The 56,428-nt window shown below is 50.2% G+C and carries 61 protein-coding genes and 1 other annotated feature (1 of these 62 running past the window's edge); of the genes, 46 read left to right on the top strand and 15 right to left on the bottom strand.

The genetic code is table 11. From position 1 onward, the window contains the following. Window positions 1-219 precede the first annotated feature (219 nt). Window positions 220-627, top strand: coding sequence for a YjdF family protein (locus CLV36_RS02365; protein WP_106341614.1), 408 nt, complete (start codon window positions 220-222; stop codon window positions 625-627). Between the two features lie 466 nt (window positions 628-1,093). On the opposite strand, the gene CLV36_RS02360 is transcribed toward CLV36_RS02365, so the two are convergent. After that, complete coding sequence (locus tag CLV36_RS02360; RefSeq protein WP_106341613.1) at window positions 1,094-1,567, bottom strand: acyl-CoA thioesterase; 474 nt, start codon at window positions 1,565-1,567, stop codon at window positions 1,094-1,096. A 256-nt stretch (window positions 1,568-1,823) separates the two neighbouring features. On the opposite strand from CLV36_RS02360, the gene CLV36_RS02355 reads away from it, so the two are divergent. The 11 genes from CLV36_RS02355 (at window position 1,824) to CLV36_RS02305 (ending at window position 9,484) form a co-directional block, all read left to right on the top strand. Beyond that, entirely contained in the window at window positions 1,824-2,318 is a 495-nt protein-coding gene (locus CLV36_RS02355) for a DUF3907 family protein (RefSeq protein ID WP_181352785.1), read from the top strand. A gap of 55 nt (window positions 2,319-2,373) precedes the next feature. Next, the gene (locus tag CLV36_RS02350) at window positions 2,374-3,093 is read left to right on the top strand and encodes a tetratricopeptide repeat protein (protein ID WP_102993171.1); all 720 of its coding nucleotides are present in this window, start codon (window positions 2,374-2,376) and stop codon (window positions 3,091-3,093) included. Between the two features lie 313 nt (window positions 3,094-3,406). Continuing rightward, window positions 3,407-3,787 carry a DUF309 domain-containing protein gene (locus CLV36_RS02345; protein WP_181352784.1) on the top strand — a complete coding sequence of 127 codons (381 nt, stop codon included), beginning with the start codon at window positions 3,407-3,409 and terminating at the stop codon, window positions 3,785-3,787. A 93-nt stretch (window positions 3,788-3,880) separates the two neighbouring features. Continuing rightward, complete coding sequence (locus CLV36_RS02340; protein ID WP_106341610.1) at window positions 3,881-4,444, top strand: hypothetical protein; 564 nt, start codon at window positions 3,881-3,883, stop codon at window positions 4,442-4,444. Between the two features lie 40 nt (window positions 4,445-4,484). Further along, entirely contained in the window at window positions 4,485-4,727 is a 243-nt protein-coding gene (locus CLV36_RS02335) for a hypothetical protein (RefSeq protein ID WP_106341609.1), read from the top strand. 108 nt (window positions 4,728-4,835) lie between these two features. Next, a complete protein-coding gene (locus tag CLV36_RS02330) occupies window positions 4,836-6,035 on the top strand; it encodes an FAD-dependent oxidoreductase (RefSeq protein WP_181352783.1) in 1,200 nt (399 codons plus the stop codon). A gap of 689 nt (window positions 6,036-6,724) precedes the next feature. Next, window positions 6,725-7,057 (top strand): hypothetical protein, encoded by a 333-nt coding sequence (locus CLV36_RS17135; protein WP_106341607.1) that lies wholly within the window; start codon window positions 6,725-6,727, stop codon window positions 7,055-7,057. A gap of 5 nt (window positions 7,058-7,062) precedes the next feature. Next, a complete protein-coding gene (locus tag CLV36_RS02320; RefSeq protein ID WP_146130577.1) occupies window positions 7,063-7,347 on the top strand; it encodes a hypothetical protein in 285 nt (94 codons plus the stop codon). 129 nt (window positions 7,348-7,476) lie between these two features. Further along, entirely contained in the window at window positions 7,477-7,692 is a 216-nt protein-coding gene (locus CLV36_RS02315) for a hypothetical protein (protein WP_106341605.1), read from the top strand. Window positions 7,693-7,736: 44 nt separating this feature from the next. Next, window positions 7,737-8,021, top strand: a complete 285-nt coding sequence (locus CLV36_RS02310; RefSeq protein WP_181352782.1) for a spore coat protein — start codon at window positions 7,737-7,739, stop codon at window positions 8,019-8,021. A 5-nt stretch (window positions 8,022-8,026) separates the two neighbouring features. After that, a complete protein-coding gene (locus CLV36_RS02305; protein WP_106341603.1) occupies window positions 8,027-9,484 on the top strand; it encodes an FMN-binding glutamate synthase family protein in 1,458 nt (485 codons plus the stop codon). 50 nt (window positions 9,485-9,534) lie between these two features. On the opposite strand, the gene CLV36_RS02300 is transcribed toward CLV36_RS02305, so the two are convergent. Beyond that, complete coding sequence (locus tag CLV36_RS02300; RefSeq protein ID WP_054096026.1) at window positions 9,535-10,593, bottom strand: isocitrate/isopropylmalate family dehydrogenase; 1,059 nt, start codon at window positions 10,591-10,593, stop codon at window positions 9,535-9,537. Between the two features lie 632 nt (window positions 10,594-11,225). Between CLV36_RS02300 and nagZ the strand changes: the two genes are divergently transcribed. From nagZ to acsA, 10 genes are all read left to right on the top strand, one after another. Beyond that, window positions 11,226-12,983 carry a beta-N-acetylhexosaminidase gene (gene nagZ / locus CLV36_RS02295; protein ID WP_181352781.1) on the top strand — a complete coding sequence of 586 codons (1,758 nt, stop codon included), beginning with the start codon at window positions 11,226-11,228 and terminating at the stop codon, window positions 12,981-12,983. After that, window positions 12,980-13,369, top strand: coding sequence for a DUF948 domain-containing protein (locus tag CLV36_RS02290; protein ID WP_181352780.1), 390 nt, complete (start codon window positions 12,980-12,982; stop codon window positions 13,367-13,369). Before nagZ ends, CLV36_RS02290 begins: the two co-directional genes overlap by 4 nt. Before the next feature lie 20 nt (window positions 13,370-13,389). Beyond that, complete coding sequence (locus CLV36_RS02285) at window positions 13,390-13,683, top strand: YtxH domain-containing protein (RefSeq protein ID WP_102993158.1); 294 nt, start codon at window positions 13,390-13,392, stop codon at window positions 13,681-13,683. Between the two features lie 148 nt (window positions 13,684-13,831). Then, entirely contained in the window at window positions 13,832-14,179 is a 348-nt protein-coding gene (gene ytxJ / locus CLV36_RS02280) for a bacillithiol system redox-active protein YtxJ (RefSeq protein ID WP_106341599.1), read from the top strand. A gap of 95 nt (window positions 14,180-14,274) precedes the next feature. Then, complete coding sequence (locus tag CLV36_RS02275) at window positions 14,275-15,369, top strand: bifunctional 3-deoxy-7-phosphoheptulonate synthase/chorismate mutase (protein ID WP_106341598.1); 1,095 nt, start codon at window positions 14,275-14,277, stop codon at window positions 15,367-15,369. 194 nt (window positions 15,370-15,563) lie between these two features. After that, complete coding sequence (locus CLV36_RS02270) at window positions 15,564-16,946, top strand: SseB family protein (RefSeq protein WP_106341597.1); 1,383 nt, start codon at window positions 15,564-15,566, stop codon at window positions 16,944-16,946. Window positions 16,947-17,091: 145 nt separating this feature from the next. Next, window positions 17,092-18,129 (top strand): catabolite control protein A, encoded by a 1,038-nt coding sequence (gene ccpA, locus CLV36_RS02265; protein WP_022736871.1) that lies wholly within the window; start codon window positions 17,092-17,094, stop codon window positions 18,127-18,129. 33 nt (window positions 18,130-18,162) lie between these two features. Further along, entirely contained in the window at window positions 18,163-18,879 is a 717-nt protein-coding gene (locus CLV36_RS02260; protein WP_106341596.1) for a 5'-methylthioadenosine/adenosylhomocysteine nucleosidase, read from the top strand. Window positions 18,880-18,938: 59 nt separating this feature from the next. Continuing rightward, complete coding sequence (locus tag CLV36_RS02255) at window positions 18,939-19,091, top strand: DUF1540 domain-containing protein (RefSeq protein ID WP_022736869.1); 153 nt, start codon at window positions 18,939-18,941, stop codon at window positions 19,089-19,091. Window positions 19,092-19,211: 120 nt separating this feature from the next. Continuing rightward, window positions 19,212-20,930 (top strand): acetate--CoA ligase, encoded by a 1,719-nt coding sequence (acsA, locus tag CLV36_RS02250; protein ID WP_106341595.1) that lies wholly within the window; start codon window positions 19,212-19,214, stop codon window positions 20,928-20,930. A gap of 41 nt (window positions 20,931-20,971) precedes the next feature. Here acsA and CLV36_RS02245 read toward each other — a convergent pair whose 3' ends face one another. Together CLV36_RS02245 and CLV36_RS02240 are read right to left on the bottom strand one after the other, a co-directional pair. Continuing rightward, complete coding sequence (locus CLV36_RS02245) at window positions 20,972-23,257, bottom strand: transglycosylase domain-containing protein (RefSeq protein WP_106341594.1); 2,286 nt, start codon at window positions 23,255-23,257, stop codon at window positions 20,972-20,974. 665 nt (window positions 23,258-23,922) lie between these two features. Continuing rightward, on the bottom strand, window positions 23,923-26,271 hold the full coding sequence (locus CLV36_RS02240; RefSeq protein WP_106341593.1) for a transglycosylase domain-containing protein: 2,349 nt from the start codon (window positions 26,269-26,271) through the stop codon (window positions 23,923-23,925). 81 nt (window positions 26,272-26,352) lie between these two features. Then, window positions 26,353-26,570: a binding site (T-box leader), on the top strand. 43 nt (window positions 26,571-26,613) lie between these two features. On the opposite strand from CLV36_RS02240, the gene tyrS reads away from it, so the two are divergent. Both tyrS and CLV36_RS02230 read left to right on the top strand, forming a co-directional pair. Further along, window positions 26,614-27,873, top strand: a complete 1,260-nt coding sequence (tyrS, locus tag CLV36_RS02235; RefSeq protein ID WP_102993152.1) for a tyrosine--tRNA ligase — start codon at window positions 26,614-26,616, stop codon at window positions 27,871-27,873. Between the two features lie 216 nt (window positions 27,874-28,089). Then, complete coding sequence (locus CLV36_RS02230; protein WP_106341592.1) at window positions 28,090-28,473, top strand: hypothetical protein; 384 nt, start codon at window positions 28,090-28,092, stop codon at window positions 28,471-28,473. Between the two features lie 68 nt (window positions 28,474-28,541). On the opposite strand, the gene CLV36_RS02225 is transcribed toward CLV36_RS02230, so the two are convergent. The 5 genes from CLV36_RS02225 to CLV36_RS02205 all read right to left on the bottom strand — a co-directional run bounded on the left by CLV36_RS02225 (window position 28,542) and on the right by CLV36_RS02205 (window position 33,040). Next, on the bottom strand, window positions 28,542-28,952 hold the full coding sequence (locus tag CLV36_RS02225; RefSeq protein WP_102993150.1) for an NUDIX hydrolase: 411 nt from the start codon (window positions 28,950-28,952) through the stop codon (window positions 28,542-28,544). Between the two features lie 351 nt (window positions 28,953-29,303). Then, window positions 29,304-29,906 carry a 30S ribosomal protein S4 gene (gene rpsD, locus CLV36_RS02220; RefSeq protein ID WP_022736862.1) on the bottom strand — a complete coding sequence of 201 codons (603 nt, stop codon included), beginning with the start codon at window positions 29,904-29,906 and terminating at the stop codon, window positions 29,304-29,306. A 261-nt stretch (window positions 29,907-30,167) separates the two neighbouring features. Continuing rightward, the gene (trmB, locus tag CLV36_RS02215; protein WP_181352779.1) at window positions 30,168-30,848 is read right to left on the bottom strand and encodes a tRNA (guanosine(46)-N7)-methyltransferase TrmB; all 681 of its coding nucleotides are present in this window, start codon (window positions 30,846-30,848) and stop codon (window positions 30,168-30,170) included. A 274-nt stretch (window positions 30,849-31,122) separates the two neighbouring features. Further along, window positions 31,123-32,319: a cytochrome P450 gene (locus tag CLV36_RS02210; protein WP_106341591.1), complete on the bottom strand. Its 1,197-nt coding sequence runs from the start codon at window positions 32,317-32,319 to the stop codon at window positions 31,123-31,125. Between the two features lie 142 nt (window positions 32,320-32,461). Next, a complete protein-coding gene (locus CLV36_RS02205) occupies window positions 32,462-33,040 on the bottom strand; it encodes a TetR/AcrR family transcriptional regulator (RefSeq protein WP_102993147.1) in 579 nt (192 codons plus the stop codon). A 445-nt stretch (window positions 33,041-33,485) separates the two neighbouring features. Between CLV36_RS02205 and holB the strand changes: the two genes are divergently transcribed. After that, complete coding sequence (gene holB, locus CLV36_RS02200) at window positions 33,486-34,496, top strand: DNA polymerase III subunit delta' (protein ID WP_181352778.1); 1,011 nt, start codon at window positions 33,486-33,488, stop codon at window positions 34,494-34,496. Between the two features lie 185 nt (window positions 34,497-34,681). Beyond that, window positions 34,682-35,284, top strand: a complete 603-nt coding sequence (locus tag CLV36_RS02195) for a histidine phosphatase family protein (protein ID WP_181352777.1) — start codon at window positions 34,682-34,684, stop codon at window positions 35,282-35,284. Here CLV36_RS02195 and CLV36_RS02190 read toward each other — a convergent pair. Continuing rightward, window positions 35,266-36,174 (bottom strand): diacylglycerol/lipid kinase family protein, encoded by a 909-nt coding sequence (locus CLV36_RS02190; RefSeq protein WP_106341588.1) that lies wholly within the window; start codon window positions 36,172-36,174, stop codon window positions 35,266-35,268. The genes CLV36_RS02195 and CLV36_RS02190 overlap by 19 nt on opposite strands. 353 nt (window positions 36,175-36,527) lie before the next feature. On the opposite strand from CLV36_RS02190, the gene CLV36_RS02185 reads away from it, so the two are divergent. The 3 genes from CLV36_RS02185 (at window position 36,528) to CLV36_RS02175 (ending at window position 38,115) form a co-directional block, all read left to right on the top strand. Then, the gene (locus tag CLV36_RS02185) at window positions 36,528-37,004 is read left to right on the top strand and encodes a PaaI family thioesterase (protein ID WP_022736857.1); all 477 of its coding nucleotides are present in this window, start codon (window positions 36,528-36,530) and stop codon (window positions 37,002-37,004) included. A 12-nt stretch (window positions 37,005-37,016) separates the two neighbouring features. Continuing rightward, window positions 37,017-37,451 carry an NUDIX hydrolase gene (locus tag CLV36_RS02180; protein WP_106341587.1) on the top strand — a complete coding sequence of 145 codons (435 nt, stop codon included), beginning with the start codon at window positions 37,017-37,019 and terminating at the stop codon, window positions 37,449-37,451. Between the two features lie 106 nt (window positions 37,452-37,557). Next, a complete protein-coding gene (locus CLV36_RS02175; protein ID WP_106341586.1) occupies window positions 37,558-38,115 on the top strand; it encodes a hypothetical protein in 558 nt (185 codons plus the stop codon). Window positions 38,116-38,141: 26 nt separating this feature from the next. Here CLV36_RS02175 and CLV36_RS02170 read toward each other — a convergent pair whose 3' ends face one another. Continuing rightward, a complete protein-coding gene (locus CLV36_RS02170) occupies window positions 38,142-38,642 on the bottom strand; it encodes a GAF domain-containing protein (RefSeq protein ID WP_106341585.1) in 501 nt (166 codons plus the stop codon). A gap of 149 nt (window positions 38,643-38,791) precedes the next feature. On the opposite strand from CLV36_RS02170, the gene CLV36_RS02165 reads away from it, so the two are divergent. The 6 genes from CLV36_RS02165 to hfq all read left to right on the top strand — a co-directional run bounded on the left by CLV36_RS02165 (window position 38,792) and on the right by hfq (window position 45,368). After that, on the top strand, window positions 38,792-39,922 hold the full coding sequence (locus CLV36_RS02165) for an aminopeptidase (protein ID WP_102993139.1): 1,131 nt from the start codon (window positions 38,792-38,794) through the stop codon (window positions 39,920-39,922). 22 nt (window positions 39,923-39,944) lie between these two features. Then, entirely contained in the window at window positions 39,945-40,427 is a 483-nt protein-coding gene (locus CLV36_RS02160; RefSeq protein ID WP_102993138.1) for a PTS sugar transporter subunit IIA, read from the top strand. Between the two features lie 79 nt (window positions 40,428-40,506). Continuing rightward, complete coding sequence (locus tag CLV36_RS02155) at window positions 40,507-41,553, top strand: M42 family metallopeptidase (protein ID WP_102993137.1); 1,047 nt, start codon at window positions 40,507-40,509, stop codon at window positions 41,551-41,553. A gap of 199 nt (window positions 41,554-41,752) precedes the next feature. After that, on the top strand, window positions 41,753-44,212 hold the full coding sequence (locus CLV36_RS02150; RefSeq protein ID WP_106341584.1) for a DNRLRE domain-containing protein: 2,460 nt from the start codon (window positions 41,753-41,755) through the stop codon (window positions 44,210-44,212). A gap of 239 nt (window positions 44,213-44,451) precedes the next feature. Next, entirely contained in the window at window positions 44,452-44,931 is a 480-nt protein-coding gene (locus tag CLV36_RS02145; RefSeq protein ID WP_022736849.1) for a PaaI family thioesterase, read from the top strand. Between the two features lie 194 nt (window positions 44,932-45,125). After that, a complete protein-coding gene (hfq, locus tag CLV36_RS02140) occupies window positions 45,126-45,368 on the top strand; it encodes an RNA chaperone Hfq (RefSeq protein ID WP_022736848.1) in 243 nt (80 codons plus the stop codon). Between the two features lie 53 nt (window positions 45,369-45,421). Here the strand turns inward: hfq and CLV36_RS02135 are convergent, their stop codons facing one another. After that, a complete protein-coding gene (locus CLV36_RS02135) occupies window positions 45,422-45,787 on the bottom strand; it encodes a hypothetical protein (protein ID WP_102993134.1) in 366 nt (121 codons plus the stop codon). A gap of 305 nt (window positions 45,788-46,092) precedes the next feature. Here CLV36_RS02135 and CLV36_RS02130 point away from each other — a divergent pair, with 305 nt between their 5' ends. Further along, complete coding sequence (locus tag CLV36_RS02130) at window positions 46,093-46,374, top strand: Fpa/YlaN family protein (protein WP_022736846.1); 282 nt, start codon at window positions 46,093-46,095, stop codon at window positions 46,372-46,374. A 101-nt stretch (window positions 46,375-46,475) separates the two neighbouring features. Here CLV36_RS02130 and cax read toward each other — a convergent pair whose 3' ends face one another. Beyond that, window positions 46,476-47,537 carry a calcium/proton exchanger gene (gene cax / locus CLV36_RS02125; protein WP_106341583.1) on the bottom strand — a complete coding sequence of 354 codons (1,062 nt, stop codon included), beginning with the start codon at window positions 47,535-47,537 and terminating at the stop codon, window positions 46,476-46,478. Window positions 47,538-47,764: 227 nt separating this feature from the next. Between cax and CLV36_RS02120 the strand changes: the two genes are divergently transcribed. Continuing rightward, window positions 47,765-48,583 (top strand): NYN domain-containing protein, encoded by an 819-nt coding sequence (locus CLV36_RS02120; protein ID WP_022736844.1) that lies wholly within the window; start codon window positions 47,765-47,767, stop codon window positions 48,581-48,583. 122 nt (window positions 48,584-48,705) lie between these two features. Further along, the gene (locus tag CLV36_RS02115) at window positions 48,706-49,077 is read left to right on the top strand and encodes an Asp23/Gls24 family envelope stress response protein (RefSeq protein WP_106341582.1); all 372 of its coding nucleotides are present in this window, start codon (window positions 48,706-48,708) and stop codon (window positions 49,075-49,077) included. A 53-nt stretch (window positions 49,078-49,130) separates the two neighbouring features. On the opposite strand, the gene CLV36_RS02110 is transcribed toward CLV36_RS02115, so the two are convergent. After that, window positions 49,131-49,475 (bottom strand): YugN family protein, encoded by a 345-nt coding sequence (locus CLV36_RS02110; protein WP_106341581.1) that lies wholly within the window; start codon window positions 49,473-49,475, stop codon window positions 49,131-49,133. Between the two features lie 185 nt (window positions 49,476-49,660). On the opposite strand from CLV36_RS02110, the gene CLV36_RS02105 reads away from it, so the two are divergent. The 8 genes from CLV36_RS02105 (at window position 49,661) to CLV36_RS02070 (ending at window position 56,073) form a co-directional block, all read left to right on the top strand. Next, window positions 49,661-50,824 (top strand): M20 metallopeptidase family protein, encoded by a 1,164-nt coding sequence (locus CLV36_RS02105; protein ID WP_106341580.1) that lies wholly within the window; start codon window positions 49,661-49,663, stop codon window positions 50,822-50,824. A gap of 58 nt (window positions 50,825-50,882) precedes the next feature. Beyond that, window positions 50,883-51,332 (top strand): CBS domain-containing protein, encoded by a 450-nt coding sequence (locus tag CLV36_RS02100; RefSeq protein ID WP_321195584.1) that lies wholly within the window; start codon window positions 50,883-50,885, stop codon window positions 51,330-51,332. A 215-nt stretch (window positions 51,333-51,547) separates the two neighbouring features. Beyond that, window positions 51,548-51,895 (top strand): cupin domain-containing protein, encoded by a 348-nt coding sequence (locus CLV36_RS02095; RefSeq protein ID WP_022736839.1) that lies wholly within the window; start codon window positions 51,548-51,550, stop codon window positions 51,893-51,895. Between the two features lie 225 nt (window positions 51,896-52,120). Continuing rightward, window positions 52,121-53,164, top strand: coding sequence for a stage V sporulation protein AD (spoVAD, locus tag CLV36_RS02090; protein ID WP_106341579.1), 1,044 nt, complete (start codon window positions 52,121-52,123; stop codon window positions 53,162-53,164). After that, window positions 53,148-53,798: an SGNH/GDSL hydrolase family protein gene (locus CLV36_RS02085; protein ID WP_181352776.1), complete on the top strand. Its 651-nt coding sequence runs from the start codon at window positions 53,148-53,150 to the stop codon at window positions 53,796-53,798. The genes spoVAD and CLV36_RS02085 overlap by 17 nt, the downstream gene beginning before the upstream one ends. A gap of 113 nt (window positions 53,799-53,911) precedes the next feature. Further along, window positions 53,912-54,769 (top strand): SPFH domain-containing protein, encoded by an 858-nt coding sequence (locus tag CLV36_RS02080; protein WP_181352775.1) that lies wholly within the window; start codon window positions 53,912-53,914, stop codon window positions 54,767-54,769. Then, window positions 54,766-54,951 carry a type II toxin-antitoxin system antitoxin gene (locus CLV36_RS02075; RefSeq protein ID WP_022736833.1) on the top strand — a complete coding sequence of 62 codons (186 nt, stop codon included), beginning with the start codon at window positions 54,766-54,768 and terminating at the stop codon, window positions 54,949-54,951. The genes CLV36_RS02080 and CLV36_RS02075 overlap by 4 nt, the downstream gene beginning before the upstream one ends. A 75-nt stretch (window positions 54,952-55,026) precedes the next feature. Then, complete coding sequence (locus tag CLV36_RS02070) at window positions 55,027-56,073, top strand: S8 family peptidase (RefSeq protein WP_106341577.1); 1,047 nt, start codon at window positions 55,027-55,029, stop codon at window positions 56,071-56,073. Here the strand turns inward: CLV36_RS02070 and CLV36_RS02065 are convergent. Then, window positions 56,070-56,428 carry the end of a hemolysin family protein gene (locus CLV36_RS02065; RefSeq protein WP_106341677.1) on the bottom strand. The gene runs 943 nt beyond the window's last position, so the window shows 359 of its 1,302 coding nt (coding positions 944-1,302); the start codon falls outside the window, past its right edge; it ends in the stop codon at window positions 56,070-56,072. The genes CLV36_RS02070 and CLV36_RS02065 overlap by 4 nt on opposite strands.

The following is a 56,428-nucleotide window of genomic DNA, read 5'->3' as shown; positions in this document are numbered from 1 at the left end:
ATAAGGACGATTTGCAATGAAATGATCTGGCCTCTCATGAGGCCTCCCTTTTCCTAAACGGGAACACAAACGGAGTCGATATAAAAAGGAATGAAAAATCACATTACTGGTTGGTAGTCCAGTAACATTAGGGTGCGAAACCCTAATGAAGTATCCTTGCCCCCTCGGGCTCGTCCATCATTCCTTTATTATTCAGATTTTTTAGAGGGGGAACCTGAAATGAAGTTAACCGTTTATCATGACGGTCAATTTTGGGTTGGAATTATTGAAGAAACTATTGATAACAAACTACGCGCAGGCCAAGTCATTTTTGGATCAGAGCCAAAAGATACTGAAATTCTCGATTTTGTCAACAAGAAATTGCTCGCTCATATTGAAAAACGCAAATTCCAAGTAGATATAGAAAAGAAAGAGAAAAAAGTTAACCCTAAACGCCTCGCTCGCCAAGTGGCCAAAGAGATGCAACAAAAAGGGGTCTCTACCTATGCCCATGAGGCATTGCAATTGGAACTGCAAGAGCGCAAAAAAGAACGAAAAATACTGAGTAAAGAAGAGAAAGAAGTATTGGCCAAGAAAAAAAGGGAGATAAAAATTGCCAAAAGAAAGGCAAAACATAAGGGGCGATAGGTTTTTAATCTATCGTCCTTTATGTATGTCCCCCAGTACAAACGTTGCTACCCAAAACAACAAATGAGTTTCTTTATATCTTCCAGTAGAAACGGAATCCAAATATCATTCTCTTAAATTTATTCGTATCAATACGAACTGACATGTTTTAGAGCATGTCGGAGTATGTAACAGAAGACCAGGGATTTCTCATCCTGGCCTTTGCTATTTATCATTCGCTTTTTCTAGTTCATCCAAGCGCCGAGCGTGTTTGAAGACCGTTTTTTGGAGCTGCATGATCATACATAGCACAATCAATCTATATCCTGACGCCCGGAAATCGTATGGGGAATACCCCGTTTGAGGAGAAGACGTCGATCGAACAGATAGCTGGAGCCCCCCCTATGGGTTGCGGAGCGCCCCATCAGATAAGCTGTGTTTCCTCCCCGCACGCCTTGAAGGTGCGGGGAGTGTTGGTTGTGGCTGATTAAGGCCGTTCTTCTTCAAAGGAGCGAATCAATTCTTTCGCCTGTTCAGGCAAAGGCTGGCTTTTGCCAGTCGCGGGATTGACATAGACCACTGTGCCGCGTCCGATGGCGGCGATGATTTCTTCCTCTGCCAAAAATAAAGCGTATTCAATATCCAAGCTACTTGTTCCAATGCGACTGACGCGGACACCTAGGCGCACGTCTTTGCCGAAATGAATTTCTCGCAGATATTGGCATTCTAGATTGGCCGTGACAATATATCCGCCCGGCTCTGTCGGGGACTGCAATAAAAAACGGGTAAGACCCAATTTTTCCAGATAAGCGATCCTGCCATGTTCAAAGTAGCTGAAGTAACTCACATTATTGATATGCCCCAACATGTCGGTGTCGGAGAAGCGGACCTGGATAGGAGTGATAAAGCGGAATTGTGTGCTCCATTGGGCCAAATCGGTGGGTGGCCAAGCTGTGTTCATATGCCATTCCTCCAGTGGGATTTAAACTAGGTGTGTCTGGCAAGTCGCGTTCACGCATATCATAAGGATCAGACACGCCTTGGTTTCGGTAAATTCTTGTTTCATAATATGAATTCCTTCTAATGTCCTAGTCTTTTTCTCTCTTCTTATTTTTAAAATATCTAAATTGATTGCAGAAATGAAATGGGCCATATGATATACTAAAAGTGGAAATTTAACATGGGCGTAGTTTGTCGCAACAGGGGGTTGTTTCATCGTGCCAGCCGAGCAAACCAAAGAGCTGTGCATTCTGGTGAAGGAACATTTGAAAGAGGCCAAGACACAACTGAACGAGTTTTTGGATTATACCGCCGTGCCGCAGCTGACGAGTGAGTTCGCACCGCCAACCAAAGAGCAGGAAGCGTACGTTCGGGAGTTTTTGCACGATTTGCGCTATCTGAGCGTCGCCTGCGAACGGGGCTATGAACAGGTGAGCCGGGTGTTGCGCCGTGCTGATTTTCATCAGGAGCTTGCGGAAAAAGCGTTGCGTAACATCGCCCATACTTGTGTTCATTTCTTCTATCATCCCCAAAACGAAGTGTATTGGGAAAACAGCCGATATAGTTACACCCGGGGCGACAGCATTATTTTTCGGCAGACGCCGCCGACAATGTTGCGCCGCGTTACGCTCTCGTTGTCGGGATTGTTCACCACATTGCGGGATGAGCTGGACTGTTACGAGACGGACGATGTGACCCGCATGCGTCTGTGATCGCGATCAGGTAGCTGCGCTTAGGATTTTATATTAGATAAAGGGGGAGAGAAACGTGGCCGGACCCATTATCGAATTGGATTTCGCAAGGGAGGCACAAGGGAAGCGGTATATATCGGGGAGCTACCGCCGCAATCGGGCAAAACTGGAACGCATGATCAAAGAGGAGCCTCAAGCGGAGTATTTTTTGATGTTGGCTGTGCTGGAGGTCAGAAAGCAATATTGGAGCCGGGCGCACCAGGCTGTGGAAAGCGCGCTCGCCCTTGCACCCGATCACAAAGAAGCGCATCTGCTGTATGCGCAAATATTGGAAGCCCAACAGGAGCTGACGGAAGCGGGCCGGTCTTATCAAGCGATTTTGCACCGGTTTCCCCACTTCAGCAGAGGGTACCGGGAGTATGCCCGTTATTTGATGACCCACACCGATTGTATCACCATGGCACAAAACTTGTTGTTGCGGGGGTTGGAGTTGGAGCCTACCGATGCGCTGAGCCATATCTTGATTGCGGAGATTTGTTTGTTGCGCGGCAAAACGGGACAGGCGCTGTTGCATTTTGAATTGGCGCAACAATATTATATGGAGCACCCTCGCTACCATCTAGGGAAAGCCCGTTTGTTCATGGAGATGGAGCGTTATGAGGAAGCGGCCAAACATCTCAAAATGGCGATGCGCCTCGATCCGAAGAACAAAGTGTTGCGAAATCAATTCGCGCAGGTGCTGAAAGCAACCAACACGCCGAAAATCTTTATGTTTTGGAAGCGTTGGGTGATTTGAAAAGAAGGGCAAAATTGAAAAAGTTCGAAAACAACCCTCGACACCATATCGACAAAATTCGCGGAGCGTGATAAAATGGTTCCTGTAAGTAAGGTTGACCTTCTTGCTTACGCTACCACGCTTCTTTTAACTCCTTAATCTTGACCCTCTTTCATGTGACCAGGAACGGAACCTGGTCTTTTTTCTTTGCCTTTTTTAGGCAAGGTTCCCTTGGTCGGGCAAGTTCATATAAAATGAAATCGGATGAATGATTTTCCTTCGCCGGGAAAAGCGAGGTCTCCCGCGCGTTTGGAGAGAGGAAAGGGAGTTGGCGATGTACCACACCAATTATCTCAGCTTCTTCCGCCATTATCACGCCGAAGAATATTGGGAAGCGCATGAAGTGTTGGAGGAGCTTTGGCAAACACAGCGGGACAATGATTTCTATCACGGACTGATCCAGATTGCGGCGATCATGCACCAACTGAAGCGCGGTAAAGTGCGGGGAGCGCGTAAATTGGCTACAAGCGCCTATCGCTATCTGTCGCCTTTCCGCCCTGAACGCGACGGAGTGGATGTGGAGGCGTTGCTGGCGTGGCTGGCCTTGTGCTTAGAGCGTTTGCCAGAAGGTCAAGCGAGCATGGCGTTGCCAGACTTGGAGCAACTGTCGATTCCCGTGGGCCCATTGCCCCGGTTGCATGAGATGGGATTTTAAGTTTGAAACATAATATCCTCCCTTCCTGACTACATAATATATATAGAAAAATATTGTTCACAGGATGAAAGTGAGGGGAGGGGCAGAATAGATATGAAAGGGCGTCGCTGGACAGAAGAGGAAGACCAACTGTTGCGTGAGTTTGCGTTAACGGCAATCGAAAGTGGCAAAACGCAGATCGAAGCGTTTGAGGAAGTAGGCCGGAAGTTGAACCGAACACCAGGAGCCTGCGGTTTTCGCTGGAATGCCGTGCTTAGGCAACAAGACCTGAAGGCCTATGCCGACGCGAAGAAGAAGCGTGTTTATAGACAATTAAAAAAGAAAAAAGGGGATCAATTGGAGTCGTTGACGCAAGTGATTCCGCTCATCAAAGAGCTAGATAGGGAAGGGCGCCGGGCCAAAGATGAGGTCAAAGCGCTGACCAAACGTTTGGCTGACGCGGAGAAAGCCTTGCGCGAGCTTGAATCGGAGAATAGCAAACTGAAAGAAGAGCGGCAATACTATGATTTGTATGAAAACGAAGTGAAAGACAAGTACCAAGATCTCTTGCGGATGTTGCAATCGGTGCGAAAACAAGCGGGGATGCCGGAGCTTGTCATTAAAAATGAGAAAGGACAACAGGTAAATGCGGATAGCGGAATAGGGGAATCATCATAAGATAAAGTAGCAGCCAATGGGGAGAAAGAGGTGGCGAATATTGCCTAATCCAAGCAAGTCCGCCCGTGAACTCAGCCATGTCCGCATATCCCAACTGGAAGAGCAAGTGGAACAGATGGGGCAACAAATGAAACGGTTGACCCAGGAAAATAACAAATTAAAACAAGACTTGCGTTTTTTTGAAGTGATGTTGATTGAACAATATCACATGTTGCTCCATCTGCTCGGCAAAGACCAAAGTAAATGCTTGATCCAATCGGTTGCGCCTTATCCTGAAACTTAGCGAGCCGGGAGTTTCCCCGGCTCGTTTTTTGTTTCGTCCTTTTCTTCACAAATTATTTGATAGCGTTTTAAAATGAAAGGGCGAGGCTGGATGAAAGGGACGAAAAAAATGAAGCGATATCAACTCATTGTGATTGGTGGCGGGAGATTGGGCTCAGTCATTGCCGGCCAAGCGGTCACCTGGGGTGCCCATGTGGCTTTGCTGGACCCGGGCGGCGTGGGAGAAGAGGACTTTTTCGCCTACGAGGGCATGGTGGATGTGTACAAGGGGAGCGTGCGCTTTCTTACAGAACATGAAGTAGAAGTGGCTGGACAGGTGCGGTTAGCGGGTAAGGCATTCATCATCGCTTTGGAACGCGTCCGGGAGGTTCCGGAGCCCGCAAGTGTAGCCGCAACCGGGGAAGTGGCAGAAGAGACCGGTTGGCGACAGCCGCCAACCAAAAAGTGGGTTGTGCTGGGCGGAACGCCGCATGGAATCGAATGGGCCCAAGCTCTTGCCCGTCAAGGGGCTCAGGTGACGGTGGTTGAAACAGGCGCCCACTTGTTGCCAGACTATGATCCGGAGTGCCTATCCATTTTGGAAGCATCGTTGCGGCAAGAAGGAGTCAGAGTGCGGTGCCACACCCAAGTGGTGAAAGTGGTGCAACGAGCCAACAAAAAGATCATCCAGTTGCAGTTTGACGGTTTGGTTGAAGCCTTGGAAACCGATGAAATCGTATCGGCAGATGCGTCTTTACCCCAAGTGTCCAGTCTGGGATTGGCGGAATTGGGATTGACCTACAAGGAGGGAGGGGTGGTTACGGACTCGTGGATGCGGACTTCCTGCTCCCATATCTATGCCGTTGGGCCGCAAGTCCATGGGCGTCCAGATTGCGGTGTTTGGCCGGAAGAAGTCAGGCGAGTGACGATGAATGCCCTTTTGGGCACCAAACACCGAATCGATTACTCCATTGCTCCCCGAATTGTCAAGACCGATCCGCCCTTAGTGGCAGTGGGTATGAGTGAGGAGCAAGCGCGGCAAGAGGATGAAGGTGCTCGGGTATGGCGGGGGCAGCGAATGACGGGACTCGTCAAGCTGATCACCCGCCGAGATGGGGCCATTGTAGGAATCCATGCGGTAGGGCCGGATGTGGACGGCCCGGTGGAGGCATTGCGCCAAGCCAAGCGGAACCGCGTATATGTAGATCGTCCAGAGCGCTTTCAGCAGTTGTTGCAGCAAAATCGGACAAGTTGGGCCCATTCGTTGCCCGTTTGGTGGGGGGACTGGGTGGACAAAGGAATACGCGCCTATGTGCGGTTGCGCAGATAATGAAAAGTGCCCTCTGATTAGAGGGCGCTTTTTTCAATTCTGGCCACCAACGCTTTGGAGGTGGAGGCTTATGCATATTTTATTTGGGAAGCATCCGCCGACAAAGATGCTTTAGCAATATCCTCTGCCATAGCAACCAGCCACAAACACAAAGATGGTTGCGATAACCAACAGGAAGATCAAGAGCTGTCTCCAGCCAAAACCGCCGTAGTATCCGCTCATGAGAAACCCTCCTTTGAACGGGTCAGGTGGTCGTCATCGCTGCTAGCTTAGCAATATCCTTTGCCATGGCAACCAGCCACAAACACGAAGATGGTCGCGATAACCAGCAGGAAGATCAAGAGCTGTCTCCAACCGAATCCGCCGTAATATCCGCTCATGATTACACCCCCTTTCAGGAGAGATGCGGCCTGCCGCAAGCGAAGTTACATCGCTTAGCAGTAACCGCCGCCTTTATGGCCGAATCCGCATCCGACGAAGACGAAGATCGTCGCGATCACCAACAGGAAGATAAGAAGCTGTCTCCAGCCAAAGCCACCATAATAACCGCTCATAGCGATTCCTCCTTTGATCTGATTTAGCTGAATGAAAGAGTGGTTAATAAAAGTCTTTAAACTTTCATCAGCAGTTGATTTACTCTATGCCCCAGTGCAAACGGTGGGAAAGGCGGATGTCCAGATTGCGGTAAAATGGGATTCCGTCTAGGGGTACAAGCTTTCAACGAAGACGAAAATGGTGGGGATAATCAAAAGAAAGAGCAACAGGCACTGCCACGGATGGAGACGGTGGGGGGGCGCCACATGATAGGAGCGGCAAAGCTTCAATGCGTGAGCCATGCGAGCCATCCTTTCTCGCTGAGATATAGAAACGTACTATCAACTTTATATACGGCACGGCGGTTGGAAGTGATAGGTGATTCGTCCATTTTCCACGACTTGGGCGCGCTGATTTGGGCGTATGCCCGGGACGGGATGGGCAAACGTGGCATATGGTGTATCGAGTGCGCAAACAGGAGGGAATGAATGAGATGCCACGTAACAACGAGTTTTCTATGAAAGAGTTGGCGCAGATGATCAATACGATCATGGGGCGCAAGGTATTGACTGAAGAGCAATTGGGCAAAATCATGGAGGGCGCCAAAGAGTCTTTTGATAAAGGTGGCATGAACGCGGTGTTGGAATATCTGATGAAAGTGACGCAAGCCGATGTCGACATGGGCCAGCTTCAGCGATTTGCCGACCAAGTGCAATCCAATCCCGCGCTAGGTTTGGACATTTTGCAAGGCAAACAGCGCATTCCGAGAAAAAAGTGATTGCCATCAGATGAAGCCCTGCGGGGCTTTTTTTGTTGGACATAAGATGAAGAGGAAATATCCATACTAATCGATAAGAGCAGAGGGATTGATAAAAGTTGAGTGACACCGGCATAAGGAGGAAAACAGATGGAGCAACTCACGCAAGAGGAATTGTTGAAATTGGAGGAACTGCTAGAGCTGGAGGCATTGTCGATCAAGAAAACACAAGCGGTCATCAATGAAGGGAACGAGACGGAATGGGAGCCGTTGCTGACAGAGGCTTTAACGATGCACAAACAGCATCTGCAACAATTGCTCGACCAGTTGCGCAACCATAGCGGACAAGCGCGGATGCAACATTGAAAGGTCGGATGAAAATGAAGTTATTTTGTAAGGAGGATGTCGAGATGGAATGGGTGATGCGGGACATGATTCGCGACCTATTGACCACAGAGCGGACATTGAGCCAGCACTATCTGCAAGCACAGCACATCAGCGCTAACGAGGGGTTGCGGCAAACGCTGGAACAATGTTTATACGAGGTGAACCGGGTTCAGACCAAGTTGTTTAACGAAATGGAGCAACGGGGTTGGTTGACGTTGACGACGGCGGGGCAGCAACCGATTGAGAGCGCCATTATTCACTGGGAACAACAGCTGGAGCGCCATCCCGAATTGGCGGCAAAGGAGTAAGCGTTATGTTGACTCGTATTGTACACCGCATTATCAATAGTGTGGCGGATGCGGTGATGAACCGGATGATGCAAGACCCTTATACCGAGAACTTGTTTTCCTATGTGACAATTACGCAGAAGCTGACATTGCGTGCGATTGTAGAAGCGGCGATGCGGGCGGAATCGGGCAAACCGATCCCCCGGCCGTTGGGTAGCCCTATCGTTTTATCACGGTGGGAGCAATTGATGTTCAACCCCGTTCATCTGTATCGTATGCCCACGCAAGACGGGGTGCGCGTACAGACGGGCGTGACCATCGGCCCCAAAGCGAAAAAGCCTCTCACGCTGGAAATCCCCATCTTGATTTCGGGTATGTCTTACGGCGGGGCATTAGGATTAAAAGCGAAACAGGCGTTGGCGCGGGGCGCGAGCATGGCCGGTACGGCGACCAATTCGGGCGAAGCGCCGCTGGTGCCTGAAGAGCGTCGCGAGGCCCGGTATTTTATCGGCCAATACAACCGGGGAGGGTGGATGAATGACCATGAATCCCTCTCGCAACTCGATGCCATTGAAATTCAGTTAGGCCAAGGGGCCCAAGCATCCGCGCCAATGGGTACGTCTTCGTGGCAGATGGATGACGAATTCCGTCGCCGTTTCAACATCCCGGAAGGGGAGGACGCTCCCATCCATTCGCGGCTGAAAGGGGTCAATCGCCCCGAAGAGTTTCCGCCGCTGGTGCGCAAATTGAGGCAGACTTACGGTGTGCCTGTCGGATTGAAGACATGTGCGACGCACTATCTGGAAGATGAGATCGATTGCGCATTGGAGGGCGGGATCGACTATATAGTGGTCGACGGAGCCGAAGCGGGAACGCACGGAGGGCCGACGACTTTGCAGGATGACGTGGGATTGCCCACGTTGTACGCTTTGGCGCGAACCGTGCGCCATCTGGAAAAACGCGGGGTGAAGCACGAGGTATCAGTGATTGCGGCGGGCGGACTGACCACGCCGGGTCATTTTCTCAAAGCGATGGCATTGGGGGCGGATGCGGTTTATATCGGCTCGATCGCCTTGGTAGCTATGCTACAAACGCAATTTAACCTGGCGTCCCCGTTTGAACCGCCGGTGCAGAGCGTGCTTTACCACGGAAAGTTCAAAGAAGACCTCAATATCGAACAAGGCGCTGAACATCTGGCCAAGTTTTTGAAGTCCTGTGTGGAAGAGATGAAACTGACGGCCATTTCGCTGGGGAAAACCGATCTGCAACAAATCGGACGTGATGATCTGGTCTGTATGGATCGCGAATTAGCCACGGTGCTGGGGGTCGACTATGCAGGATGGTCACGCGCCGAACAGCGTGCCGCCAAAAAAGAAGAAATGGCCCTGAAGCCGGACAAGGCCGACTCGTTGTGGAAATGGGATGATTTCATGTCCTACACTTCAGGTGATGAAACCGGAGAGACGACAAGGCCGCTTCATTGATTGCATGTCTGAAACAAAAGCCAACTCCTTGTCAGGAGTTGGCTTTTTGCTTAAAACCCTTGCAAAGTGGTCCACACTTCCAATTTAGTTTGCACTTTGCTGATCACTTCATTGGTAAATTCGGAAGTGGTGGAGCTTCCTCCGAGGTCGGAGGTGCGCACACCTTCCCGCACCGTTTCGATGACTGATTCATAAATCGCGCGTGAAGCGGCAGAGGCTTTGGCATCGCCAAAATAGGTGAGCAGGGAGGCGGCGGCCAAGATCATCGCCATGGGGTTGGCCACGTTTTTGCCGAAGAGCGATGGCGCTGTGCCATGTGGAGCTTCGGCCATGATCACTTGTGGATTGAATTCATCGTCAAAGCTCATCAAGATCGATTCGGAACCGGCGATGGAGCCAAACAGTTGCAACACCATATCGCTCAAGCAATCACCGTCGCGGTTGAGGGCGGGGATAACTAATGGGTCGCCGGAGTTGTTGATCAAAAGCGCGTAGGTCGCATCGATCAACTGCGGTTCATACCGGACTTCAGGATATTTTTGGCTCGCTAGATCCATTTCTTCTTTCAGCATGCCTTCATACACGGGGCTTACGGTGTATTTGGGCCCACCAAATACTTTGGCGTTCGTTTTTTTGGCGTGACGGAACGCGAATTCGGCTACGGCGCGGCAGGTCTTGCGATCGATGGTTTCCGTGCGGTACGCGACTTCATCGAGTCCTTCGCCATCCCGCCATTCTTTGGCGCCATAAGCGTCGCCGACAGCCATCCGGATTACGGAGATCGGCGCGAAAGTCCCTGCCACGGGCCGTACGCCAGGAATCCGACGACCTGTGCGGATGATTACCTTGCCGTCAATCTCTTTGCGCAAGATGGCATTGGGGCTACCTACATCCCCTTTTTCTTCAGGGGTGATGGTGGCTGCTTTCAATCCGAAGCCAGTGCGCTTCATCGCTTGTGCGGCTTCGTATACCACTTGGTTATTGGTTTTCCGCCGATGTTCCAAGCTAAGGTCGAAGGTTTGGAAATCGATTTCAAAACCGATTACATTGGGATCCAGAACGCGCAACGCTTCTTCCAGCAATTCCTGTCCCGTTTGGTCTCCCTTCATGATCACAACTGATTTTGTGCTCAAGTTTCTTCACCTCGTTCAACAGATCACAAATTTATATAAACAGGTGGGAGATAGGTCCTTTATCTCATATAGCCTGTTGACAAAGTGGCCCAGAGCCGATTTTTGAGTCCGCGTTTCCAGTTGCTCAGACGGGAAGTGGCTCCGCCGCCGAACGCAGGCAGCGGGCAACAACCGCTTCTGCGAGGCGCTTTCGCCCCATAAGCCCACTTTCTTCCTCCGTTCGGCGCTCCGCTTTGATTCAGAGCTCCCAGTCACTCTGCTCTCAAAAATCTCGCTCTTTTTGGGTTTGTCTACAATCTGGGAGATAAGCCCTTTATCTCTGTCGATATTTTATTATACTATTGCATATTTGTCCATTTTATTGAATTCAAGACCATTTCTACAATGGCTTTTCCCACCTACTTCCACCGGCCAACATGGTTCGCAGACACTCCCGAATGGTTGAGAGAAGTTGTAGATTCATTGAAAGAGAAGTGACATTTGTTTCCGGGGTTCCGATTATCGAGTAAAATGGGGAAAGACTGATTTTTGCGCAGATGTTTTAAATGATTGGCGGTCCGTGGCTTGGCGGGCTTTGTTTGAAGAGTGTGAGAAGGGAGAGTCATTGTGTGATTCTAAAACATGGGAGAAGATGGGCGCTTGTTTTGTCGGGTTTGCTCCTTGCTACGCAAGCCGCTTGCTCTCCCCCAGCGCAGACTGGGCGAGAATCGCCCACCACCTGGGTGGATGAGAAGATCGAGCAGATGAGTCTGGATGAAAAGATCGGCCAGATGTTCATCATGGGCTTTCGTGGTGAGGCAACTGAACAAGCCCACACGGTGAATGCTCAGGCTGAAAAGCTGGTTAAAGACTACCATATCGGGGGTATGATCTTATTTGATCGCAATGTGGACAACCCCCGTCAAGTTGCCAAGCTTAATCAGGACTTGCAAGCGCTGGCGATGAACAACGGTGCGAAAATCCCGTTGTTTGTGACGATTGACCAAGAAGGGGGCCGGGTGAGTCGGTTTCAGGAAGGGGCTACGCTTTTTCCCGGCAACATGGCTTTGGGCGCCACCCGCAAGCCCGATTTGGCTTACCGGACGGGAAAAGAGATGGGAACCGAGTTGAGAGCCATGGGCATTAACTTGGATATGGCCCCGGTGCTAGATGTGAACAACAATCCGCGCAATCCGGTAATTGGTGTCCGCTCCTTTGGAGAAGACCCGCAGTTGGTCTCTCAGATGGGGACAGAAATGATTCGCGGTTTTCATGATGCGGGTGTGCTGACTGTGGTAAAGCATTTTCCCGGACACGGGGACACCGCGGTCGATTCCCATGTAGGCTTGCCCAAAGTGCCGCATGACCGGAAACGGCTGGAACGTTTGGAGTTGGTTCCGTTTAAAGAAGCAATCGATAAAGGCGCGGATATGGTAATGAGCGCACACGTGGTTTTTCCGGCCATTGAACCGACGCCGGGCTTGCCAGCTACCTTGTCCAAACGCGTGTTGACGGATTTGTTGCGCAAAGAGTTGAAGTTTGACGGTGTCATTACCACTGATGACATGGAGATGGGCGCCATCAAAGATCATTTTGGAACCAGCCGGGCGGCGGTGAAAGCGATCCAAGCAGGCGCGGATATCGTATTGGTCTGCCACCAATTGGATGTGCAAGAAAAGACGATTGCCGCCGTCAAACAAGCCGTCAGTGAAGGGAAGATCACTGAAGAGCGGATTGACCAATCAGTTCGCCGGATTTTGTTGTTGAAAGCAAAAAAAATTGGCAAGCGTTCAATCATCACGCATACCCAACCGGAATTAGCGCAAGGGGAGCCGTTCGGCAACAGCGCCCAAGCGCAAGCTGTGGCTAGGGAAACGGCGGAAGGGGCAGTTACCTTGCTACAAGACAAACAGAAGCGCCTCCCGTTGGCGCCGTCCAAGACGGCTCGCCTGCTAATTGTCACTTCAAATAAGCCGCAAACGTTTAAAGCCGCGGCTGAAAAAGCAGGGTACCAAGCCGAAGTGGTCTGGGTGGAAGAGTGGGCCAAAGCGCCAGTGAATGAGCTTTTAGCCAAGGCGGAACGGGCCGACGCGGTGGTGATAGGTATGTCGCGCGCGCAAACTAAACAATTGGCGCTCATCAGACAGTTGGAAATGAAACAGAAACGGGTCATCGTGATGGGCATGGATGTGCCGTATGATGCGGTGAGACTGCCGTCCACCTCCACCGTGTTGGCGCTGTACGGGGCGACCCGTCCTTCGATAGAGGCCGGCATGCGCGTGGTGGCCGGACAGCTACCAGCTGCGGGCCGATTGCCGGTCACCGTGTCGAGCGCTTATCCTTATGGGTTTTCAGCAGGAGTTGATGGAGGGGGAAATGAATCGTGATCATAACGATTAGTGTGGCGGTCATCGCTGTCGTATTCGTGGTGCTGTCCATCTTTTTAATTCGCACGCTCATTGCGGTCAGACAGGTGATGCTCAATCTGGATCAAACGGTGAACGGCTTGAAAGAGAAAGTGGAGACGACAGTGGAAGAAACGCGGCTCACTTTGCAAGAAACCCGGTTGTTGGTTGAAGATGTCCGCGAAAAGTCCCGCAAGGCGGATGCTGTGGTCAACTCCTTAACCGAAGTTGGCAAGAGCTTGGAGCAAGTTTCTTCAAGCATCAACCGCACCGTTTCCGCAAACCAAGAAAGGTTGGGCAATGTTGTCGCTTTGGTGGGAGCTGGAATCGATTTGGTGAAAAGATGGCGGTCTGACCGCAATTCTTGATGAGAGAGGATGAGACACCGATGAGCAAAGGTAAATACTTTATGGCGGGTGCTGTGATCGGCGGCTTGATCGGGGCAGCGACCGCGCTGTTGGCGACGACCAAAACGGGCAATGAAATCCGTAAAGAATTGGGGAAAGGCTTGGAATTGGCCAAAGAGCGTGGAAAAGAGTTATACCTGACGATCAAATCGCAAGCGCCGGTGGAAAGCAAATGGGAAAAAGTAAACGATGAGGGGACCGTGTTGGTCAACCGCTATATCGATGCACCTTCCTCTAAAACGCCCGATTATATTTCGATTGAAGATAAGAAATAATGAAAGTGAAGGCGGTCATGCATGATGATCGCCTTTTTGCATAAAGTTGAAAAAGGTTTGCGTAGACGTGCCAAGAAAGAAAGCGAACGGGCGTCCAACGCCTGACACATGAAAGATAAGCTGAAAAACTGATAAGGATGTGGAATGGATGGAAAAACCAGCGCGAATCACCTCTGTAGAACAATTGAACGAATGGATGGCAAAAGCGGGCAAACGCCCCTTGTTGTTGTTTAAACATAGCACATCGTGCCCAATCAGCGCGGCGGCCTACGCCGAATGGGAAGCGTTCTTGTCTTCGGATGCAGCAACAGAGGTGCTGTCCGCTGCCGTGTTCGTGATTGAAGACCGTCCACTGTCCAATGAGATTGCCGAGCGGTTTGGGATCAAGCATGAGTCTCCACAAGCGCTTGTCGTGGTCGGAGATGAAGTGAAGTGGCACGCTTCTCATTGGAATATCACCAAACAGGCGTTGACCGATGCCGTGCAGTCGCTCTAAGTTGATACAGGTGCAGAATTCCCTCGACAAAGTGATTGTTTTTCGATATAATGGCGAAAATTATTTTTCTAGTTGAGAAGAGAGGAGCAAGAAGAGTGAGAGAGAATCAATTAGACGCATTGCGACAAAAGCTGGATGAAGTCAATTTGAAACTGTTGCGACTGTTAAACGAACGAGCGGAACTAGCGAAGCAAATCGGTGAAGTGAAACAAAAGCAAGGCATTAACAAATTTGATCCGGAGCGGGAGCGGGTCATGTTGGAAACGCTTGTTCAACACAACGAAGGGCCATTTACCGACAACACCGTGCGTTACCTGTTCAAGCAGATTTTCAAGGCATCTTTGGACTTGCAACAAACAAGCCAAAAGAAAACCCTCCTTGTCAGCCGCGAAAAACAGGCGACCGACACGGTGGTAGACATCAAAGGTACCTTGGTGGGGGCGGTGAAGCCTCAAGTGGTAGCTGGGCCCTGCTCCGTGGAATCAGAAGAGCAAGTGTTTGAAGTAGCCCGCGCTTTGAAAGAACAAGGCATCGAACTGATGCGCGGCGGTGCGTTCAAACCACGCACCTCCCCTTACGACTTCCAAGGGTTAGGGGAAGAAGGACTGAAGATTTTGCGCAAAGCCGCCGACCAATTCGGTTTGAAGATTGTCAGCGAAATCGTCAACCCGAGTGACATGGAGATGGCTGAACAATATGTAGACGTAATCCAAATCGGCGCCCGCAACATGCAGAATTTTGAGCTGTTGAAGGCGGCGGGAGCGGTTCGCACTCCGGTCCTGTTGAAGCGGGGATTGTCGGCGACGATCGAGGAATTCTTGTTTGCTGCCGAATACATTTTGTCGGGTGGTAACCATCAAGTTATTTTGTGTGAGCGCGGCATCCGCACCTATGAGAAAGCCACGCGCAACACATTAGACATCTCGGCTGTGCCGATTTTGAAAAACGAGAGCCATTTGCCGGTATTGGTCGATATCACGCATTCCACGGGCAGACGGGATATTCTGTTGCCATGTGCGCGGGCGGCCTTGGCAGCGGGGGCTGACGGCATCATGCTGGAAGTTCATCCAAATCCGGCGGTTGCTTTGTCGGACGCCAAACAGCAGATCGACATCCCCACTTTCGACACCTTCATCAAAGACTTGCGCGCTTCCGGTTTGCTAGATCAAAAACAAGTGACCGTGCGTTAACATGACATAAAAATATATCCAAAGCAGTACTTTTTGGTGAAAAAGCGAACAGACCTATCGTCGGTTCGCTTTTTTTGCTTATAATTTGTTATGATGTTACAAGGGATATTACTTTAACGCTTGCCATAGTAGATAATTGCGAGGCCTTTGCAAATAAATGAGTTGGACTTGTTTTGTAGGGGGAGGAAGCTTCGTTGAATGTACGCGAATGTTTGGAATTGGCCAGTGCCAATCGTGTTACACCAGAGCAGTTGTATCAATTTTTTGCGACACGCCTGCCGCGGTTGATTGTTTTGTACAATCACGGCGAAGCGGGGGAAACGCCGTTTCTGGCGCGGGGAAATGAACCCAACAGCCGCTTCATCGTGACCTTTACCGATTTGGAAGCGGCGCGCAATGTTAAAGTGAATGAACCGGAACATGTGCGGATGACCGAAGAACCCGCGCTTTCGTTTCTGATTAAGGCCTATCGATCGGATGCACAAGGGATTTTATTTAACCCCGGACTCCCGTCACGGCTGTTCCTGACCAAGCAACATGTTTTGCAGATGATCCAAGAGTATGCCGCCCAACAGTTTTCACAAATGACCGGACCCTGGGTGCCGACCATGGATCAAAACATGTTGATGGTGGAGTACCAGCCAGAGTCGTATACGATAGCCGTTTACGCCTCCGAGCAAGATGCGGAGTATGTGACGCGGAAATCAGGTGGGCAACCTGTGCAACACCCATGGTCCGTCATCTGGGATCGGTGCGAGGAGTTGGGTACGTCGTCCTTGTTTTTCCACTTTAGCTTGCCTGAGCAAGCTTTGTTGACAAGCAAGCATATGGAAACGATCCGTTTTGGTAGCCAACACGGCATCATTGACGAAAGCGTCGTGGAACATCCTTTTATGATCGCTTTTGACAGCGGCTCCTCCCAGGTTGCGGCAACACCCCAAGAAGAAGTGCCACCAGCTGAAGATCATCCGCTGGAACCCCATTCATCCCAAACGGTGGGGTCCCGGCAGGAAGATGTGCCGTTGGTGGATCATCTAGCACCGCACACGCCAATGACTCCGCCCATTCCTGAAGTGACTCCAAAAGAGACGGAATCGCCGCAACCGGTGATGCCGCCGCAGGGAGCAGCTCAGACTCAGGGATCAGAGCGGCCGATAGACCCGGATGTGGCGCAAGGGCTGAAAAAATTAGAAAAGGCGACCATCGAAGGGCAAGGGATGGGCAACGGTTGGGAAGTGTGCCGGGCGATGGCCGAATTGCGCCGAATCTGGGTTGTTGTCGACCCCGACGGCAATATGGTGATTTTGGCTGGACAGGATCATAGCCCCATTGTCGACTTTTTCACTTCTGCCCGTCACGCGGAGCGGCTGATTGCGGAAGCGCGGCAGAAAAATCCGCACTTGCCGCCGATGGTTCCTCGCTTGATCTCGACCAAAAAGCTGTACAAAGCGTTGGCTCCACGTACCCCGATTGTCTGGATCAACCGGGGATCGCCGGAAGCGTGGACGAGTATCATGGGCGACACCCTGCCATATGTGTTGCAGCTGATGTCCCAGTTGCGCAATGAAACGATCTGAGGCCCATTCCGAGGACATAAGACAAAAGTGTGGTTTCTTTTCTTATGTCTGGAAAAAATAATCGTGCGGCCATAATCGTTGGTGAAAGGCCAAGATAGACTGGCAGATCAAGAAATTTGACTGAACTGGATGTGAATGAATAAGTATGGTGAAGAAAAAAGAGACGATAACCATTTATGATGTGGCCAGGGAAGCGGGCGTATCGATGGCGACCGTTTCCCGCGTGGTGAACGGAAACCCTAATGTAAAACCAGTGACCCGCAAAAAGGTGCTGGATGTTATTCGGCAGTTGGGATACCGGCCCAACGCGGTGGCGCGGGGCCTGGCCAGCAAAAAGACGACCACGGTTGGCGTGGTGATCCCGGATATCTCCAACACCTTTTATGCGGAGTTGACCCGCGGGATTGAAGACATTGCCACCATGTATCATTACAATATCATTCTAAGCAATTCCGATATGAAAAAAGAGAAAGAAATCCAACTGGTTGAGGCGTTGTTGGAGAAGCAGGTGGACGGACTTCTGTTCTTAGGCGGTGAAATCACCGACTCCCACCGCGAAATTTTCGCCGCTAGTACGGTGCCGGTGGTATTGGCCGCCACGCGCGACGAAAGAAGAGAACTCCCCTACGTGACGATTGACCAAATCCAAGCAGCCAAAGAAGCGACCACCATCCTCGTTCATGAGGGGCATGAACAAATCGCCTTCATCGGCGGGCCGCTGACTGATTCGGTGAATGGATACCCGCGCTATGTGGGGTACAAAGAAGCGATCGAAGAAAGCGAAACTTCGTTTGATGAAGCGTTGGTGCGGTTGGGCGATTACCGTTACCGTTCCGGTTATGAGGAGATGAAGAGTTTGCTTGAGAGCCAGCCGGGAGTGAGCGCGGTGTTTGCGGCTAGCGATGAGATGGCGGTAGGAGCGATCCACGCCGTGCAGGATTTAGGTAAGCGCGTGCCGGAGGATGTGTCCGTTATTGGCTTTGAGAATATCCCGCTTTCCTCCCAGGTGCGCCCGTTGCTCTCTACGGTCAGCGTGCCTATGTACGACATCGGCGCGGTTGCAATGCGCTTGTTGACCAAGTATATGAATGACGAGCAAGTAGAAAGTGGACAAGTATACCTGCAATACAGCATGGAGCTGAGAAACTCCACCAAACTGAAAGAATGGGAAGATGAGCGCTAAGCGGATCGGCCCGGGGAGAAGAGGGATGAACAGATGAAAGACAACAAAGAAATTATCGGCGTCATTGGCGCCATGGATGAGGAGATTAAAGCGTTGCTAAACGCTATGGAGGATGTTCAAGAGCAGGAGCGTTACCGTGTCACTTATTACTCGGGAACGCTCTGTGGCACACCTGTGGTTCTCTGCAAATCCGGCGTGGGCAAAGTGAATGCTGCTGTGTGCACGCAAACGCTGATCGACTATTTTCAAGTAGATGCCGTGCTGTTTACTGGAGTCGCGGGTGCTTTGCATCCCGATTTGGACATTGGGGATATCGTTGTTTCCACTGCTTGCCAACAGCATGATATTGATGCCAGCCCGGTCGGTTTTCCGAGAGGGACTGTACCATTCCAAGATGTGTCGATTTTCCCGGCCGACGAGCAGCTCGTCGCTTGGGCGGTCGAAGCAGGCCACAGTATTTCCGGTGTCAAGGTATTGACGGGCAAAGTCCTGTCTGGTGATCAATTCATCTCTGATGCCGGCAAAGTGCGGGAGTTGCGAGAGCAGTTTGACGGGGCTTGTGTAGAGATGGAAGGGGCTGCCGTCGCCCATGTGTGCCATCTGGCCGATGTGCCATATGTGGTGATCCGCTCTATGTCCGACCGCGCTGATCACACGGCTGATGTTAATTTCGCCGAGTTTACAGAGCTGGCCTCCGAGCGTTCGGCTAGCATGATTCAAGCGATTTTGCGCCTGCGGATGCAGAAATAATTGGATGAGTACTCCTCCTTGTTCCAGGACACATTAGGTTTAGGAAAGGGGGAGTTTATATGCCAAAAGATGTCTTGTGTGAAGTGAGCAACTGCACTTATTGGGGACAAGGCAACCAGTGCAAAGCGGATGCCATCTATGTGGTCACCCATAAAGAAGAAGCGGAGACGAGCAAGGAAACAGACTGCAAGACATTTAAACCGCAGCATTAAACTCCAACCGGCGGCTGTCTAAGCCGTCGGTTATTTTATTGTGGTAAATTGCTAATATTAATTCATGTGATATAATAATGAAAACTGAAATCGTTTGCAAACAAAGGGAGGCGTGACTTGATGACCCATGAAGAACGCGTGCCAGTCCAAACCACCGGCAACAATATGAGCCGTTATGAAGAGGCGAGATCCCATTTTGATTGGAAACAAGTGGAGCAGGCATTTTCTTGGCACCACACCGGCAAGGTGAACGCCGCTTATGAAGCCATAGACCGCCATGTGGAAGCGGGGAAGGGAAACAAAACAGCCTTGATCTACAGTGACGCTGTGCGAGAAGAGCGTTACACGTTTTTGCAACTAAAGGAAAAATCAAATCAATTCGGCAATGTGTTGCGCAAGTTGGGCGTCAGTAAAGGGGATCGCGTATTTGTATTTATGCCGCGCACTCCAGAGTTATATGTCAGCGTTTTGGGAACCATCAAAATCGGAGCCATTGTCGGGCCTTTGTTTGAAGCGTTTATGGAAGCGGCCGTCAAGGATCGGCTGGAGAACAGCGAAGCCGTCGCGCTGGTGACGACGCCCTCTTTGTTGGAGCGGGTGCCGGTGGATGCGCTTCCCCATTTAAAACATATCATTTTGGTCGGTGCGGTGGGTGAGCTGGTCGAAGGATATTACAGCTTTGAAGAGGAGATGAGTCAAGCTTCCTCCGATTTGGACATGGAATGGGTCGATCGGGAAGACCCGATGATCATTCATTATACGTCCGGTTCTACAGGGAAACCCAAAGGTGTTTTGCATGTACATAATGCCATGATCCAGCACTACCAGACAGGGAAGTGGGTGCTAGATCTGCAAGATGACGACATTTACTGGTGCACGGCTGATCCGGGCTGGGTGACGGGCACTTCCTATGGGATTTTTGCGCCGTGGCTCAATGGCGTGACCAATGTGGTACGCGGCGGCCGGTTTAGTCCGGATGATTGGTATCAGACATTAGAAAAATACAAGGTAACGGTCTGGTACAGCGCACCGACGGCTTTCCGCATGCTGATGTCGGCGGGGGACAGCGTCGTCAAAAAATATGATCTTTCATCCGTACGGCACGTGCTGAGCGTGGGTGAACCGCTGAACCCCGAAGTGGTGCGCTGGGGGCTGAAAACGTACGGCAAGCGAATCCATGACAACTGGTGGATGACGGAGACTGGTGGTATCCTCATCTCCAACTACCCGCAGATGGAGATCAAACCGGGCTCGATGGGTAAGCCTTTCCCCGGTATCCACGCGGCGATCATCGACAACGAAGGAAACGAATTGCCACCGTACACGATGGGGAATTTGGCGATCCGGACTCCATGGCCGTCGATGATGCGCCAGATTTGGAAAAATCCCGAGAAGTACCAAGAATATTTCCGCATTCCTGGATGGTATGTGTCAGGTGACTCTGCCTATATGGATGAAGATGGGTATTTCTGGTTCCAAGGCCGACTGGACGATGTGATCAATACATCCGGGGAACGGGTCGGGCCGTTTGAAGTGGAAAGTAAGTTGGTGGAGCATCATGCCGTGGCTGAGGCAGGAGTGATTGGTAAACCGGATGCGATCCGGGGTGAAATCATCAAAGCGTTCATTGCGTTGCGGGAGGGCTATGAACCTTCGGAGGAGCTGAAAGAGGAGATCCGCCAATTTGTGAAGACGCGTTTGGCCGCCCATGCTGCCCCGCGCGAGATTGAGTTTAGGGATAAGTTGCCGAAGACAAGAAGCGGAAAAATCATGCGCCGGGTGTTGAAAGCCTGGGAGTTGGGTTTACCCACAGGCGATTTGTCTACCATGGAAGATTGAAAAAAAGCACCTTCCCCGTCGTGATGGGGAAGGTGCTACTATTATTGCGGCGTTTCGCCGCCACCATTTTGCGTGTTGTTTTGCCCGTTATCTCCCCCAGTCGGCTGTTGAGGAGATTGATCTCCAGCTGGCTGTTGGGGAGTTTGTCCCGTATTGGGTTGATCTCCTTGCGGAGGAGTCCCTCCTGCCGGAGGTTGTTGTCCTTGGGGTTGTCCCTCTCCCTGTGCGGGCTCTTTCCCAGGTTCCGCATCGGTTTTCGGGACGGCGCGGCCGCATTCAAAACATTTGCCGCTTGTCAATCCGCCTGGATTGTTAAAATTGCTACCCGGTTTAATCAGATCTGGCTTGGTTTGAGCCGCCGCTTTGAACAGGCGAGCCCATGCTTGCTTGGTGAACGTTTCATGTGCGTATTTATAATGTTGATCATAACCGGACCATACTCCCAGAGACACCTCGGGAGAAAAGCCTACAAACCATAGATCAACATAATTACTGGTGGTTCCCGTTTTACCAGCGATATTGTATCCACCCAATTGTCCACCGATGATTTTAGCCGTACCTGAACGTACAACTTCCCGCATCATCTGTGTTAATTGGTATGTTGCTTGCGGGCTAAAGATTTGTTTCTCTTTAAACTGCTTACTAAATTCATAAATGACATTGCCAGAAGAATCTTCAATTCGCTCGATTAGATGAGGTTTGTTGTATACACCGGAGTTGGCGATCATGGCAAAAGCAGCAGTCATTTGAGCTACCGTATATCCTTTGCTCATCCCACCGAGAGCCGAGGCTTCGCCATCCCATTTATGCGGGGGCATGTCCATCTTCCGCAAGTAGTCGAAAGCGTGTTGCACCCCAAGTTTTTTGATCAATTTGATCGCCGGAGTGTTCAACGACCATTGCAAGGCATAAGTCGCTGTGACCGGGCCATTTTTGTATTTCCCGTTTGCGTTTTTGTACATCGTACCGTCACCTTTGGGAACGGGTTCATCCCAAATCATCGAATCAGGGGAGATGATGCCATCGTTTAAGGCGGGACCGTAAACCAACAGCGGTTTGATTGCCGAACCGGGTTGCCGTTCTACTTCAAACGCGTGATCAAGTTGTGTATCTTTAAAGTCGGTTCCTGAAACAAATGCAAGTACGGAACCGGTTTTATTGTCAATGAGTGTTGCCCCAATTTGCTCTTTGACTTTCTTACCGTTTTTCCATTTTCCTGGGACATTCATATTTTTGATCGAGTCATTCAAAGCATTATAGAGTTGCTCATCAATGGTGGTATAGATTTTATATCCGCCTTTTTTGATGCGGTCACGGTATTCTTTGATATTTGCTTCGTTTTTTTCTGCTTTGTCCTGCTCCATCAAAATATCAACGGCTTCGTTTTCTGTGGCTGTAATGATGTAGGGGTATTTTTCCAATGGATTCACAAAATCAGTTGGTTTGGCTAGGGAGCTTTTAATATCGAATTTAATTGCTTGATCATAGTCAGCTTTCGATATTTTTTTGTTCTCAAGCATTTTAGTCAGAACCAATTTCATCCGTTTTGTCCCTAACCGGATATTGTCATCCCCTCGGAATGGATTGTATGCATTGGGGCGTTGAACCATCCCAGCAATATAAGCCGCTTGTGGCAAACTGAGTTCTTTGACGTCTTTATTGAAGATCCCGCGTGCAGCAGCTACAACGCCATACATGTGCTTTCCGTGAGCACCTTTGCCAAAGTAAACACTATTCATGTAAGCCACAAAGATTTGCTCTTTGTTGTAATATTTTTCAATCCTTAAGGCATTAATAATTTCAAGGGCTTTCCGTTCTAACGATTTTTCTTGGGTGAAGAGTTCATTTTTCACTAATTGTTGTGTAATGGTACTACCGCCTGTGGTCACTTCACTACCGGAAACTTGTTGCCAAGTTGCACGGATCAGAGATGAAGGAACGATCCCTTTATGTTGATAAAACTCATGGTCTTCGACTGATAAAAAAGCATCGGTCAAATAAGGGGTGACTTCATCCAGTTTTTTGACGAGCTTGCGATCATCAGGGGAGATTAACGCACCAATCGGTTTAGGTGGTTGCTTCCCATCTTCAGATCGGAAATAAGCGTAACTCGTTTGTGACCAACCAGACAATTCTTTGTCGAAATCAGATTTGGTACGTATTTTTTCGTCTTTGGTTAGCGCTGAGACAACTCCTGCACCAACCCCAACAGTGCCAACGGATATAATAGAAATAGTAGCTAAACTAATATATAGAACTTTGCCAATTATTTTTAATGACTTTTTTTTCCCTTTGGCTTTTTGTTTATTGTAAGGGTATTTTTTCATCTTTCGCCCCCCCTTGGTTCCATGCGAAGATAATTATATCACAGGGATATGCATGCTAGGTGTTATACAAATTATGACAATATCTTTTCTGATGAAACAATGATTTTTGATTTTGTATTCATTAATAAAGAGAATGGGAATGTATAGTGAGGATGGATGGTTATACAAGCAAGAGAGCGTGTTTGATGAATATGCCAGCGGTCCCTAAACCGTTTTCCCATTCGCTTCATTTGTGCATCGACGCTCATTGGGAAAAGGTTTTTCCGCCGCTTCTTTTTAATTTGATGTGCTAGACACGATCAATACCATATTTGGTCATTTGCTGTGGATGGAAAGTGTTTTATACGGGTATAGCTGATGATTTCGACCTATTCTTTTTTTGTAGCAAATCGGCGGGGGAGTGAGAGCAAGCCTGATGAATAGCAGCGGCTCCAAAACCGTTTTCCCATTCGCTTCATGCGTGGCAAGGCGCTCATTGGGAAAAGGTTTTTCCGCCGCTTCTTTTTAATTTGATGTGCTAGATATGATCAAGCCATATTTGGTCATTTGCTGTTGATGAGAAGTGTTTCATACTGGTACAGCTGATGATTTCGACCGAGTGGATACAAACAACCCTCCATCCCTTGACGGGTGGAGGGTTGTTTGTTAATCGGGCCTTGGCGGGATCAATCCCGATTGGGTGGGCGCGGCGGGAAGGTGGGTCTTTGATTGCCATCCCCAGGTTCGCCACCGGGATTGTCACCAGGATCGTCTCCCGGATTGTCACCGGGGCCGTCTCCCGGATTGTCGCCAGGGTTGTCACCGGGCTCATCGCCAGGTTCGTTACCAGGCTCGTTACCGGGATTGTCGCCAGGCTGGTTTGGCTTTCTCTGCTTCTGTTCTTCTTCCTCTTTCTTCTTTTGCTTCGACAAGTAGTCGTTGATGGCGCCGCAATCCAAGCAGGAGATGTTGTCTCTTAGGCCGCCGGGCGATTGGAACCGGGCGTTTTTGTCAAAGTATTCTGGTGCGGCAGCTGCAGCGGCTTTAAAGATATTGACCCACGCCCGCTTGGTGAATTTGTCGTTATGGGACATGCGGAAGTTATGGTCATACCCGCCCCAGGCGCCGATGGTGATGTTTGGCGTGGAACCGATGAACCACAGGTCTTTGTCGTCGCTGGTCGTTCCTGTTTTGCCGGCAAGGTCATACCCGTATACGCGGGAACCGATATAGACCCCGGTGCCCTGGGTGACGACAGTGCGCAGCATTTTGATCATCTGGTAGGAGGTTTGCGGCGAGAAGACCTGTTTTTGTTCTGCTTGGTGCTCATAGATGGTGTTGCCGTTCGCATCGGTGATCTTGGCGATCAGATGAGGGGAATTGTATCTCCCTTCATTGGCGAACGTGGCAAACGCGGCAGTGATCTTATCCACGGTGTAGCCACGGTATTGCCCACCGATGGCCGCCGCTTCCGTGTCATTTTTGTGGGGAGGGATGTTCAGTTTGCGTAAGTAATCGAAACCCACATTGTGGCCCATTTTGTTAAATGTTTTGATGGCCGGGATGTTGAACGAATACGTGAGCGCTTTGGTTACTGTCACGGGGCCGTAGTATTTGTTGGCCGCGTTCTCGTAATAGCCAGAGCCGTCTGCTTTTGGATATTTCTCGTCCAGAATGAGGGTAGAGGGGCTGATAATCCCTTCTTCCATCGCTGGGCCGTACACGATGAGCGGCTTGATGGCCGAGCCGGGCTGGCGGTAAGCGTCAAGTGCGTGGTTTAGCTTCCCTTTGTTGTTGGAAGTGGGTACAAATGCCAGCACTGAGCCGGTGCGGTTGTCTAAGACCACGGCGCCCAGCTGTTCTTGCTCTTTCACTCCTTTGTAGGTGCGGGTGTGAAAGGTCAGCCCTTTGCTAGCGGCGGCGTTGATGGCGTCGTACATCGGTTTGTCGATGGTGCTGTAGATGTGGTAGCCGCGCGTCAGCACTTGTTCGATGTAGTGGTTCAAAGTCGCCAGGTATTTCCCTTCCTGACTCAGTTTTTCAATGTCCAAGCCGTCCTTCTTCATCAGGATTTCGGCTGCTTCCTCTTCCAGAGCGTACATGATGTATGAGTAGTTGGTGTAGCCGTTGCTCTCTTTATTGGGCTTGGCTAGGGATTGTTTGATGTCAAAACTTAGAGCTTTATTATATTCTTCTTTAGTGATTTTATTGTTTTCTAGCATTTTATCCAACACGAGCTTCATGCGTTTTTTGCCGCGGGCGAGGTTTTTTTCGCCCCCAAAGGGGTTGTAATCATTGGGTCGCTGCACCATGCCGGCGATATAGGCGGATTGGGCCAGATTTAAGTCTTTGGGGTCTAAGTTGAACAAGCCTTTGGCCGCAGCCTGTACGCCATGAAGTCGCTGTTTGTTGGCCCCATTGCCAAAAAAGACAGAGTTCATATAATAAGTTAGAATTTCATCTTTTTCATACATGGCATCGAGTCGGATGGCCAAAATGATTTCTTTTGCCTTCCGCTCGAGGTCTTTGTCGAAGTCTTTCAGGATGACGTTTTTGACGAGCTGTTGCGTGATCGTGCTTCCGCCAGTGCTCACCTCGGACTTGGCCAGTTGCTGGTACGATGCGCGTAATAGCGACCGGGGAACCACGCCTTTGTGTTTGTAAAAGTCGCGGTCTTCGACGGAGATAAAGGCATCCACCAGATACTTGCTCACATCGTTTTTGGATTGAATCAGTTTGCGCATGTCGCCACCATTGCGAAACGCGCCGATTCTCAAGGGTTGGCCTTGCCCGTCTTGGGTTTGGAAGTAAGCGTAGCTGTTTTGGAACAGACTGTCCAAATCCTTTTGAAAATCTTCTTTGGTGCGGATCGGCTCATCCTTCACCATGGCGGACACGATCCCCGCCCCGACTCCGATTCCCGCCGCAACCAAAATCAGTGCGACGACGAATAAGACGTAAAGGGCCCCAAGGATTTTCTTGAATATGCGAGTATTGGAACTCTTGCGAGAACGCCGCATTTGGTGTTTATCCATTCACTTGATACCCTCCTCGTTCTAGGGTAATATTATAGCATAATCGCATGTCACAAGCCCCTGACTCGTCAGGTAACATATTGAAAAGCTGTGAACAAGCGCAGTAGTCGATGGATGGAATCCATGTCAGAGAGCTGGTGGTTGGTGCGAACCAGTGGACCGCTATCGATGAATTACACTTGGGAGCTGATGCCGGCCTAAGGGCGCCGGCGTACGGAGCGATCCGTTATGCAATGAGGGGAAAGCCAATTCGTGCTTTCAATTAGGGTGGTACCGCGGAAATAAACTCCGTCCCTTTTGAGGGGCGGGGTTTTTTATATTTCAAAAAGGTTGGTGGTAAACATGGGTACGCAAGAGCAAGCGATGAAGCCTGAAGTTCAGGCTGAATTGGAGAAACAACTGAAGATAATTCAACGCGGAGCGGCAGAAATCCTTCCAGCAGAAGGATTGATTGCCAAATTGCGCCGTTCGATTGAAACGGGAGAGCCGCTCAAGGTTAAATTGGGTTTAGACCCGACTGCACCGGACCTGCACATCGGCCACACGGTGGTTTTCAACAAGCTGCGCGACTTTCAGAAGCTGGGCCACATTGTGCAACTGGTTATCGGTGATTTCACGGCCCAAATCGGCGACCCGACAGGCAAGTCGGAGACGCGCAAACAGTTGACGGAAGCGGAAGTGAAGGAAAATGCCAAGACGTACACCGAGCAATTGTTCAAAGTGTTGGACCCGGATAAGACGGAAATCCACTTCAACAGCTCTTGGCTGAGCCCGCTCACTTTTGCCGATGTGACATTCCTCGCTTCCAAGTGCACGGTAGCTCGCATGTTGGAGCGGGATGACTTCTCCAAGCGTTACCAAAGTGGGCAAGCGATCAGCATTCATGAATTTTTCTACCCGCTCATGCAAGGATACGACTCAGTGGCGCTCAAAAGCGATATCGAGTTAGGTGGAACGGACCAGACCTTCAACCTGCTCATGGGGCGCCAACTACAAAAAGAATATGCGCAAGAGGAACAAGTGATTCTCACCATGCCGTTGTTGGAAGGCTTAGACGGCGTGAAGAAGATGAGCAAAAGCTTGGGCAACTACATCGGGGTGGATGAGGAACCCAACAACATGTACGGCAAGGCGATGTCTATCCCAGATGAGCTGATGGTGAAATACTTTGAACTGGCCACGGATCTGTCGCTGGAGGAGTTAGAGGAGCTGAAGCAAGGATTGGCTGAAGGAACCATCCACCCACGGGATGCCAAGATGCGCCTCGGTCGCACGCTGGTGCGGATGTACCACGGTGAACAAGCTGCGCAAGAAGCTGAGCACCACTTCAAGACCGTGTTCCAACAGCGTGACTTGCCGGATGACATGCCCGAAGTGCAGGTCAATGCCGCCGACTTGGAGGATGGACGGATGTGGATTGTCGCCTTGCTCAGCAAATTGGGGCTAGTGGCCACCAATGGAGAAGGTCGCCGCATGATCCAGCAAGGGGGCGTGCGTATCAACCAAGAGAAAGTGACGGACCCGCAGGCAAAAGTGGAAGTGCAAGATGGGATGGTTGTGCAAGTGGGCCGGCGAAAGTTTGCCAAAGTGATCTTGGGTTGACGTAATCCAAGGTAGGTACAATCCGATCCCGATACCAGGACGGCATGCCGATGGAGGGTCGCCTCCGTCGGCTTGTTTGTCCCGGTGTGATGACAAGCTTGTGTCACGGTGTCAAATCCGGATAAATAAATCATCAACCTTTTACCGATTTTTCTTATTTTTCAGTATAATGTAGGTGAGATTAAATTCCGTCTAAAAGGATGGGGATGGTTTATTTTGGCTAAGCGAAGCGATAAAGGATTGCAGTCGCATGATCATGGACTGCGGGTGTGGGAGAAGTTGCACCATGAGTATTGGCATGAAGAATTGATGGAAGAGATCAAGGCTGAATTGGAGGAAGCGGTAGCTAAAATGGAAGCCCACATGGATGAGGAATGTGTGTGTGGGGACAGTCGGCTGGATGTAGCGTTTTATCGAGAAATGCTGTCATTGGTACAGACAGGGCTTCACGAGCACAACTTTCGTGTCTTGCCGTTCGTAGAAGAATCCTTGCGTCGGTATGTGGAGGCGAAGCTGTCAGATCACAAGTGCCTCCGCCATCTTCTGAAGACGCGACACTGCTGGGGACGGGATGTGTTAAACCAAACGCATGGCTGCTAACTGATGCTCAACGACTAGGAGAAACATGCCGGCTCCGCCTCCGGCCCTTCAAAAGGCGGAGCTGACCCTTAATATTCTACAAAGAATGGGTGTTTGCGTTCATCTAAACAGTAGAGAATCCGTTGTTTAATATGGCGCCATGTGACGAGGCGCATCGCTGTTTCAACCGGGAAATAACCAGCATCTTCGCATTCATCGCTATCGGTGGAGATGCGACCGCCGATCGGTTTGCCGATGAATAGCAAGTTGCAGATATTCGAGCGCACATTTTGGAATATGCCGCAGTATTTGACGAGTTTGATGTGGACCCCGGTATCTTCCTTGACCTCGCGAATGGCGGCAAGGCGGATGGATTCATTCTCTTTTACTTGACCACCGGGAAGCTCCCAACCGCGTTGAGGATGTTTGACAAGCAGGATTTCCGCGTCATAGTTGAGGATCAGCACATATGCGGCGAGAATATGTTTAGGTGGTGTCACAGGGATCACCTAACCTTTGGGGATTTTGGAAAACGTTCTAATCGGTATGAAAAAGGGGATTGGGGTTCAGCACCGGGTAACGGCGCAAAAAAAGCGATATCAGATTCGAACAAGGTTTTTGAATGTTGAAACAACGGTAAGGCAAAGGAATGAAGGGATGGAGGATGGGATGGGGTGGTGAGAAGAGAAACGAACCCCTGTATCTATATTTTAACAAAAATTGCTAATGAGTTATATATAGAAAGGGATAAATATATGTAAAATAAGATTCATAGTCCTCGCTGACACTTAGTAACCATGAAAAAACGGCTGATCCATGGGATCAGCCGTTTTTTTATCAAATCCCCCAACTTAGCGGGAGTAGAACTCAACGATCATGGTTTCGTTGATTTCGGATGGCATTTCGGAACGCTCTGGCAGGCGGTTGTAGGTAGCCTCCAGTTTGTTCTCATCAAAAGACATGAACTCTGGCAGGTATTGACGCTCTTCCAGAGCTTCTTTGATGATGCTCAGATTGCGGCTTTTTTCACGCAATCCGATCACTTCGCCAGGTTGTACTTGGTAAGACGGACGGTCGAGCTTTTTGCCGTTTACCGTGATGTGGCCATGCACCACCAATTGGCGGGCTTGGGCGCGGGTGCGGGCGAAACCAGCGCGGTAAACGAGGTTGTCAAGGCGAGATTCCAGGAGTTTCATGAAGTTTTCACCATGAATCCCTTTCATTTTGCCTGCGCGCACAAACAAGTTGCGGAATTGTTTTTCGCCCACGCCGTACATCAGGCGCAGTTTTTGTTTTTCTTGAAGCTGAAGTCCGTACTCACTTAATTTTTTGCGTTGGCCTGGTCCGTGTTGACCTGGGGCATATGGGCGTTTAGCCAACTCTTTGCCGGTGCCGGAAAGAGAGATGCCCAGGCGACGGCTCAGTTTCCATGTTGGTCCAGTGTAACGTGCCATTGTTATTGCTCCTTTCATCATTTGCATTTGTTTCTTGCAAATGACAGGGTGCTGACTCGCTAACGTTATCCGCGCCTTCCGGATAGCGGCGAAAGGCCGGACACCCATGAAGGGCTCATGGGGCGAATCAGTGAGGGTGATCCTCTCACCTATCGTTTGCATGCTATCCTCAAATTCCCTCGGAGGCAGTTTGAGCCATACAAAGAATAATTATAGGGGAAATCTAGGAAAAGTCAATGTGCCAGCGGCTTGTTCCGGCTGTTAATTTTCGTCAGCTACGGCCCGCTCTTTGGGCGGAGTGACCCGCACGTAGTGAATGGGCATGCCTCGGGAAGAGAACTTATCTTCGTATTCTGTGGTGATGTTGATGGCGGCATAAGGGCTGTGGTGCAGATCGCGGCTGATTTCGATCACTTCCCATCCCCGCTCTTGAAATTCTTCCAACGAGAAGTCGAATAGGGAGACACTGTCCGTTTTTAAGATCAGGTCGCCGGCCGGCGCCAACACTTGTTCATATAAATCAAGAAACCGGCGGTAAGTTAAGCGACGCTTGGCATGCCGCTTTTTGGGCCAAGGATCGCTGAAGTGCAGATAGATGCGGTCGATTTCACCGGTTGCGAAAATGTCGGTCAAGTTTTCCACATCGGCCCATACATAGCGGAGGTTGGTGTTCTCGGTAGCTTCACCCTTGCGGACAGCCTGCAAGAGCGGCTCTTCAATCCGTTCCACCCCGATCCAATTGATATCAGGCCGCAATGTCGATGCTTTGGCCAGGAATTGGCCTTTCCCCGTGCCAAGCTCTACATGGAGCGGATGGGTTTCATGAGGGAAGACGGAGCGCCACTGGCCTTGCATCTGCCCTTTGTTGTCCTCTGTTGGGGTGAAGACAAGGGGATGTTCCATCAATTTTTGCTTTGCTTCAGGTTTTCTTCTTAATCTCATCGTTAGCCTCAACCATTCTACCAAGTATTTTCGTGTTTTATTATAAACGGGCGGAACACGGAAAACAAAAGATTTATCAAGACAAGGTCGGAGCATAGAGATCCAAAGACGACCAAAGTAACAAACTTCAAATATCCGACGAAATACCCTAGTAGAAAAAGTCTAGGCAGAACTGTCTAGAAGACAGTTTCAGATTGTAGACAAGCCAACAAAAAAGCCACCGAAGAGGTGGCAAAGGAGAGCTGGAGTCGATGCATGTGCCTTGGAACTGATTTTAAACGCGGGCGAAGGTAATGGGATATTCGTGAACGCCATAGAGGAACGGCGCGGGATTGATTACAAGGTTCGTCCCTTCTTTCAAACACAAGTTCGCCATGCGTCCCAAAATGGTTTCAAAGGCGATTCTCGCTTCCAAACGGGCCAGGGGAGCACCCAAGCAAAAGTGGATGCCTTTGCCGAAAGACAGATGGGGATTTGGCGAGCGATCCACTTTAAAGCGGTCAGGTTTAGCAAATTTGCGTGGATCGCGGTTAGCTGCGGCAAGCCAGACTGTTACGGTGTCGCCTTGGCGGATTTGCTGACCGCGGATTTCCGCATCTTGTTTGGCGATTCGTGCCTGTCCCAGCACAGGCGAGTAATACCGCAATGTTTCTTCGACAAAGCTAGGGATCAAAGCCGGATCTTGTTTCAACGTCGATTGCAGTTCTGGCTGTTCTGTCAACACGCGGATTCCGTGCGTAATCAAATTGGTGGTGGTTTCATTGCCGGCAACGAGCAGGAGGATGCAGAAATCCACAATCTCTTTGTCGGTCAGTTTTTCCCCATCGATTTCCGCATGCAGAAGAGACGTGATCAAATCTGCTTGCGGTTCTTGCCTGCGTTTGGCCATCATGCTCAAGAAGTATTGAGTTAATTCCTGGTTTACTCGCTTATGTTCAGCGGCAACGGCTTCGTATTCTTCTTGGGAATCGCCGCTCACCCCTTTGACGACGGTGTCGGACCATTCTTTAAAGATGAGACGGTCTTCCTTGGGCACCCCCAACATTTCGGCAATAATGATGACGGGCAACGGAGCGGCCAAGTCGTGAATCATGTTCATATGACCTTGATCAAGCACTTGGCTCAGCAAGTCATTGGCCAATTCCCGGATTTTAGTCTCCTGATTTTGCATGGCTTTGGGCGAAAAGACTTTGCTGACTAGATTGCGCATATGGTTGTGGCGCGGCGGGTCCATGGTGAGAATATCATCGTGTTCGACTGTCCTTTTTCGTTCGGAGGAAAAAAGATCATGGTTGCGCAGGATCGCATCAACATCTTCATAGAGGAAAACATCCCAACATTGCCGATTTTCGTCATAACGAACGGGCGTACTTTCACGCAGTTCGTTCAATACAGAAAAAGGAAACAATCTCTTTTCTGGTGAATCCAATTCTTTCATAAAGAAAGTACCGGCGGTAATTTGTTTTTTCATGTGGTTCCATTCTCCTTTTATAGGTATGGGTTCTGGGTGCCTGATAATGGAGGTAAATGCAATTGCAAACGTAAGGTTTTATGATCCCCCCTTTCCGGGCGTTTTAGTAAGCGATCACTCACTAAAACGCCCGGGAAAAGGGCTACATGCGTAGCCCCAACAAACCATAGAAACGTGACCGAATCTCTTGCAAATAGTCGGCTGGAGATTTGGGGTGAACCAAACCGATTTGGTTGATGCGGATCAAATTTAAGACAGCGCCAAAAAAGAGGGTGGATGTGAGCTTAACGTCTTGCGGCGGAAGCTCCCCGCTTTTGATGCCGCTATCCAGAAAGTCGCTCATGGCATGAAGCGGCAGGCGTTTGTCCTGCAAGGTGCTGACCAAATAAAGGTAGCGCTCCCCCAACAACAATAAGCCAAACGGATTGGCATCATGCTGGTCGATAATCGCCAAGAGCAACTGATCAAAGCGTTCCCGGAAGGAAAGGGGCTCTGCTCCGATCCGATCGATGAGTTCGGCGTAGCGAATCAGATATTGTGTCAAAAGTTCTTTGATTAACTCGTCTTTGCTGGAAAAGTGCTTATAAATTGCCGAGTCGGTAACACCCGCTTCTTTCCCTATATCCCGGACGGATGTTTCAGAAATGCCCTTGAGGGCAAACAATCGCTCGGCGGCTTGCACAATCTCGTCCCGTTTGCTGTCTATATGTTTGCGTCTCATACCTTTATTGTAAGCGGTCGCTCACTAAAAAGTCAATCATCGACTTTTCGGACAATTTTTAAACAAAAACAACCAAGTACCTGTTTTACAAAGAGGTATGCACGATTTGAAGAGGGGAAGACTTGATTGTCCTCATTTTCGGAACAGTTCATATTACAAAGCAAGTCTCTACATGAAATTATGTATATTATTTGTCACTTTATATTTTATTTACTATTTTTTAATCGTCCATATAATGAAATTTCCTATAAGTCAATAGGTAATTATTTACAATAAGTCTGAAGGGATAAAGGTGGAAAATGAGAAAAAGCAACCCGAAGAGAAGAATGATTTTCTCTGATGCTTTGGCTCAATTAGCCATTCACCAGACACGCCCTTCGCCTTGCTTTTTCCCCACGCCCATGTGATGATAAAACCAAAATGGTGCGAGCGGAGGCTTGGTCAGATGTCTTTCCAAAATGCGATGCAACCCCGTTTGGCGGAGTTTTTCCAGCGCGCGATCCGGCAAAACAAGCTGGCGCACGCGTTTATTTTTTACGGCAAGCCGGGGACAGGCAAAAGGGAATTGGCGTTGGAATTGGCGAAAGCCGTCAATTGTGAAGAGAGCAAGGGGGATCCGTGCGACCGCTGTCCCTCATGCCTGCAAATTGCCCACGGCAACCATCCCGATGTGGTGACCATCCAGCCGGACGGGAATGTGATCAAAATCGCCCAGGTGAGGGAGCTGCAAGCCAAGTTCAAATACAGTGCGCGCCAAGGCATCACCCGCGTCGCCGTGCTGGAACAGGCAGACAAGATGCGCGATGAAACGGCCAACAGTCTGTTGAAATTCATTGAAGAACCCAGCTCCCCCATGGTGGTGGTGTTGATTACGGAGAATTTGTCCGATTTGCTTCCCACTATCCAATCCCGGTGCCAACGCATCCGCTTTCCCGAACTTTCCCCGGAGCAAAAGCGTCAGAAACTGGCGGAGGACGGTCTGCCGGCTAAAGTGGCGAATGTGTTGGCCCACCTGCCAGGAAAAGTGGATATGGGGGAGTTTGACCCGCAAGCGTTTGAAGAGATGTGCCGGCGGATCATTGACTGGGGCAACCAAATTTTGGCCGGGCAAATGAGCGCGCTGTTGACCCCGACTGAAAAATGGTTTCAAACCGAAGTGGAGCAAGGGCGTGCGGAGCAGCTTCTCGATGTCCTGCTCCTTTGGTATCGCGATGTACTTATGCATGTGACGGTAGATGGAGCGCGTGTTTTCCGGGAGTGGGAGGTGCGCTTTCCCGACCGGTACGGGCAGGATAAATTGTTGTTGGCGATGGATAATGTCATGATCGCCCGTCGGTTGTTGATTCGACCGCAATACAGCAACCAGAGCATTATCGAGCAGATGGTCATGTCGATTCAAGAAGGGCGGCTGACCATGGAGAACGGTTGGCAACTGATCTCGCTGTCCAAGGTTTGAGAACTGGGCTCTTTTGTGAAAGAGCCCGGTTTTTTATGCCAAACGTGCGCGACTGATGGCAAAAACACGTGATCAGAGAGGGGGAAGCCGTAGACTGAAAAATCGGGCGCGGGGCACTTTTATCAATAGGTTCAATATATAATATTATGAGAAAGGCAAATCATATGGCAGAGAGGAAGACGAGGATGGAAACCCATGTATTTCTAGTGCGCCATGGCGTCACCGAGTGGAACCAAACGAAGCGCTATCAAGGGCAACAGGATGTGCCGTTGAGCGAGCTGGGGCGGCAACAAGCTGAACGGGTTGCCGCCTATTTGGCCGATCAGCCGTTTGCCGCCATTTACTCCAGTGATTTGGAGCGGGCTCATGAAACCGCGAGGTGCATCGCGGCCAAACAGGGGATATCCGTCACTTGTTTTCCCGAATTTCGCGAGCGCTACGGTGGAGAATGGGAAGGGCGCACGGTGGAAGAAGTGTTGCGGGAGTACCCTGACTGGGAGACGGTGCGGCTGACGGGTGGCGTGTACGGAGTGGAACCCACCACAGCGGTACAGGAGCGGTTTGTGCGCAAGTGTGAAGAATTGGTGCGCAAGCACCGCGGCGAACGGATTCTGATTGTGGCCCATGGCATGTGTATTACCGCCGCGTTAGGCGTGCTGACTCAAGGAGAAATCGACTTTGGGAAAACCAGGCTAGATAATACGGCCATTTCACATCTGACCCATCATGAATTGGATGGGTGGAAATTGCGGTCATTTAACCAGACCCCTCACTTGGAAGCAGAATAGAAGTCCGGCCCGACCAACATGCGCAGATGGCCTGGTAACACTTGCAGGCGAGTGGGGGTGAACGTATTTTTCTCCCCGTCGCAGTCCACCTTTAAGCTCGGTTTCGTGATGACTTCGAGGTGGGAAGTCTTGAACGAAATCAACCCTTCGGCACTCGGCTTTTCCGCTGTGAACAGCGAATAGGTGAGCGAAGTGACGGCGGAGAGCGAGAGTTCTTTGAAGATCAAGACGTCCAACAACCCATCATTGACTTGGCTGTGTGGGAAATACGCTTCCACTCCGCCGACATAGGAACCGTTTCCCACCAGTACCATTACTGCTTCGCCTTTGTAATGCCCCCCATCTCCGTTTACTTCCACGTGGAAGCTTCGTTGCTCTTGGATCGTGTGTAAGGCACTCAAGTAATAGGCGATACGGCCAAACTGTTTTTTTATTTCGCTGTCGATCTGTTCAGATACTTGCGTGATCAGCCCGATACCCCAGAAGTTAAGAAAATAGCGGTCGTCATGCTTACCGACATCGATCGCTTCTACCCTGCCTTCAAGCAAGGTCTCCACCGCCTCGTCAATGGTTTGGGGAATGCCGAGCGTACGCGAAAAATCATTACAAGTGCCTGCGGGTAAGATGCCGAACACCGGGCGCCCTTCTAACTGGCTTAAGGCATTGATGCATTCATGTACAGTGCCGTCTCCCCCAGCGGCGATAATGAGGTCGACGTCCGCCGCCTGCGAGGTGATGGCCCTGGCTCCATCACCCGGCTGGTTGGTGTGGACCACTTCAATCGATCCCAACGCATGGCGGAACTTGGAGAAGAGTCGGCCGATGTGTTGGGAGAGTTCATTGTTTCCGGCATGGGGATTGATGAGGAGCAACGTCTTGTCACATCTCATGATGTTGTTCACCCTCTGTCTAGGAATTAGCTATATCTTCCCCGCGATTGGGCTGGATCAAACGGTTCGGTCAACGCGTGGAAGTCACCGGCTAGACGCATGAGCGTGAAGGGAACGGCTTATTCCAAGTTAGATTACCACAAGCGTCTGGGATTCCGCCATCCGTTCGCCAGCAAGCCTTAGGCTCCGTTAGGCGTGGCTGATAGATCAAAAACGGTTTTGGAGTCGCTGGCTATTCACCAGACCGCGCTAGCCGGATGCCCCGACGCACGAGCCGGGGTTGCTTGCTAACCCTTTTTTGATTCGTTAATATAAAGTAAGACATAAAACAGTTGGCAAGGTAGGAAAGCGCGATGACATTGGAAACCTTATATCAAGAGATGCAAGACTTGACCCCATCGGAAGTGAAGACGATCCACAAATTGGTGCAAGCTTTGAAACGCACTCGTGTCAGCCCGCTTGCCTATATCGAAGAGATGATGAATTTTCAAGTGCTCGGTTATGATGCAGACAAAGGAGTTTACTTGCACCGCATGTGCATCACCGATGAATTGCGCAACCGCTTCAGCATGTTGCACGGTGGCGTGACGGCGACGTTTATTGACACGGCGATGGGTTCGACCGTCATCCAAGCCGAGGGGAGCCAGGCGAAAGCGGTGACGCTGGATTTGAACGTGCATTTCCTCGCGCCGGGCGAAACGGGATGGCTGACGGCGGAAACGTCCGTCATCAAAAAGGGAAAAACCATCATCGTGATGGAGACGAAAGTAACCGACGAGCGGGAAAAGTTAATCGCGACAGCTTCCTCAACCTTTTTTCGCTTGAAGTAGGTGGGGGCTAACATGAATAAACCTTATAAGATTGCTGCGAAAGCTATTATTTTCGATCGGGATCATGTGCTAATCTTACGCAAGTCCGAGGAAGAGCGGACGAGGAAAGAGACGCATGGGTGGGATTTTCCGGGAGGCGGATTAGAGCCTTCCGAACCTTTGATGGACGCGTTGTCCAGAGAAGTGATGGAAGAGACAGGATTGCAAGTAAAAGTGATTGCACCGGCTTACATCTATGATGAGATTCAAGAGGAGAAGCACTTGATCATCGTCAAGTTTGCCTGCGACCAGCCGTTGGGCCAAGTGCGGTTGAGCGCCGAGCATGAGAGTTACCACTGGGTGCCGATGGCCGACTTGGATCAAGGAGAATTTCCCGATTGGATGAAAGAGGAGATCCGCCGCGCTTACCGCGTGTACACTGATTTTCGCGGGATCGAGCGCGAATGAAACCTTCCGCCGCTAGGAAGGTTTTTTTCTTGTTCACTGTAATGACAAGCTCTCAGCCCGAAAACATGCTATTATTTTTCTGATGAGGATTTAGGAGGGGTATTTCTTGAAAAAAGGTTGGAAAGTGTTGGCCGCGATATGTTTGTCCAGCGCCCTCCTTCTGGGCTGCCAAGAAACTGAAGAGCTTGGAACAGGCACGGTCGTGGGCAATGAGAACAAAATCGCGTTAGCCGAAGAGAGCAACCTAATGCAATTAAGTCCAGACGAATTGAAGGTGTATGCCGCCTTTAAAAAGAAATTTGATGATCGTGTGCTAAAAGAGGCCGACCCCATCATGGTCGCCAAGCTCTACTTCCATGCTATTGAAACCCATGATTACAACACGCAATACGAACTGTTTGTTGACGATGTGGAACAAAGGGAATGGAGCAAGCAAGAGCATATGAAAATGATGCAAGAAGAAGGCCATAAGATGGCTGAAAAGATGCGCAAGCTCTTCGCCCGGATGCAAGAAGTTAAGTTTATCGAAGTGGATCAAAAAACAGGCTATCTGGAATTTCCGGAAGAAGGGGAGAATCTGGGCCAGTTCCAGATGGTAAAGAACAAGGCCGGAATCTGGAAAGTAAAATTCCGCCCTATGCAATGGGGATACAATATGAAGTGAGAAAAGCCACGCGAATCGTGGCTTTTTTATTTTAATAAACTGCTCCAGTCACACCCTTGGCACAAAAGCTCTGCTACCTGCTCCAGTGCCGCGCGGTCGATGTCGTCGAATCGGCTAGTGACCGGACTGTCAATATCCAGCACGCCGATGATCCGACCATCCACTTTCAAAGGAATGACCATTTCCGAGCGGGTGGCGGCGTCGCAGGCGATGTGGCCTGGGAAGGCGTGTACATCTTCTACCAGCAGGGTTTTCGCTTCTTGCACGGCCGTTCCGCACACGCCTTTCCCCACTGGGATGCGAATGCAGGCCGGCAAGCCATGAAACGGTCCGAGGACCAGTTCGTTTCCCTTTATGAGGTAAAAACCAACCCAGTTGACCTCACCGAGGGTATGGTAGAGGTGGGAAGCTGTATTGGACAGATTGGCCAACCAGTCCCTTTCCCCATCAATCAGATGGGCCACTTGGTTCACGATGCTGTTCAACCGGGTTTGCTTGTCTCCGGCCGCTTTTTCAAATGTGAACAATTCAATTCCTCCCAGTTATGGCATTTGTCATCAGGAAAATTCATGATAAAATAAATTATTGAGGGTTCGATTGTGCTGGAATTAGGCTTGACCATTTGATCTCGTGTCATTGTACAATGATCACTCACAAATGAAAAGGGGATGAAGTCATGCGGGATTCTCGTATTTCCAAATTGGCCAAAATACTGGTTGAACATTCGTGCAAGGTGCAAAAAGGGGAACGCGTTTTAATAGATGTTTTCGGAAAAGAGCGTGAACTAGCGCGCGAGCTGATTGCCGCTGTGTATGAAGCTGGCGGTTATCCGTATGTGCAACTGCATGATGAGAAGATCACGCGGGCGCTGTTGCTCGGAACCTCTGAGGAGCACCAAGAAATCTGGGCGCGCCATGCACTCAACCAGATGAAAGACATGGATTGCTACATCGGCATCCGCGGAAGCGACAACGTTTCGGAGACGAGCGATGTGCCGGATGACAAAATGAGTCTGTATGCGCGCATGTTCAGACAGCCAGTACATAGCAACGAGCGGGTCAAAAACACCAAGTGGGTTGTGTTGCGGTACCCGAACTCTTCCATGGCACAATTGGCCAACATGAGTACGGAGGCGTTTGAAGACTTTTATTTCCAAGTGTGCAATGTGGATTACGAGCGCATGGCGGAAGTAATGGAACCACTGGTGAAACGGATGGAGCAAGCGGATCAAGTGCGGATCGTCGGGCCTGGCACAGATTTGACATTCTCAATCAAAGACATCCCCGTGATCAAGTGTGCCGGGGAGTGCAATATTCCTGACGGTGAAGTATACACGGCACCCGTTAAGGACTCGGTCAATGGAAAGATCACGTTTAACACGCCGTCCGTGTACCAAGGCGTCACCTTCGAAAACATCTGTTTCGAATTTGAAAATGGCAAAATCGTGAAAGCGACAGCCAACGATACGGAGCGCATCAACCAAGTGTTGGATACGGACGAAGGCGCCCGCTTCATCGGCGAATTCAGCATCGGGGTCAATCCATACATCAACCACCCGATGAAAGATACGCTATTTGATGAGAAGATCAATGGTAGCTTCCACTTCACGCCGGGTAACGCTTATGAAGATGCTGACAATGGCAATCGCTCCTCCGTGCATTGGGATCTGGTTTGCATCCAACGTCCCGAATACGGCGGAGGGGAGATCTACTTCGACGGAGAATTGATCAGAAAAGATGGGTTGTTTGTGGTTGATGACTTGATTCCGCTCAATCCGGAGAACCTAAAAAATAGCAATTCATTTTAAAAGAAGGTAGGAACTAGCACGCATGTTTTTTTGGAAGCGCAAGAAAGAAACTGAGATTTTGTCACCGCTCTCAGGACGGAAAATTCCGCTGGAGCAAGTGCCAGATCAAGTGTTTTCTCAGAAAATGATGGGCGACGGTTTTGCCGTGGAACCGGATGCGGGTCTAGTGTACGCGCCGGCGGACGGGGAAGTGATCAATCTGTTCCCAACCAAACACGCCATTGGTTTGAAAACCGCCGCAGGTGTGGAAATGCTGATCCATGTGGGAATTGATACCGTCGAATTAAACGGTGAAGGGTTTGTCGCCCATGTGTCGGAAGGCGACAAAGTCAAATCAGGTCAGATGTTGCTTGAGTTCGATATGGATTACATCAAGGAAAAAGGCAAGCCGTTAACTACACCGGTCATTTTTCCGCAACTCGCGGATTGGACCATTCGTGACCAAGCGCAGGAAAAAGTAGAAGCAGGAAAAACGGTGGCCGCCATCCTTGAACCGAAGAAATAAAATAATCGTGAATGGGGCTTCCTTCTGATATTGGGCAAGGCGAAGGAAGCCTTTATTCTGATTGCGGGGAGGGTGCCTAATGGCCTTTTTTCGAGAGAAAGAGACACGCCAGACGTTGGTTCAATTGTTAAATATTCAAAGCCCCACAGGGTGCGCGCATGAGGCGATCCAATATATCGAACAGCGCATGGATGCCTTGGGTTTGCCGTGCAAAAAAAACAACAAAGGCAGTTTGATGGTGACCATGAAAGGAGAGGATGACGATGTCCACCGTTTGGTCACTGTGCATGTAGACACATTGGGGGCCATGGTGAAAGAGATCAAGGCCAACGGACGGTTGCGGTTGAGCAAAATTGGCGGATTTGGTTGGTTTTCCGTCGATGGGGCTTATTGCTTTGTCAAAACGCGGTCGGGACAGGTGGTGCCGGGAACGATTTTGGCGACCCACACCTCTGTGCATGTGTATGCGGACGCCGAAGAGCAGAAACGGTCGGATGAGCATATCGAAGTGCGCCTAGACGCCAAAGTGAGCAACGCGGATGATGTTAAGGCGCTGGGAATCAGTGTAGGTGATTACGTTGCATTTGATCCACAAGTGGTAGAAACAGAATCAGGCTTTATCAAAGCCCGTCATTTGGATGATAAGGCAAGTGCGGCCATTTTGATAGAATTAATGGCTGATATTAAAGAAAATAATATAAAATTGCCGCATACAACGCATTTTTTCTTTAGCAATTTTGAAGAAGTTGGGTTTGGCGCCAATTCCAATATCCCTGCTCAAGTGCGTGAATATCTGGTGATTGACATGGGTGCCATCGGGGAAGGGCAGACGACGGACGAATTTTGCGTCTCTATTTGTGCCAAAGATGGAAGTGGCCCTTATCATTATGAACTGACAAGCAAATTGATCCGGTTGGCGGAAGAGCACGGAATTTATTATCAAGTGGATCTTTATCCGTATTATGCGTCCGATGGTAGCGCGGCTGTCAGAGCAGGGTTTGATGTGATGCACGCATTGATCGGCCCCGGTGTAGACGCTTCCCATGCCTATGAGCGAACCCACCGAGACGCGTTGGAACACACTTATCGGCTTTTGTACCACTACTTGCAATCCGCCTCGCTTTGATGTGAGCGGCGGTTGTGGAGAAAAAGCAAATCATTGAAATGGGCCTCAGCACTGAGGCTTTTTTTTATTTTTTAACAGTTGGAAGCCGTGCCCGATGCAAAAAAATACAAAGGTGGTCCGAATAATGAATTGAGCCCTTAAAACCCCAAGAAAGGGATGCATCAACACGGGGCATGGGTTCCAGAGAGGAGTGAAGAAATTGAAACGACCTGCCAAGCGGCGCCAATGGCTGTCTATTCCATTGCTGACTGCGATGGTGGCCATGTTGTTTCTATCGCCCAATCCGTCCGTTTTCGCGCAAAACAAAACCAAACCTGAACCGATGGGCAAAGTGAAGGAATTGGTCGAACTCCGGACGGAAAAGTCAAAAACCTACATCAAAAACGACGGAAAAACCTATGTCACGGAGCAGTACTTAGAGCCGGTTCATTATAAGAAGAACGGCGCATGGATGGATATTCGGGAGCAACGCAAAGCCAAAATGAAGGCCAATACGGCGGGGGCAGGGATGACTTATATCGAGTTGGGACATGCCACCCGCTTTGCGTTTGCCGGACGATCCACTTCTCCTTCGCTGATCCGGTTTGAACAAGGCCCAGTGAAGGTTGATTTCGGATTGATCGATGGCAAGCGGGTAGCGGTTAAACAATTGGATCATGGCATTCGCTATCCCAATGTGTATGAAGGGACGGATCTGGTCTACAAAGTTGGAGTTACGGGCGTCAAAGAAGAATGGGTGTTGCATAAGTACACAGGCCGATCCGTTTTTACTATGGCACTGAAAGCCAAACACGCCAAACCAAAGTTGCAAAAAGACGGGTCTATCCAGTTTATCAACGCGAAGGGACAATCCGTCTTTGAAGTTCCCGCCCCTTTTATGTACGATCAGCAAGACGCTTCTTCCCATAAGGTGAAATTTGCCTTGCGTCAGCAAAATGGCGTCACTTATCTCGATATCAAAGCGGATGACAAGTGGTTGAGAGACCCGAAACGGGTTTATCCGGTGGTGATTGACCCGACAGTGGGTCTGCAAGGGGTGAAACAGACGTATGACAACCTCGTCTCCAGCAAAAACCCCACCCAAAATTATCGATTGTTTCCTTATGTGATTACGGGTACCCACGCGGATTATGGCGTTGCACGTACTTATCTCAAATTTGATTTGCCCGCGCTTCCCACAGGGGCAAAGATCAAGGACGCTAAATTGTTTTTGCACCAATACGCCACTGCGCAAGAAGAGCAGGTGGATGTGCATCCGGTCACATCGGAGTGGACCAGTGGTGGGCTCACCTGGCAGAATCAGCCGACCGTGGGAGCCGCGGTGACCCAAACAAATGTGGCCGGTGCGGGGGAATACGCTTGGGATTTGACAGAGCTGAGCAAAAACTGGTACAGCGGAACCCCCAACTACGGTATTTCTTTGCGCCATCATACGGAAAGCAATGACCGCAAGTCTTTCCGCTCCAGCGATTATGTGGATGATATCACCAAAAGACCGAAGCTGTTGATCACCTATCAGGTAGATCCAAACGTCCCGATCGCCGAGCCGAAAATGGAGGCCAAATCTTATATCCTGATGGATTATCAGACAGGATTGCCCCTTTTCGGAAGACAGATGGATCAACCTCTCCCACCAGCAAGCATGACCAAAATGATGACCGAATACATTGTGCTAGAGGAAATCCGCAACAATAAGTTGACTTGGGATGAAATGGTGCAAGTTAGCCCGCGGGTGGCGGGAATTAATGAAGCCCAGATCGATCTGGAAGCCGGCGAGTTGATGAGTGTAAAAGACTTGTTCATGGGCATGGCTGTATATTCGGCGAATGACGCTACTGCGGCTTTGGCCGAGCGGGTGTCGGGAAGCGAAACGCAATTTGTGCACCGGATGAATGAGACAGCCAAGGCACTGGGACTTAGAAACACGCATTTTCGCAATGCGACGGGGTTGGAGATGACCGATTACCCTGATCCTCCGCAAGTGGATGGGGAGCATGTGATGTCTGCGCGGGATGCTGCGATCCTGGCGCGAACATTATTGCAAGAGCATCCCGAATTTACGCAGATGACCTCCGTTTCCCAATATACGTTCCGCCCGGGGACGGAACGGCAAATGAAAGTGGTCAACTGGAATCGCATGCTACCAGGCTTTGACCATTACTACCCTGGCGTTGATGGCTTGAAGACCGGTTCTACCCAAGCAGCTGGCTATTGCTTCACCGGAACGGCGCAACAAGAAGGCCGCCGACTGATCACAGTTGTCATGGGCACTAGCTCTGAAGATGGCCGTTTCTTGGAGACGAAGAAGCTGTTTGATTATGGATTTAATCAATTTGAAACAGCCACTTTGTTAAAACGCGGTGAAGTGATCCAAGGAGCGAAGTTACGGGTTCCAAATGGGGACGGGCAATATGTCCCGGTTGTCAGCAAGTACGACATTCGCTTGCCGATTCACCGGGGTGAGCGAGATCAGTATGAGATCAGAGTCCGCTTCTTCACTGGATTGAAAGCTCCGCTCAAAGCAGGGGCGATTGTCGGCGAAGCGCAAGTGTTATACCGTGGGAAGCCTTTGCAGATGATGACCACATTTCCAGTCAGCATCACCCAGCGGGTCGAACCGGCAGGGCAATTGGAGCGGTTTTTCCAAAAGTTGTGGTAAACCAGTTTTGTCCAAGCCAGCCCACATGGTAGAAACCAAGTTGTATACCCACCTTTGCTAAACGGCGAAGGTGGGTTTTGCTTTGCTTCCCCCTCTTCTCTGACTTGTCAAGCTTTTCTTTATTGGGTGGGGGATATTGTTTAAAATAAGAATGATTAGCCTAGAGCGTGTCTGGTGAATAAGCCAGCGACACCCAGACACACCCTAAAAAAGCAGTAGGGGAAAGGAAACGGTGAGCCATGAATTTGGATGGAGAATTGCAACAGATCTTGCAGAATGGGACAGATGAAGAAAAGCAACTGTTGGCGCTAGCTGTGCAGGCGATCAAACAGAAGCGGGAGCGGAACAGCGCTTATATTTCAGGGTTTATGGGGTTGAAAGGCCGGTTTGTGGAAGACGATGTATATGAATTTCGCGTCCCGGTGACACCCTTCACCCTGAACAGGGCAGGAATTGTGCACGGGGGGATTACGGCGACACTGGCCGATTCGACGATTGGTTCGCTGATTAATCAGCGGTTGCCGGAAGGGTATAAAGGTGCCGTCACCGTGGAGTTAAAAGTGAATTATTTAAAACAGGGACTGGGCAAAGAGCTGATCTCTCGCGCGCGATTGGTACATATGGGGTCTACTTTGGCCACGGCCACCTGTGAGATCACCAATGAAAAAAACAAATTGATCGCATTCACCACTGGGACGTTTTACATGATTAGAAAATAAGGATATGAGAGACATTCCGATGAGGGATGTCTCTCAGCTATGTTTGGGAAAGTGGGGTTTGTGGTAAATGAAATATAAATTCGAAATTTTTATTTTATTTTTGCGGCGCCCTGCCGCTGTTCTCATGTAGAGGAGACCCCAGGGAGGCTCGGTGCCGGTCGGTTTAACTCTTTATGAAAGGATGAGCGCAGGGGATGTCGAACATCCTAGATCGTTTGCTGGATCAAATGCGAAAGGAACGCATCTTGGTCACCGTTTTCATGGCCACCGGAGTGACCGTTCGGGGGTATATTGCTGCTTTTGACCCATTCATCGTCCTTCTTATCGATGACAAAGGTCGGCAGCAACTCATTTTTAAACATGCCATTTCTTCGATCCAACCCATGCGTTATGTTGACATTGATACAAAACAACCCGATAACCGAGCGGATGAATAAGCGGAAGGAGACATCTGCTCCCACTGGAGAGGAAGCGGATGTCTCCATGCTTGTTACACCAATTCTAGTTCCCTGATGTAATCGATTGGTTGCTCTTTGTTGCTCCCATCAGCGAGATAGAGCAAGGCCGGCCCTCCCTCGCGAATCGGGCGACCGTCCTTGGCAAAACAGAGGATGGCGGTGCGCGCCTGATCTAGCGTCAGGGTGACCGCTTCTTTTTGTTCACGGTGGCAGATGACTTTGGTCACCGACGCATCTGGTTCAGCCTTGTCCAGATAGGGACCCAATTCCATTGCTAATCCTTCCGTCCCTGCAATGCGATCCTCCAGTGGAAAGCGGCGGTCATCCAAGATCCAAATGGAGGGGTCAAGATTGATGCGAAATGCGACATTGCCGGTGATAAGGATGATCGGACTCATGATATGCGATGCTCCTTTGAAAAATCACGTAATTTGTCGGTAAGGTTGAAGCTGTTTCTACTTTAACTCACGATAACAGCTTCAGTTACCTCATTATAGCAGATGTCCACCGACTCACGCGTCAGAAAGGAGATGCGCGAGCGGCGGGTGAAATTATTGGAAAAGTGGTTGGTGCTTGCGGCGTGCGCTTTCTCGCAAGTTCTGTTTTTTTTGCAAAGAAATGTTGATCATGATACACTGTGTTTAGTGTAAAGTATGGGCCGTTACTTATAGACCGATCAGAACGGTCGCTGGGGGGGGTTACTTTGACCACGCCAACACAGACCGATTTAAATCTAAAAGCCTTACAACTCTTGCAAGAGGATGCGGAAAAAATCGCTCAGCTGATTTCGGTGCAATTGCAAAACCTGATGTTACCGAAATGTCCTCTTTATGAAGAAGTGTTAGACACACAGATGTTCGGTTTGTCACGCGAAATCGACTTTGCCGTTCGAGCTGGGCTCATCACTCGCGACCAAGGTCAACAGATTATTCATGATCTGGAACGGAAGTTAGCAGATTTATATTCTAAAATTCTCCCGTCTTGATGGGAGTGTGAACGTATGACTCCAATCGCGGAGTCTTTTTTTGTGCTAAAACAAATCGGTCAGAAAAAAACGGACTTCCCTGTTGGAAGTCCGTTTGCTCATTACACCACGAAAAACACGGTGCCCAAAATCGTATATACGATCAACAGCAGAACCCCTTCATACCAGTTGGTCGATCCATCGCGAGAGATGGAGCTGGCGATAAAGGCGGACACGGCGATGGCCGCGATTTCGTATGTGCTGAAAATGATGTTCATGGGATTGCCAAACAGCCAGCTGATAAACACCAACATGGGCGCCACGAACAAGGAGATTTGCAAGCTACTACCAATGGCGATCTCCACAGCCGCCCCGATGCGGTTTTTCATGGCCAAGAAGATGGCCGCGCTGTGTTCGGCGGCGTTGCCGATGATGGCGATCAAAAAGGCGCCGACAAACAGTTCAGACCAGCCCAGCGCTTGGGCTACGGCTTCTACGCTATGTACGAGCCATTCACTCTGCAAGGCAACAAATGCGGTGGACACGACGAGTAGCAAGATGGAGACTCCTTTGCTCCATTCCGGCTCTTCCCCCTCGACATGGTCCGGCATGCCGTCAATTTTTTCACCCAACTCTTCTTTATGGGTAACCAGAGAGAAATACAGCCACAAGAAGTAACCCAGGATGAGGGCACCGGAAATGATTAAGCTCACATTATTGATCTTGGCCGAGGGCAATTGTTGCAGGAACACCGCGGGCACAAACAGGGCGATGACGGAAAGCATCATCAAAGATGCGTTGTGGCCGGCCAGCATGGGGTTAAATTGCTGTGTTTTGAATTTCAAACCGCCGGCGAACAAGCTAAGTCCAAGCACCAAGAGCAAGTTCCCGATGATGGATCCGGTTACGCTCGCTTTCACCATGTCAAAGAATCCTTCTTTGACCAGGAAGATGGCGATAATCAGTTCGGCCGCATTGCCGAATGTCGCATTGAGCAGGCCGCCCAACCGCTCACCAGCGTAGTGGGCCACGTTTTCGGTCGCTTTTCCCAGCATGGCTGCCCAGAATAAAAGGGACAAACAGGCTGTCGCGAATTGCAATGGTTGGTTGTGAACGGTAAAATGAACAACGGTACTGATGAGAGTGGATAAGATCAAAATTGGATAAAACCATTTTTTGTTCAAGGTATTCACCCCTTTAGTATATTGGTTGATCGACCTATTCGTTCGTCCCTCGACAAGAATAGAGAATGAATGATAAATACTACACCCAATCTAGCATACGAATTAGCGGAAAAATGTCAAATTCGATCAAAGAACGTTTGAGACGATTTTGGGCTGTTTTGGCAGGAAAACACTCGGAAAGATCGAAATAGTTCAACATGCTTGATTGATGGGAAAGGGGGGGGACGATGAGCGCAAAGGTTAAGGATACGGCGATATTTATTGATTTGGAAAATGTCTATTACGGCTTAAAAAAATATCATATGGATCCCGATCATCCCGATGAAACGCACAACCTTTTCCTGAGATTGCAGGAGTATTACGGCCGGGAAGCGATCCGGATGGTTGAAGCGTATGCCGACTTCGAGCAACTGGAGATATCGATGATGAGCTTGCAGAAAAAGCGCGTTCATGTGCATCAGGTATACGGAAACGGGCGGGACGGCAAAGAGCGCAAAAACGCGGCGGACATCCAGCTATGTTTGGATGCGATGGAAGTGCTTCACCAAATCCCGGAAATCCACACGTTTGTCATTGTCAGTGCGGATCAGGACATGATTCCGCTACTCGATCGGCTGTGGTCCAAAGGAAAGCGGGTGGAACTTTTTTGTTTATATGACGAAAGTTTGTCCAGATCAGCGCAATTACATGAGTTTTGTGATAATACCCACAATTTATTCGAATTTTTGAATATTCGGGAATTCCAGACGCTCTCCCGGGTGGATCGGCTGATTCACAATGCTGTGGTCCAAATCTATGAATGGTACCACGATCCGAACAACATTGGCAAAAGTTACGGAAGCACGTGGATCAAGAACGATTTCATGAGGAAGTTTCATGTGACTGATTTGGAAGCCAACGAGCTGTTCACCAAGTTGCTCAAGGGCAAGTACATTGTCCCAGTGGAGATCGAAATGGATGATAAAACGTATTATGGCTATAAAGTGAATTTGTCACACCCGCAAGTGCAGTTGATGGTCAAAATCGCTGGTTACAAAGTGAGTTGACAAGCGAAAAAGCAGGCGGGGCTTTTTTTTCCCGTACAGCAGGAAAGCGGGCCGCGGCAAGCTATTTCATGTTACACTACAGTGGGGATGCTTTGGAGCGCTTCACGAAAAGGAGGCTTCACATGGTTGAATCCAATGGAGGTTCCATACGGATCACCGACGGCGTGGTTGCGGTTATCGCCGGACTTGCGGCCGCGCAAACACAGGGGATCAGCGGCATGTCCAGTGGCATGACGGAAGGGATTAAAAAACGCGTCAGCGGCAAAGGGAACATGCGCGGGGTGCAGGTGGTTGTCCAGGACACCCAAGCCTCTATCGACCTGCGGGTGATCGTGCAATACGGATGCAGGATCAATGAGGTTTGCCACCGACTGCAACGCGATGTTAAGCAGGCCGTCGAGAACATGACGGGGCTGGAAGTGACAAGGGTCAACGTGCGGGTGGATGGGGTGGATTGTGCAAGGGAAAAGCGGGGTTCGCAAACGGAGAAGTGAGAAGAGGGGGAATGGGTTCCGCCCTCTTTTTGTGCGTCTGAACGGATGGTAGGTCACGCCGTAAGCGCTTTTTCCAATTCAGCCAATTTCGCGTCCACTTCTTCTTTCAACGCGGCCGGGACCTCTGCGTTGTGATCCAGACCGTGTGGGAAAAAGTGGCGAACAAACGAAGGGTGATCCAACTCTACCAACGCTTTGGGGTTTTCCAACATGTAGTTGTTGACGACTGTTCCCCGCAGGCGCAAGTAATAGTCCACGCCGTCCACTGTGTATTTTATTTCATAGGTCACTTTTTCAAAATCCCAGGTCCAGCGGATAAATTGAAGTTGTTTCATCAATTTTTCCAGTTCACGAAACTCTTTTCGAATACCTTTGGTTTTGATCTCTTGAAATATCATGGGAAATGTGCGCCTCCTTTGACTGGCACCATAGTAAGTCCTTATTAATGATAGTATGAACTTCCAGATCGCGCAACTGCAACACGCGTGACAGAAGTCCGACAACTGGCGAAAAGAAGCGTGGGATAAGCGTATTGGCGAGAGGTAAAACCAACCATTTCCATGGAGAAGGAAGGGACGGGAAAATGGAAGGATTAAAAAAGCGGGTGGCTGACCTGTTTCCGCAAATGGTTGAGTGGCGTAGGGATTTTCACCAGCATCCCGAGCTTTCGTTTCAGGAACAACAGACGCAGCGCAAGTTGATCGACTTCATGGAGTCGTGTGGACTGGAAGTAAAAACGGGTTGGGGCGGTTATGGGGTGACCGGATTGTTGCGGGGTGCCGCGCCTGGTCCCACCATCGCGCTCAGAGCCGATATGGATGCGTTGCCCATCCAGGACGAGAAAACGGTCTCTTATCGCTCGCAAGTGACTGGGGTGATGCATGCCTGTGGGCATGACGGGCACATGACGATGCTGATGGGAGCGGCCCGCTTGTTGACCGAAATGCGGGATAGATTGGCGGGGAATGTATTGTTTTTGTTCCAGCATGCCGAGGAGCTGTTGCCGGGCGGCGCTAGGCAAATGATCGAAGCGGGGGTGCTGGAGGGAGTGGATGCCATTTTCGGCATTCACTTGTGGACGCCGCACCCCGTCGGAACGATCAGCCTTTGTAGCGGCGAGCTCATGGCGGCGGCTGATTCGTTTGAAGTGGAAATCATCGGCAAGGGTGGGCATGGCGGCTTGCCGCATGAAGCGACGGATGCGGTAGTGATCGCCGCGCACGTGATCACCCATTTACAAACCATCATTTCGCGGCAAGTAGACCCATTGGATTCGGGGGTCATCTCTGTCGGGGCGATTGAAGGCGGGAACGCGTTTAATGTCATCGCCGAACGGTGCCGGATGAAGGGGACGGTGCGCAGTTTCAACAAGGGCGTCCGCGAAGCACTGGCCAAGCGCGTGGAAGAAGTGGTTCGACATACCTGTCACATGTTTGGAGCCGATTATCGGTTTCAATATGGTTGGGGATATCCCCCGCTCATCAATCATGAAAAAGAGACGCAGCAGCTGATTGAAATCGCTCGCCAGGTGGGAACGGTTCAAGAGATGAAGCCGATCATGGGCGGGGAAGATTTCGCCTATTACTTGGAACAGATTCCTGGAGCGTTCTGTTTTGTGGGAGCAGGAAACCCCGACAAAGGGATCACCGCCCCGCATCACCATCCCCGGTTTGATATTGATGAAGAAGCCTTGAAAGTGGGCACGGAGCTGTTTGTCCGCTTGATCGCGGAGCGCCTCGGGCGTTAAAAGATGCCAAGTATGGATAAAGAGAATCGGGCAATGATAAAGGGCAGGGAGGGGATCCATGATGCACAAATTGCGCGATATCATGTCCACCAATGTGACGGCGGTCAATCCGCAAGAAAACGTCTACAGTGTTGCTAGCAAGATGAGGGAACAGAACATCGGCATGGTTCCTGTCGTGGAAAACGGCCGGTTGCTGGGCATTGTGACTGACAGAGACTTGGTGACACGCGGAATCGCCAACAAAATGCCCAACTCTCGTTCGGTCAGAGACATCATGTCCACCCACATTGTCAGCGGCACACCGGATATGACAGTGGATGAGGCGTCTCGGATCATGGCGGAAGCGCAAGTGCGTCGTCTTCCGGTTGTTGAAAACAATCAGGTGGTCGGCGTCGTTTCCCTGGGTGACCTGGCCGTCAACCAACCCTACCAGGATGAAGCGAGCCAGGCTCTCAGCGAGATTTCGGAGACGCATAACCCGCATGCATCAAATGATCTCCAATCATGATAGCAGGCTACCGGCTCCGGCTGGTGGCCTTTTTTCGTTTTTAGTGACATAAATGGTTTGAATAGTGCAGAAAAGGGTTATTAGATTGGGTAAAGATGGAACGTTGCGGTTCGCAAGCGCGAACCAGCAGGAAGACGCTTGTGAACGGCGGCCAACCCAGCTTGATGGTTGTAAAGAACTAGAGGAGCAAAAAAGGAAAGTTGGGGGTTTTTTAAGTGAACAAAATCTACTTAATCCGGCGCAATGAACGCGATTATATTCAAGTTGGCTCTGGCGTTTCAATGTCGTATTTGCGCAAAGAGGCGGACGAATACAGCTTAGTGCTAAAAATGGAGCCGGGGAGCCGTTTCCCCATGCATGGACATCATGGGGGCGAACAAATCTACGTGGTCAATGGACGGGTGAAAATCGGCCAGTTTGAATTGAATGAAGGCGATTATTTTTTCACCCCGTTCAATCACACCCAAACGCTGGAAACAGAGGAAGGATGCAATCTGCTGGTGTGTTCAGCCAAAAAAGTGGATGCCGCGCACCATTTTTCACAAGCGGAAACAACCGCATAAAAACAAAGGGACACTCTAGACAGGGTGTCCTTTTTTTGTGCATAAAGACAAATGGAAAACTGCACGATAAAAAAGAGGACGAGGGAATGGGAAACGATGGCCTCAAAGGAAATGCGTTCTTAGCCAGCGCGTTTGCGATAAAGGTGATGGGGACGGGGATCGCCTTTATCTTTTGAATGACCCGCATGACATTCGACTTGATTACCAAATAAGGGGAAGAGAACCATGGCGAGTAACAAAATCGGGCAATGCACTTGGAAATTCGCAAATCATGTTCATGTCTTGTCCAGTGCGGCCACGGTGGGCCCTATGGAAGGGGAAGGGAAGCTCAAAGATAGTTACGACCGGATTTACCCCGATTTGTACGCGGGGCAGGACACGTGGGAAAAAGCGGAGCGCACCATGATGGAAGATGCGGTGACCATCGCCATACATAAAGCCGGGCTTACAGAGCGAGAAATCGATGTGTTCTTGGCTGGGGATTTGTTGAATCAAAACATCTCCTCCTCCTTTACGGCCAAGACGAACCAAATACCGTTTATGGGAGTGTACGGCGCCTGCTCTACTTCTATGTTGTCCCTGACATTAGCGGCGGCATTGGTGGATGCAGGTTTTGCTAAGTATGCGGTAGCGGCGGTCAGCAGCCACAATTGCACCGCCGAGAAACAATATCGATATCCCACAGAATACGGGGGGCAAAAGCCTGATACGGCGCAGTGGACAGTGACGGGTGCGGGAGCTTGTGTAGTGGGCTCGGCTCACCAAGGTCCGCGGATCACCCATGCCACGATCGGCAGTGTGCAGGATATGGGGATCAAAGATCCGTTTGATATGGGATCGGCCATGGCCCCTGCAGCGGCGGACACGATCCAAAAGCATTTTCAGGACACGGGACGCTCACCCAAAGATTATGACCTGATCGTCACTGGAGATCTAGCCTCCGTTGGTTTGCCCATCGCTCGCGAACTGCTGGAGAAAGCCGGCTATGTTATGGGGGAGCGTTTCCAAGATTGCGGATTGATGATCTATACCTCGGAACAGGACACTTTTGCCGGCGGAAGCGGGTGTGCCAGCAGCGCGGTTGTCACTTATGGGCATTTGCTACATGAAATGTGTGTCGGCAAATACCAGCGGATACTGGTGGTGGCCACAGGCGCGCTCTTAAGTCCAATCTCTTACCAGCAGGGGGAATCGATCCCATGCATTGCCCATGCGGTGGTGTTCGAGAATGAAAAGGGGGGAGAACAAACAGATGCGGGAAGGTATTAAGCCTGTTTCTTACTTGGCATTGGGAGATTCATTAACGGAAGGAATTGGGGCGGAAAGCCCAACTAAGAGTTTCGTGTCCCAATTCTTCCAGCATATCAAGCATTCGGATCGGTGCCATATGCGAAATTGGGGTGTATCGGGAATGACGTCGGAGGAATTGTTGAGTTTGGTTAACAGCCCCGGCATGCACAAGCTATTTCCTAAAATGACCCATATTTCGGTAACCACCGGCGGGTGTGACTTTATCGAGCTATATGAGCGCGGTCATTTCGGGTTAAGAGATTTGTTGAATACATCGAGGCAAATCATCGATCGCGTGAAATCCATCTTATCCATCATCGCCATGAATAACCCGTCATCGAGAATTAGCTTGATGGGATTTTATCTGCCTCCTCCCGCCTATGAATGGGGATTTCAAACCAGCGCGGCGATTGTGCAGATGATGAACCGCTCCTATGCCAAAATTTGTGAGGAAGTGGGTTGTCAATTTTTCAACCCCTACGATGTCTTCTTGCATCGACACGATTATTTTTTCGATGAAGTGCATCCCAATCAAGTAGGACATGACGAATTAGCCAAATTGGCTATCCAATCAGTGGCTGGGGAATCCGGAACGGTCCACGCCCCGGTGTGAAACAAAAAGCATCCTTGCCAAAAATCAATTTGGGGGGATGTCTTTTTGTTATCAATGTGATATCATATGAATATAACAATATTAAATTTCTGAAAAAAAGGAGTTGTTGACGCGTGAATAATATCAGAGAAAAAAAAGCGTTCCAAATGAACGGATTTCTCTTTCTGCTCATTGAATTAATTTTATTGGGGGCAGGCCTCATCTTGATCTTTGGGATGGAAAATTTGGCCCTGGGCATTACCTGCATCGCAGTGGTGCTCATTTGCGCCAACGGGTTTGGTTTAATCCAGCCGAATGAAGCCCATGTGTTAACGTTTTTCGGCCGTTATGTGGGGACGATTCGAAATGATGGGTTTTACTGGACTAATCCGCTGGTGGGCCGCAAAAAGCTTTCTCTGCGGGTGCGCAATTTCCACAGCGACAAGATTAAAGTGAACGATGCGGATGGGAATCCGATTGTCATCGGCGCCGTGATCGTGTGGCGTGTAGTGGATACGGCCAAAGCTGTGTTTGATGTGGAGAACTTCAGCGCGTTTGTCGATGTGCAGAGTGAAACGGCGATTCGGACGCTGGCTAGCCGGTATCCTTATGACAGTCATGAAGAAGGCAATCCATCATTGCGGGGGGCGCCGGAAGACGTAGTAGAAACATTGCGCGAGGAATTGCAAGAACGCTTGGAAATTGCTGGTGTGGAAGTGTTGGAAGCTCGAATCAGCCACTTGGCGTATGCGCCAGAGATCGCTCAGGCGATGTTGCGGCGCCAGCAAGCGCAAGCGGTAGTCGCCGCCCGCAAGCAAATTGTCGAAGGGGCGATGGGTATGGTTAAGATGGCTTTGCAAGAGTTGGAACAGCAAGGAGTAGTGGAGTTGGACGAAGAGAGAAAAGCGGCAATGGTCAATAACCTGTTGGTGGCTTTGGTTTCTGAAGGAGAAACGACTCCGGTGATCAACACCGGTTCGCTGTATTCATGAGTGCAAGCAAAAAACGCTTTCTCCTTCGGATCGATCAGCAACTCTATGACTCACTTGAGAAATGGGCAGCCGATGAATTTCGTAGTGTCAACGGGCAAATTGAGTTTTTGCTGAAGGAAGCAGTGCGTAAAGCAGGTAGGGCGCCTAAAAAGCGGACGGAAAATGGGCAGGATGAAAACTGAAAATCAACGGTTCTTTGGAGTAGAATCCAAGCAAAATCACCCCTTTATTCATAACTAGGATAAAGGGGTGATATTATGTTAGCGAATCATTGGCAGAGAGTGGACCTTGCCGATTTGACGGCTGAGCCAGCGGAAGACGCGATGGAAACGGTCAGCTGCCAAGAGAGGCTGAACGCTTCCTCCTCCAAAAAAACGCGACGCCCCCGGCCATTGGTGGCGCAAATGAGCCTGACCCTGCCATATTTCAAGGTAGAACGGGTGTTGGCGAAAGCGCGGATATCCAACCAACGGCGTGCGGCATCCCGCCAGATCTCCCCTTGGAACATCACCCGTGTCATCGGAAATGGACGCCCCAATCAGGGGGAAGGGGTGCGGGTGGCGATATTGGATACCGGGATCGACTTGTTGCACCCCGATTTGGCGGGCAATATCAAAGGGGGAATCAATATTGTCGAACCCAATCGCTATCCGCAGGATGACAATGGGCATGGCACTCATATCGCTGGGGTGATCGGCGCGCTGAACAATCAATTTGGTGTGGTGGGCATCGCGCCAAAGGTATCCCTGTATGCGGTGAAGGTGTTAGACCGCAACGGAAGCGGCACAATTAACAATCTGATCAAGGGGATTGAATGGGCGATTGACAATGGCATGCACATTCTCAATATCAGCATCAGCGGTGGCATGATCATTCCGACTGCATTGACGCAAGTAATTCAAGCGGCCACCAACCGCGACATTTTAGTTGTAGCTGCCGCCGGCAATGCAGGCAACCCGTCTGGTAGCGGGGACACGGTCGAGATTCCTGCCCGCATCCCGTCCGTGATCTCGGTTGCGGCTTTGACGAGAGCCAATCGGAGAGCCTCTTATTCAGCCACGGGCAAGGTGGATATCGCCGCGCCGGGTTCGCAGATTTTAAGCACGTACGCCAACCAACGGTATGCCGTACTGAGTGGCACTTCCATGGCAGCCGCTCATGTGACCGGTGTACTGGCGGTGTATCGAGCGGCGTATCCGCGCGTGCCAGCGACGGTGCTCAAAAATTTGCTGTTCGCCCGGGCAATCGATTTGCCTCCGCGCGGCGTGGACCCTTATACCGGCAGGGGATTGGCACAAATCTAGTCTTCCGGCGACGCGGTTGGTTCGGCTGCGGGCGGTAGGGGTTTGACCAAGATGCGGGTCACGCGCCTGCCTTCCATTTCCTGCACGGAAAAGCGGTGTCCGTGGGCTTCAATCGCGGAGCCGGTCTTGGGTATTTCCTGCAACTGGGAAAAAAACCATCCGCCGATCGTATCATTGTCCTCATCTTCGATGGCGATGTGAAAATGTTCATTTACTTCTTCGATCAACAGTTGGGCGGAAATCGATGTTTCGTCCCCTTTTTGTTGAAAAAAGGGCTGTTCGTTGTCAAATTCGTCTTGAATCTCCCCGACAATCTCCTCAACAATATCTTCAATCGTGATCAGACCCGCCGTTC

Origin of the sequence: Laceyella sediminis (genome assembly GCF_003003125.1) — a bacterium.
Lineage (GTDB): Bacteria > Bacillota > Bacilli > Thermoactinomycetales > Thermoactinomycetaceae > Laceyella > Laceyella tengchongensis.
This window is presented reverse-complemented; position numbering and strand designations above follow the sequence as displayed.

Coding starts and splice junctions, on each gene's coding strand:
- CLV36_RS02195 (WP_181352777.1), top strand. CDS start 34,682: ATGGAAACCCATGTATTTCTAGTGCGCCATGGCGTCACCGAGTGGAAC.
- CLV36_RS02340 (WP_106341610.1), top strand. CDS start 3,881: ATGAAAGGGCGTCGCTGGACAGAAGAGGAAGACCAACTGTTGCGTGAG.
- CLV36_RS02365 (WP_106341614.1), top strand. CDS start 220: ATGAAGTTAACCGTTTATCATGACGGTCAATTTTGGGTTGGAATTATT.
- CLV36_RS02210 (WP_106341591.1), bottom strand. CDS start 32,319: ATGAAAAAACAAATTACCGCCGGTACTTTCTTTATGAAAGAATTGGAT.
- CLV36_RS02360 (WP_106341613.1), bottom strand. CDS start 1,567: ATGAACACAGCTTGGCCACCCACCGATTTGGCCCAATGGAGCACACAA.
- CLV36_RS02300 (WP_054096026.1), bottom strand. CDS start 10,593: ATGAAGGGAGACCAAACGGGACAGGAATTGCTGGAAGAAGCGTTGCGC.
- CLV36_RS02085 (WP_181352776.1), top strand. CDS start 53,148: ATGCGGGAAGGTATTAAGCCTGTTTCTTACTTGGCATTGGGAGATTCA.
- CLV36_RS02245 (WP_106341594.1), bottom strand. CDS start 23,257: ATGAAAAAATACCCTTACAATAAACAAAAAGCCAAAGGGAAAAAAAAG.
- CLV36_RS02305 (WP_106341603.1), top strand. CDS start 8,027: ATGTTGACTCGTATTGTACACCGCATTATCAATAGTGTGGCGGATGCG.
- tyrS (WP_102993152.1), top strand. CDS start 26,614: ATGGGTACGCAAGAGCAAGCGATGAAGCCTGAAGTTCAGGCTGAATTG.
- CLV36_RS02180 (WP_106341587.1), top strand. CDS start 37,017: ATGAATAAACCTTATAAGATTGCTGCGAAAGCTATTATTTTCGATCGG.
- CLV36_RS02165 (WP_102993139.1), top strand. CDS start 38,792: ATGCGGGATTCTCGTATTTCCAAATTGGCCAAAATACTGGTTGAACAT.
- CLV36_RS17135 (WP_106341607.1), top strand. CDS start 6,725: ATGGGATTCCGTCTAGGGGTACAAGCTTTCAACGAAGACGAAAATGGT.
- rpsD (WP_022736862.1), bottom strand. CDS start 29,906: ATGGCACGTTACACTGGACCAACATGGAAACTGAGCCGTCGCCTGGGC.
- CLV36_RS02320 (WP_146130577.1), top strand. CDS start 7,063: ATGCCACGTAACAACGAGTTTTCTATGAAAGAGTTGGCGCAGATGATC.
- CLV36_RS02260 (WP_106341596.1), top strand. CDS start 18,163: ATGAAAGACAACAAAGAAATTATCGGCGTCATTGGCGCCATGGATGAG.
- CLV36_RS02115 (WP_106341582.1), top strand. CDS start 48,706: ATGGTTGAATCCAATGGAGGTTCCATACGGATCACCGACGGCGTGGTT.
- spoVAD (WP_106341579.1), top strand. CDS start 52,121: ATGGCGAGTAACAAAATCGGGCAATGCACTTGGAAATTCGCAAATCAT.
- CLV36_RS02205 (WP_102993147.1), bottom strand. CDS start 33,040: ATGAGACGCAAACATATAGACAGCAAACGGGACGAGATTGTGCAAGCC.
- CLV36_RS02145 (WP_022736849.1), top strand. CDS start 44,452: ATGAATTTGGATGGAGAATTGCAACAGATCTTGCAGAATGGGACAGAT.
- CLV36_RS02070 (WP_106341577.1), top strand. CDS start 55,027: ATGTTAGCGAATCATTGGCAGAGAGTGGACCTTGCCGATTTGACGGCT.
- hfq (WP_022736848.1), top strand. CDS start 45,126: ATGTCGAACATCCTAGATCGTTTGCTGGATCAAATGCGAAAGGAACGC.
- CLV36_RS02120 (WP_022736844.1), top strand. CDS start 47,765: ATGAGCGCAAAGGTTAAGGATACGGCGATATTTATTGATTTGGAAAAT.
- CLV36_RS02240 (WP_106341593.1), bottom strand. CDS start 26,271: ATGGATAAACACCAAATGCGGCGTTCTCGCAAGAGTTCCAATACTCGC.
- CLV36_RS02285 (WP_102993158.1), top strand. CDS start 13,390: ATGAGCAAAGGTAAATACTTTATGGCGGGTGCTGTGATCGGCGGCTTG.
- CLV36_RS02105 (WP_106341580.1), top strand. CDS start 49,661: ATGGAAGGATTAAAAAAGCGGGTGGCTGACCTGTTTCCGCAAATGGTT.
- trmB (WP_181352779.1), bottom strand. CDS start 30,848: ATGAGATTAAGAAGAAAACCTGAAGCAAAGCAAAAATTGATGGAACAT.
- holB (WP_181352778.1), top strand. CDS start 33,486: ATGTCTTTCCAAAATGCGATGCAACCCCGTTTGGCGGAGTTTTTCCAG.
- CLV36_RS02160 (WP_102993138.1), top strand. CDS start 39,945: ATGTTTTTTTGGAAGCGCAAGAAAGAAACTGAGATTTTGTCACCGCTC.
- CLV36_RS02185 (WP_022736857.1), top strand. CDS start 36,528: ATGACATTGGAAACCTTATATCAAGAGATGCAAGACTTGACCCCATCG.
- CLV36_RS02100 (WP_321195584.1), top strand. CDS start 50,883: ATGATGCACAAATTGCGCGATATCATGTCCACCAATGTGACGGCGGTC.
- CLV36_RS02345 (WP_181352784.1), top strand. CDS start 3,407: ATGTACCACACCAATTATCTCAGCTTCTTCCGCCATTATCACGCCGAA.
- CLV36_RS02255 (WP_022736869.1), top strand. CDS start 18,939: ATGCCAAAAGATGTCTTGTGTGAAGTGAGCAACTGCACTTATTGGGGA.
- CLV36_RS02315 (WP_106341605.1), top strand. CDS start 7,477: ATGGAGCAACTCACGCAAGAGGAATTGTTGAAATTGGAGGAACTGCTA.
- CLV36_RS02310 (WP_181352782.1), top strand. CDS start 7,737: ATGGAATGGGTGATGCGGGACATGATTCGCGACCTATTGACCACAGAG.
- ccpA (WP_022736871.1), top strand. CDS start 17,092: ATGGTGAAGAAAAAAGAGACGATAACCATTTATGATGTGGCCAGGGAA.
- ytxJ (WP_106341599.1), top strand. CDS start 13,832: ATGGAAAAACCAGCGCGAATCACCTCTGTAGAACAATTGAACGAATGG.
- CLV36_RS02330 (WP_181352783.1), top strand. CDS start 4,836: ATGAAGCGATATCAACTCATTGTGATTGGTGGCGGGAGATTGGGCTCA.
- CLV36_RS02075 (WP_022736833.1), top strand. CDS start 54,766: ATGAGTGCAAGCAAAAAACGCTTTCTCCTTCGGATCGATCAGCAACTC.
- acsA (WP_106341595.1), top strand. CDS start 19,212: ATGACCCATGAAGAACGCGTGCCAGTCCAAACCACCGGCAACAATATG.
- CLV36_RS02190 (WP_106341588.1), bottom strand. CDS start 36,174: ATGAGATGTGACAAGACGTTGCTCCTCATCAATCCCCATGCCGGAAAC.
- CLV36_RS02135 (WP_102993134.1), bottom strand. CDS start 45,787: ATGAGTCCGATCATCCTTATCACCGGCAATGTCGCATTTCGCATCAAT.
- CLV36_RS02110 (WP_106341581.1), bottom strand. CDS start 49,475: ATGATATTTCAAGAGATCAAAACCAAAGGTATTCGAAAAGAGTTTCGT.
- CLV36_RS02155 (WP_102993137.1), top strand. CDS start 40,507: ATGGCCTTTTTTCGAGAGAAAGAGACACGCCAGACGTTGGTTCAATTG.